The organism is Janthinobacterium lyxosi, from assembly GCF_051380665.1.
Taxonomy (GTDB): Bacteria; Pseudomonadota; Gammaproteobacteria; order Burkholderiales; family Burkholderiaceae_D; genus Janthinobacterium.
The window spans coordinates 115,344-172,153 of the sequence record NZ_JBNYXM010000011.1; the positions used below are offsets into that span (position 1 = coordinate 115,344).

General features: G+C 63.8%; 52 protein-coding genes and 2 pseudogenes (2 of these 54 cut by a window edge). 38 read left to right on the forward strand and 16 right to left on the reverse strand.

The features are described from left to right. Nucleotides 1-162: the 3' portion of a glutathione S-transferase family protein gene (locus tag ACQ4WP_RS13915; protein ID WP_436521493.1), read on the forward strand. 462 nt of this gene lie to the left of the window's left edge; only the last 162 of its 624 coding nucleotides appear in the window; the start codon falls outside the window, past its left edge; it ends in the stop codon at nt 160-162. 101 nt (nt 163-263) lie between these two features. On the opposite strand, the gene ACQ4WP_RS13920 is transcribed toward ACQ4WP_RS13915, so the two are convergent. Together ACQ4WP_RS13920 and ACQ4WP_RS13925 are read right to left on the reverse strand one after the other, a co-directional pair. Next, nucleotides 264-2,375, reverse strand: a complete 2,112-nt coding sequence (locus ACQ4WP_RS13920) for a prolyl oligopeptidase family serine peptidase (RefSeq protein ID WP_436521495.1) — start codon at nt 2,373-2,375, stop codon at nt 264-266. 179 nt (nt 2,376-2,554) lie between these two features. Beyond that, nucleotides 2,555-4,186 (reverse strand): CehA/McbA family metallohydrolase, encoded by a 1,632-nt coding sequence (locus tag ACQ4WP_RS13925; RefSeq protein WP_436521497.1) that lies wholly within the window; start codon nt 4,184-4,186, stop codon nt 2,555-2,557. Nucleotides 4,187-4,590: 404 nt separating this feature from the next. On the opposite strand from ACQ4WP_RS13925, the gene ACQ4WP_RS13930 reads away from it, so the two are divergent. The 8 genes and pseudogenes from ACQ4WP_RS13930 to ACQ4WP_RS13965 all read left to right on the forward strand — a co-directional run bounded on the left by ACQ4WP_RS13930 (nt 4,591) and on the right by ACQ4WP_RS13965 (nt 14,841). Continuing rightward, on the forward strand, nt 4,591-5,898 hold the full coding sequence (locus tag ACQ4WP_RS13930; RefSeq protein WP_436521499.1) for an MFS transporter: 1,308 nt from the start codon (nt 4,591-4,593) through the stop codon (nt 5,896-5,898). Between the two features lie 10 nt (nt 5,899-5,908). Beyond that, entirely contained in the window at nt 5,909-8,461 is a 2,553-nt protein-coding gene (nirB, locus tag ACQ4WP_RS13935; protein WP_436521501.1) for a nitrite reductase large subunit NirB, read from the forward strand. A gap of 12 nt (nt 8,462-8,473) precedes the next feature. Next, on the forward strand, nt 8,474-8,827 hold the full coding sequence (gene nirD, locus ACQ4WP_RS13940) for a nitrite reductase small subunit NirD (protein WP_436521503.1): 354 nt from the start codon (nt 8,474-8,476) through the stop codon (nt 8,825-8,827). Beyond that, nucleotides 8,824-10,062 (forward strand): NAD(P)/FAD-dependent oxidoreductase, encoded by a 1,239-nt coding sequence (locus ACQ4WP_RS13945; RefSeq protein WP_436521505.1) that lies wholly within the window; start codon nt 8,824-8,826, stop codon nt 10,060-10,062. Before nirD ends, ACQ4WP_RS13945 begins: the two co-directional genes overlap by 4 nt. A gap of 11 nt (nt 10,063-10,073) precedes the next feature. Then, nucleotides 10,074-12,743, forward strand: a complete 2,670-nt coding sequence (locus tag ACQ4WP_RS13950) for a molybdopterin-dependent oxidoreductase (RefSeq protein WP_436521507.1) — start codon at nt 10,074-10,076, stop codon at nt 12,741-12,743. A gap of 83 nt (nt 12,744-12,826) precedes the next feature. Continuing rightward, a pseudogene (gene cysC, locus ACQ4WP_RS13955) lies at nt 12,827-13,336 on the forward strand (adenylyl-sulfate kinase); the annotation flags it as partial. A gap of 19 nt (nt 13,337-13,355) precedes the next feature. Next, the gene (locus ACQ4WP_RS13960) at nt 13,356-14,060 is read left to right on the forward strand and encodes a PDC sensor domain-containing protein (RefSeq protein WP_436521509.1); all 705 of its coding nucleotides are present in this window, start codon (nt 13,356-13,358) and stop codon (nt 14,058-14,060) included. Beyond that, nucleotides 14,002-14,841, forward strand: a complete 840-nt coding sequence (locus ACQ4WP_RS13965) for a GGDEF domain-containing protein (protein WP_436521511.1) — start codon at nt 14,002-14,004, stop codon at nt 14,839-14,841. The genes ACQ4WP_RS13960 and ACQ4WP_RS13965 overlap by 59 nt, the downstream gene beginning before the upstream one ends. A gap of 5 nt (nt 14,842-14,846) precedes the next feature. On the opposite strand, the gene ACQ4WP_RS13970 is transcribed toward ACQ4WP_RS13965, so the two are convergent. The 3 genes from ACQ4WP_RS13970 to ACQ4WP_RS13980 form a co-directional block, all read right to left on the reverse strand. After that, nucleotides 14,847-15,764 (reverse strand): pyridoxal-phosphate dependent enzyme, encoded by a 918-nt coding sequence (locus ACQ4WP_RS13970; RefSeq protein WP_436521513.1) that lies wholly within the window; start codon nt 15,762-15,764, stop codon nt 14,847-14,849. 85 nt (nt 15,765-15,849) lie between these two features. After that, nucleotides 15,850-16,353, reverse strand: a complete 504-nt coding sequence (locus ACQ4WP_RS13975; RefSeq protein ID WP_436521515.1) for a MarR family winged helix-turn-helix transcriptional regulator — start codon at nt 16,351-16,353, stop codon at nt 15,850-15,852. 320 nt (nt 16,354-16,673) lie between these two features. Then, on the reverse strand, nt 16,674-17,555 hold the full coding sequence (locus ACQ4WP_RS13980; RefSeq protein WP_436521517.1) for a LysR family transcriptional regulator: 882 nt from the start codon (nt 17,553-17,555) through the stop codon (nt 16,674-16,676). A gap of 124 nt (nt 17,556-17,679) precedes the next feature. On the opposite strand from ACQ4WP_RS13980, the gene ACQ4WP_RS13985 reads away from it, so the two are divergent. Further along, nucleotides 17,680-18,684, forward strand: coding sequence for a zinc-dependent alcohol dehydrogenase family protein (locus tag ACQ4WP_RS13985; protein ID WP_436521519.1), 1,005 nt, complete (start codon nt 17,680-17,682; stop codon nt 18,682-18,684). Nucleotides 18,685-18,745: 61 nt separating this feature from the next. Here ACQ4WP_RS13985 and ACQ4WP_RS13990 read toward each other — a convergent pair whose 3' ends face one another. Further along, nucleotides 18,746-19,507 (reverse strand): DeoR/GlpR family DNA-binding transcription regulator, encoded by a 762-nt coding sequence (locus ACQ4WP_RS13990; RefSeq protein WP_436521521.1) that lies wholly within the window; start codon nt 19,505-19,507, stop codon nt 18,746-18,748. Between the two features lie 194 nt (nt 19,508-19,701). Between ACQ4WP_RS13990 and glpD the strand changes: the two genes are divergently transcribed. From glpD to glpK, 8 genes are all read left to right on the forward strand, one after another. Beyond that, nucleotides 19,702-21,273 (forward strand): glycerol-3-phosphate dehydrogenase, encoded by a 1,572-nt coding sequence (gene glpD / locus ACQ4WP_RS13995; RefSeq protein ID WP_436521523.1) that lies wholly within the window; start codon nt 19,702-19,704, stop codon nt 21,271-21,273. Nucleotides 21,274-21,354: 81 nt separating this feature from the next. After that, nucleotides 21,355-22,455 carry an ABC transporter ATP-binding protein gene (locus ACQ4WP_RS14000; RefSeq protein WP_436521525.1) on the forward strand — a complete coding sequence of 367 codons (1,101 nt, stop codon included), beginning with the start codon at nt 21,355-21,357 and terminating at the stop codon, nt 22,453-22,455. Between the two features lies 1 nt (nt 22,456). Further along, nucleotides 22,457-23,557 carry an ABC transporter ATP-binding protein gene (locus ACQ4WP_RS14005; protein WP_436521527.1) on the forward strand — a complete coding sequence of 367 codons (1,101 nt, stop codon included), beginning with the start codon at nt 22,457-22,459 and terminating at the stop codon, nt 23,555-23,557. Next, nucleotides 23,557-24,441 carry a carbohydrate ABC transporter permease gene (locus tag ACQ4WP_RS14010; RefSeq protein WP_436521528.1) on the forward strand — a complete coding sequence of 295 codons (885 nt, stop codon included), beginning with the start codon at nt 23,557-23,559 and terminating at the stop codon, nt 24,439-24,441. Before ACQ4WP_RS14005 ends, ACQ4WP_RS14010 begins: the two co-directional genes overlap by 1 nt. Next, nucleotides 24,438-25,244, forward strand: a complete 807-nt coding sequence (locus tag ACQ4WP_RS14015; RefSeq protein WP_436521529.1) for a carbohydrate ABC transporter permease — start codon at nt 24,438-24,440, stop codon at nt 25,242-25,244. The genes ACQ4WP_RS14010 and ACQ4WP_RS14015 overlap by 4 nt, the downstream gene beginning before the upstream one ends. A 31-nt stretch (nt 25,245-25,275) precedes the next feature. Continuing rightward, nucleotides 25,276-25,551 (forward strand): DUF2160 domain-containing protein, encoded by a 276-nt coding sequence (locus ACQ4WP_RS14020; RefSeq protein ID WP_099378823.1) that lies wholly within the window; start codon nt 25,276-25,278, stop codon nt 25,549-25,551. A gap of 63 nt (nt 25,552-25,614) precedes the next feature. Next, a complete protein-coding gene (locus ACQ4WP_RS14025; RefSeq protein ID WP_436521531.1) occupies nt 25,615-27,342 on the forward strand; it encodes an ABC transporter substrate-binding protein in 1,728 nt (575 codons plus the stop codon). Nucleotides 27,343-27,419: 77 nt separating this feature from the next. Continuing rightward, the gene (glpK, locus tag ACQ4WP_RS14030) at nt 27,420-28,913 is read left to right on the forward strand and encodes a glycerol kinase GlpK (protein ID WP_436521533.1); all 1,494 of its coding nucleotides are present in this window, start codon (nt 27,420-27,422) and stop codon (nt 28,911-28,913) included. A 19-nt stretch (nt 28,914-28,932) separates the two neighbouring features. Here glpK and ACQ4WP_RS14035 read toward each other — a convergent pair whose 3' ends face one another. Continuing rightward, a complete protein-coding gene (locus ACQ4WP_RS14035) occupies nt 28,933-29,493 on the reverse strand; it encodes a YdcF family protein (RefSeq protein WP_436521535.1) in 561 nt (186 codons plus the stop codon). 54 nt (nt 29,494-29,547) lie between these two features. Further along, the gene (locus tag ACQ4WP_RS14040; RefSeq protein ID WP_436521537.1) at nt 29,548-30,192 is read right to left on the reverse strand and encodes a cysteine hydrolase family protein; all 645 of its coding nucleotides are present in this window, start codon (nt 30,190-30,192) and stop codon (nt 29,548-29,550) included. Nucleotides 30,193-30,333: 141 nt separating this feature from the next. On the opposite strand from ACQ4WP_RS14040, the gene ACQ4WP_RS14045 reads away from it, so the two are divergent. After that, entirely contained in the window at nt 30,334-31,296 is a 963-nt protein-coding gene (locus ACQ4WP_RS14045) for a GlxA family transcriptional regulator (RefSeq protein WP_436521680.1), read from the forward strand. On the opposite strand, the gene ACQ4WP_RS14050 is transcribed toward ACQ4WP_RS14045, so the two are convergent. The 3 genes from ACQ4WP_RS14050 to ACQ4WP_RS14060 form a co-directional block, all read right to left on the reverse strand. Then, complete coding sequence (locus ACQ4WP_RS14050) at nt 31,279-32,139, reverse strand: tetratricopeptide repeat protein (protein WP_436521539.1); 861 nt, start codon at nt 32,137-32,139, stop codon at nt 31,279-31,281. The two genes, ACQ4WP_RS14045 and ACQ4WP_RS14050, sit on opposite strands and share 18 nt — an antisense overlap. Before the next feature lie 89 nt (nt 32,140-32,228). After that, nucleotides 32,229-32,576, reverse strand: a complete 348-nt coding sequence (locus ACQ4WP_RS14055; RefSeq protein WP_426070374.1) for a hypothetical protein — start codon at nt 32,574-32,576, stop codon at nt 32,229-32,231. A gap of 148 nt (nt 32,577-32,724) precedes the next feature. Beyond that, entirely contained in the window at nt 32,725-33,225 is a 501-nt protein-coding gene (locus ACQ4WP_RS14060; protein WP_034754979.1) for an Lrp/AsnC ligand binding domain-containing protein, read from the reverse strand. A 104-nt stretch (nt 33,226-33,329) separates the two neighbouring features. Between ACQ4WP_RS14060 and ACQ4WP_RS14065 the strand changes: the two genes are divergently transcribed. The 15 genes and pseudogenes from ACQ4WP_RS14065 to ACQ4WP_RS14135 all read left to right on the forward strand — a co-directional run bounded on the left by ACQ4WP_RS14065 (nt 33,330) and on the right by ACQ4WP_RS14135 (nt 47,665). Continuing rightward, nucleotides 33,330-34,619: a D-amino acid dehydrogenase gene (locus ACQ4WP_RS14065; RefSeq protein ID WP_436521541.1), complete on the forward strand. Its 1,290-nt coding sequence runs from the start codon at nt 33,330-33,332 to the stop codon at nt 34,617-34,619. A 13-nt stretch (nt 34,620-34,632) separates the two neighbouring features. Then, nucleotides 34,633-35,751 carry an alanine racemase gene (gene alr / locus ACQ4WP_RS14070; RefSeq protein WP_436521543.1) on the forward strand — a complete coding sequence of 373 codons (1,119 nt, stop codon included), beginning with the start codon at nt 34,633-34,635 and terminating at the stop codon, nt 35,749-35,751. Nucleotides 35,752-35,839: 88 nt separating this feature from the next. Beyond that, a complete protein-coding gene (locus ACQ4WP_RS14075) occupies nt 35,840-36,397 on the forward strand; it encodes an NADPH-dependent FMN reductase (RefSeq protein ID WP_436521545.1) in 558 nt (185 codons plus the stop codon). Between the two features lie 141 nt (nt 36,398-36,538). Then, nucleotides 36,539-38,113 (forward strand): sensor domain-containing diguanylate cyclase, encoded by a 1,575-nt coding sequence (locus tag ACQ4WP_RS14080; protein ID WP_436521547.1) that lies wholly within the window; start codon nt 36,539-36,541, stop codon nt 38,111-38,113. Nucleotides 38,114-38,229: 116 nt separating this feature from the next. Continuing rightward, entirely contained in the window at nt 38,230-38,394 is a 165-nt protein-coding gene (locus tag ACQ4WP_RS14085) for a cytochrome d ubiquinol oxidase subunit II (protein ID WP_436521682.1), read from the forward strand. After that, nucleotides 38,370-38,755 (forward strand): annotated as a pseudogene (locus ACQ4WP_RS14090) (cytochrome d ubiquinol oxidase subunit II); the annotation flags it as partial. The gene ACQ4WP_RS14085 and the pseudogene ACQ4WP_RS14090, both read left to right, overlap by 25 nt. A gap of 60 nt (nt 38,756-38,815) precedes the next feature. Then, a complete protein-coding gene (locus ACQ4WP_RS14095) occupies nt 38,816-39,361 on the forward strand; it encodes a hypothetical protein (RefSeq protein WP_436521549.1) in 546 nt (181 codons plus the stop codon). A 42-nt stretch (nt 39,362-39,403) separates the two neighbouring features. Beyond that, entirely contained in the window at nt 39,404-39,820 is a 417-nt protein-coding gene (locus ACQ4WP_RS14100) for a hypothetical protein (protein ID WP_436521551.1), read from the forward strand. A 115-nt stretch (nt 39,821-39,935) separates the two neighbouring features. After that, complete coding sequence (locus tag ACQ4WP_RS14105; RefSeq protein ID WP_436521553.1) at nt 39,936-40,310, forward strand: hypothetical protein; 375 nt, start codon at nt 39,936-39,938, stop codon at nt 40,308-40,310. A 1-nt stretch (nt 40,311) separates the two neighbouring features. After that, complete coding sequence (locus ACQ4WP_RS14110; protein ID WP_436521555.1) at nt 40,312-41,670, forward strand: TolC family protein; 1,359 nt, start codon at nt 40,312-40,314, stop codon at nt 41,668-41,670. A gap of 2 nt (nt 41,671-41,672) precedes the next feature. Further along, complete coding sequence (locus tag ACQ4WP_RS14115; RefSeq protein WP_436521557.1) at nt 41,673-43,055, forward strand: multicopper oxidase family protein; 1,383 nt, start codon at nt 41,673-41,675, stop codon at nt 43,053-43,055. 183 nt (nt 43,056-43,238) lie between these two features. Beyond that, nucleotides 43,239-44,894, forward strand: a complete 1,656-nt coding sequence (locus tag ACQ4WP_RS14120) for a methyl-accepting chemotaxis protein (RefSeq protein ID WP_436521559.1) — start codon at nt 43,239-43,241, stop codon at nt 44,892-44,894. A gap of 71 nt (nt 44,895-44,965) precedes the next feature. Then, nucleotides 44,966-45,739 (forward strand): transporter, encoded by a 774-nt coding sequence (locus tag ACQ4WP_RS14125; protein WP_436521561.1) that lies wholly within the window; start codon nt 44,966-44,968, stop codon nt 45,737-45,739. Nucleotides 45,740-45,832: 93 nt separating this feature from the next. Further along, complete coding sequence (locus ACQ4WP_RS14130; RefSeq protein ID WP_436521563.1) at nt 45,833-46,351, forward strand: hypothetical protein; 519 nt, start codon at nt 45,833-45,835, stop codon at nt 46,349-46,351. Between the two features lie 15 nt (nt 46,352-46,366). Beyond that, nucleotides 46,367-47,665 carry an NAD(P)/FAD-dependent oxidoreductase gene (locus ACQ4WP_RS14135; RefSeq protein WP_436521565.1) on the forward strand — a complete coding sequence of 433 codons (1,299 nt, stop codon included), beginning with the start codon at nt 46,367-46,369 and terminating at the stop codon, nt 47,663-47,665. 58 nt (nt 47,666-47,723) lie between these two features. On the opposite strand, the gene lipP1 is transcribed toward ACQ4WP_RS14135, so the two are convergent. From lipP1 to ACQ4WP_RS14150, 3 genes are read right to left on the reverse strand one after another with little or no spacing between them, the layout of a single operon-like run. Beyond that, nucleotides 47,724-48,653, reverse strand: a complete 930-nt coding sequence (lipP1, locus tag ACQ4WP_RS14140) for a LipP1 family hormone-sensitive lipase (RefSeq protein WP_436521567.1) — start codon at nt 48,651-48,653, stop codon at nt 47,724-47,726. After that, nucleotides 48,650-49,516, reverse strand: a complete 867-nt coding sequence (locus tag ACQ4WP_RS14145) for an alpha/beta fold hydrolase (protein WP_436521569.1) — start codon at nt 49,514-49,516, stop codon at nt 48,650-48,652. Before ACQ4WP_RS14145 ends, lipP1 begins: the two co-directional genes overlap by 4 nt. 13 nt (nt 49,517-49,529) lie before the next feature. Further along, nucleotides 49,530-50,591, reverse strand: coding sequence for a sugar phosphate isomerase/epimerase family protein (locus tag ACQ4WP_RS14150; protein WP_436521571.1), 1,062 nt, complete (start codon nt 50,589-50,591; stop codon nt 49,530-49,532). 140 nt (nt 50,592-50,731) lie between these two features. Here ACQ4WP_RS14150 and ACQ4WP_RS14155 point away from each other — a divergent pair, with 140 nt between their 5' ends. Continuing rightward, nucleotides 50,732-51,328, forward strand: a complete 597-nt coding sequence (locus ACQ4WP_RS14155) for a TetR/AcrR family transcriptional regulator (RefSeq protein ID WP_436521573.1) — start codon at nt 50,732-50,734, stop codon at nt 51,326-51,328. 14 nt (nt 51,329-51,342) lie between these two features. Here ACQ4WP_RS14155 and ACQ4WP_RS14160 read toward each other — a convergent pair whose 3' ends face one another. Continuing rightward, nucleotides 51,343-51,714, reverse strand: coding sequence for a flagellar basal body protein (locus ACQ4WP_RS14160; RefSeq protein ID WP_436521575.1), 372 nt, complete (start codon nt 51,712-51,714; stop codon nt 51,343-51,345). Nucleotides 51,715-52,107: 393 nt separating this feature from the next. On the opposite strand from ACQ4WP_RS14160, the gene ACQ4WP_RS14165 reads away from it, so the two are divergent. From ACQ4WP_RS14165 to ACQ4WP_RS14175, 3 genes are all read left to right on the forward strand, one after another. Next, entirely contained in the window at nt 52,108-53,598 is a 1,491-nt protein-coding gene (locus ACQ4WP_RS14165; protein ID WP_436521577.1) for an NYN domain-containing protein, read from the forward strand. Nucleotides 53,599-53,698: 100 nt separating this feature from the next. Further along, a complete protein-coding gene (trhA, locus tag ACQ4WP_RS14170) occupies nt 53,699-54,316 on the forward strand; it encodes a PAQR family membrane homeostasis protein TrhA (protein WP_436521579.1) in 618 nt (205 codons plus the stop codon). A gap of 80 nt (nt 54,317-54,396) precedes the next feature. Beyond that, complete coding sequence (locus ACQ4WP_RS14175) at nt 54,397-55,278, forward strand: LysR substrate-binding domain-containing protein (protein WP_436521581.1); 882 nt, start codon at nt 54,397-54,399, stop codon at nt 55,276-55,278. A 93-nt stretch (nt 55,279-55,371) separates the two neighbouring features. Here the strand turns inward: ACQ4WP_RS14175 and ACQ4WP_RS14180 are convergent, their stop codons facing one another. Then, nucleotides 55,372-56,810, reverse strand: partial view of a bifunctional diguanylate cyclase/phosphodiesterase gene (locus tag ACQ4WP_RS14180; protein ID WP_436521583.1) — the end only. Its footprint extends 1,447 nt past the window's final position; 1,439 of the gene's 2,886 nt are visible here — the last part of the coding sequence; the start codon falls outside the window, past its right edge; its stop codon occupies nt 55,372-55,374.

Genomic DNA, 56,810 nt, shown 5'->3' on the forward strand with positions numbered 1-56,810 from the left:
TATATCGCCGGCGAACGGTTTACGATTGCCGACATCACGGCCTTCTGCGCGCTGGAATTTGCGCGCGGCCTGATGAAGTACCGTCCCGGCGCGGAAGGCTTGTCGAACCTGCAGGCCTACCGCGACCGCATCGCCGAGCGTCCCAGCGCGCAGGCGAAGTAAGCTCCCCAAAAAAGAACGCCTGCGCCGGAATCCGGTGCAGGCGTTCTTTTTTCTAGGTGTCGTCAGGCCGGGTTTACGTCAACTGCCTTACTTCAGCAGCCTTACTTCAGCTGCTCCAGCAGGAAGGTGTAGGTCAGCGCCCACATCAGCGCCTGCTGGTCGTTATTGGCGGCGCCCGCATGGCCGCCTTCCGTGTTTTCCCAGTACAGCACGTCGTGGCCTTGCTCTTCCATCTTCGCCACCATCTTGCGCGCATGGCCAGGGTGGACGCGGTCGTCGCGCGTCGAGGTGGTAAACAGCACGCGCGGATATTTCTTGTCCTTGAAGACGTTCTGGTACGGCGAGTACTTGCTGATGTAGGCCCATTGTTCCGGCACGTCCGGGTCGCCGTACTCTCCCATCCACGAGGCGCCCGCCAGCATCTTGTTATAGCGGCGCATGTCGAGCAGCGGCACCTGGCTGACGACGGCGTTGAACAGATCGGGACGCTGCACCAGCACGGCGCCCGTCAGCAGGCCGCCATTGCTGCCGCCCATGATGCCCAGGTGGCGCGGGCTGGTAACCTTGCGCTTGATCAGGTCCTGCGCCACGGAGATGAAGTCGTCATACGCGCGCTGGCGGTTTTCCTTCAATGCCGCCTGGTGCCAGCGTGGGCCGAATTCGCCGCCGCCGCGGATATTCGCCAGCACATACACGCCGCCCTTTTCCAGCCACGCCACGCCGGTGGTGCCGCTGTAGCTGGGTTTCAGCGACACTTCGAAGCCGCCGTAGCCATACAGCACGGTGGGGTTGCTGCCGTCGAACTTCGTCTTCTTGCCCATGATGGCGAAATACGGCACCCTGGTGCCATCCTTCGACGTCGATTCGAACTGCTCCACCTTGTACGGCGCCGCGTCGTAGTAGGCGGGCAGCGACTTGATTTTTGTCCGTTTGTCGCTTTGCGCCGTGGCCAGGTACAAGGTGGTCGGGTTGAGGAAGTCCGTCACCGTCAGGAAGTACTGATCCGTGTCGACCGGATCGAGCGCGCTGACGGCCAGGGTGCCCAGTGCCGGCGCATCGACGGCGCGGCGCTGCCACTTGCCGTTCACGTGGCGCAGTTCCGTCAGGCGGTTCTTGACCTTGTCCAGGGTCGTCACGAGGATGGCTGACTTGGTCGGCGTGGCATTGTCCAGCGAGGACGTGGCCGTGGGTGCATACAGCACTTCCAGCTCTTGCTTGCCCTGCATGAAGGCCTTGAAATCCGTGGCCAGCAACGAGCCTTGCAGGTAGGTCTTGCCGTTCACTTTCCAGTCCGAGCGCAAGGTGATGATCAATTGATCGCGCACGGTAAATACGGTGGCGTCGTCCGGTTTCGGCACTTTCTTCAGGCTTGCGCCGTCGCGCAAAAAGGTTTCGCCGCTATAGAAATCGATTTGCCGCTCGATGAACTGGTGTTCGTGGCCGGGCGTGAAGTCCTTGTAAGCGCCGGCGCTCAGGTCGTCGGCCTTGGCTTGGTACAGCGTGTGCGCCTGCGCCAGCGGCGTGCCGCGCTGCCATTCCTTGATGATGCGCGGGTAGCCTGAGCTGGTCATGGTGCCGGGGCCGAAATCGGTGGAGACGAACAGGGTGTCCTGGTCGATCCAGCTGGCGCTGCCCTTCGCTTCCGGCAGGCTGAAGCCGCCGTCGACAAAGGCGCGTTTCGCCACGTCGTATTCGCGCACCACCTTGGCATCGCCGCCGCCGCGCGACAGGGAAATGAGGCAGCGTTCGCCTTTCGGATACAGGCAGGAGGCGCCGCCCCAGACCCAGTTTTCATTTTCGCTGGCGGCCAGCTGGTCGAGGTCGATCACGGTTTCCCAGGTCGGTTCGGCCAGCTGGTACTGCGCCAGAGTGGTGCGGCGCCAGATGCCGCGCACATGCTGGGCGTCGCGCCAGAAATTGTAGTAAAACTCGCCTTCCTTGCTGACGTAAGGAATGCGTTCCTTCGAATTGAGGATGGTTTTCAGGCGCGCCTGCAGGGCCGGGAAACCTGGCCGGGCTTCCAATTCTTTGGTGGTGACGGCATTGTGCTGCTTGACCCAGGCCAGCGGCTTGTCGCCGAGTACTTCTTCCAGCCACAAATGGGGATCGGCCGGCGCAGTGGACGCGGCGGGCGCGGGTGCCTGTGCATGGGCGATGCCCGCTGCGGCCAGGCCGAGCAGCATGCTGCCGGTGAAGGTGCGATAAGACGACATATGAGGTTCCTTGATGGGACGAATGGGGCCGTGTTGCACTCAAAACGGCGCACTCATGGTGCCATGGATTGCTGCGGGGAACCAGTATCTCGTGGATATCAGTAGAGGGATAGCATGTTTTTCCTACATTATTTGCTCTTGGCCCGGCAGGCCGTATATTCTGCGGCACGGGATGCGTCCTACGGTAATTGATTGACCCACACGGGCGCCGACCAGACGATATTGCCGTCATCCTGCGTCAGCCGCGCGTAATAGAAATGGGAGCCGGGCGGGGGCGTGACGATGATGCTGGCCTGGTCCGATACTAGTGTGACGGACCCGTTGTCGCCCGGCACGCCGTGGAAAATGGCGATGGCCGCCGCTTGCCTCCCGTCGCTGTTGCTGAAATGGGTGGCCAGCTGCAAAGGGCCGTGGTTATCGAAACGCTCGCCCATCAACTTGCCATTGGCCGTAAACAGCAGCTGCGCGTGCTTGTCCATGGTGGCAAACACGCGGCGCGCGCGCAGCGCTTCGAGGAAGCTGTCGCGTGTCACGGGCATGCCGGCGGCCGGGCTGGCCACCAGCACGGCCGTGCGGTTGCCGTAGGCCGCGCCCCAGTTGGCGCAATGATTGTCCTGGTTGCTGCTGAAGGCCACATGGTAGCCGGCCGCCAGGGCCCGGTTGCAGGCCGCTTCATAGTTGCTGCGCCGCGTCTCCGTTTCCTGGTCGTTGGTGGAAAAGGCGGACGTATTCATCACTTCGCACAGCACCATGGCCGCGTCGCCGTCCGGCGTGTAGCCCAGCGGCTGGCCGTTGACGAGAAACTGGCCCGTTTGCGCAGGATGGTTGAACTGGCCGATCCAGCCCCGTTCGCGCATCAGCGCGTACAGGCCCGCGTAATCACCCTTCGGCGTCTCCACCTCGGCCAGCAGCTGGCCCTGGGCATTTCTTTCCCAACCCAGCAACTGCTCGCTATTGATGATATTCAAATGGCCGCCCTTGTTGATGACGCCCCATTCCATGCCGTACAAGGCCAGGAATCCCGGGTGGGCGCTTGTATAGGCGGCCGCTTCGGCCAGGCCCGTCTGGTACAGGGCTATCGCTTTGGCAGGGGTGGCAGCGCCATTCGTGCCGTCGGAACCGTCATACATGTGGTTGTGCTCGGATGTCAGCAGGGCGTCGAGGCCATGTTGTTGCGCATATTGATAGGCATCGATGGGGCCGAAGGGCGCCGTTTGTGGTTCCTGCGCGCCACGGCAAGCGTCCAGTGCCGCACCACCGTCGCTGTGGCGCGTTTGGCTGTGCAGATTCGCATAGACGATGCGGTAGCCGGGCTGGCCTTCCAGACTGAGCAGTTGCTGCAGGCCGGCCTGGAAGGTCGGCACCCTGGGCGCCGTGCTGGCGCCCCGCTGCACCTGGATGTGCCATTGCTGTTCCACCAGAGATTCCTGCGGCGTGCCGGCGTCCGCCACGGCCAGCAGGCGCAACTGATACAAACCGTCCGGCGCCAGCATGCGCCGTTCGCGCGCATCGGCGTCGACGCGGCCATCCCAGGGCAAGTTCACGTTCTGGCCGCCAGCACCCACCTGTTCCGTGCCCGACCAGTGCCGCAGCACGGCGCCTTGCGGCCCAGGGCCGGACAAGCTCAAGGTCCAGCGCACCGCATGGGTGCGGCCTTCGTCGGGATAGGCGAGCCGCAGGACAAATGCGCGCGCCTGCGTTGTCCGTGTACCGGCCGCGGCGCGAAAGGGCGCGACGACGGTGGCATCGAGCTCGCTGTGTTCCTTCGGCTCTTGCGCGGCGGCAGTGTTGCTCCACGTAATGAGCAACACGCCGGCACACATGCAAGCGAGCCATGGCGGCCAGGGTAGCCAAAATCGGCGGCGCACTGTCTTGACCATCGTGGCCTCCCACTACTGCTTCAGATAGTAGTTAGACAAGAGTTGCCATTGCGGGTTCCCGCATGCACCAGCAAGTGGCGCTCTTGCACCGTGAGGTGCCACGATCTGGCGCAAAGCAGGTGTAAATGGTGCTGTTTGCCCGTCAATGAAGCTGGCACGGCGCTTGCTAAACAGAAGGTACGGATCAACGGCGATCCCCTGAATAAACGCACAACGGTCCAACGACGGACCACATGGACAACGGCGTCCGCTCTGGCTGATTTTTTTCATCGGCGGGGGCGGGCGCCGTTTTTGTTTGCATTTTTGTTATTTTCGGGATACTTCGGGAACCTATCATGGCCAGCCAAAAAGCAACGCGCATCGCGCTCTTCTCCCTCGCCACGCCGCCCATGCGCGCATTCCACCTGACGTGGATGGCATTTTTCGTGTGTTTCTTCGCCTGGTTCGCCTGTGCGCCCCTGATGCCTGTCATCAAGGGCGAGTTCGGCCTTTCCCTGGCGCAAGTGGCGAATATCAATATTGCGGCTGTCGCCATCACCATCCTCGTGCGCCTGATCGTCGGGCCATTGTGCGACCGCTACGGCCCGCGCAAGACGTATACGGGTTTGCTGCTGCTGGGCGCCATTCCCGTGCTGGGCGTGGCCGCCTCGCAAAGCTATGAAAGCTTTTTGTTTTTCCGCCTGGGCATCGGCGCCGTGGGCGCCAGCTTTGTCATTACGCAATATCACACCTCCGTGATGTTCGCGCCCCGCGTGGTGGGGACGGCGAATGCGGCCGCCGCCGGCTGGGGCAATGCGGGCGGCGGCGCAGCGCAGGCGCTGATGCCGCTGCTGCTCGGTGCCGTGCTGATGCTGGGCGTGTCCGAATCGCTGGGCTGGCGCATCGCCCTGCTGGTGCCGGGCGTGCTGATGCTGGTCATGGCCGTGCTGTACTGGCGTTATACGCAGGATTGCCCTGAAGGAAATTATTCGGACTTGCGCGCTGCCGGCACGGCCATCGAAGGTGGTAAAGGTGGTGGCAAAAGCGGCGGCTGGGACAGCTTCAAGGCGGCCAGCTCCAACTATCGCGTCTGGCTGCTGTTCGTCACCTACGGCGCCTGTTTCGGTATCGAGATTTTCATTCACAACATCGCCGCAGTGTACTACGTCGACCATTTCGGCCTGTCTTTGAAATCCGCTGGCCTGGCCGCCGGCAGCTTCGGCTTGCTGGCCCTGTTTGCCCGCGCCCTCGGTGGCTGGATGTCCGACAAACTGGCCCTGCGCGGCAACTTGAACAGCCGCGTGACCCTGCTGTTCATGCTGATGATAGGCGAAGGCGTGGGCTTGCTGTGGTTTGCGAAAGTCGACAGCGTCACCTGGGCCGTCATAGCCATGCTGGTCTTCGGCCTGTTCACCCACATGGCTTGCGGCGCCACGTATGCGCTGGTGCCCTTCATCGACAGCCGTGCCCTGGGCGGCGTGGCTGGCATCATCGGCGCGGGCGGCAACGTGGGCGCCGTGGCGGCCGGTTTCCTGATGAAGGGTACGGGCGACATCCGCCAGACCCTGATCATCTTGAGCGCGCTGGTGGTGATCTCGGCCCTGTGCGCCATCGCCGCCCGTTTCACGGGTCTGGCGGCCGAATCAAACATGGCCGCGGCCTGAGGAGAGCAGAATGAACCACCCCTTGAACATCGTCGTCCTTGGCCATGGCATGGTCGGGCATAAATTCCTCGAGCGCCTGGCCTTGGAAAACGCGCCGCACCTGTCCGTCACGGTCTTGTGCGAAGAGCCGCGTCCCGCCTACGACAGGGTGCACCTGTCGGAATTTTTCAGCGGCAAGTCGGCGGAAGACCTGTCCTTGGTGGCGCCCGGCTTTTTCGACAAGGGCAACGTCGTCTTGAAACTCAATGCACGGGCCATCGGCATCGACCGGGTGGCGAAAACCGTCACTGCCAGCACGGGCGAAGTGCTGGCCTACGACAAACTCGTGTTCGCCACCGGCTCCACGCCGTTCGTGCCGCCGCTGCCGGGCAAGGAGCGCGATGGCTGCTTCGTCTACCGCACCATCGAAGACCTGGAAGCCATGCTGGCCTGGGGCAGTAAATCCAGGACGGGCGTGGTGATCGGCGGGGGCTTGCTGGGCCTCGAATGCGCGAAGGCCTTGCGCGACCTCAAGCTCGACACCCACGTGGTGGAATTCGCCCCGCGCCTGATGGCCGTGCAAGTCGATGAAGGTGGCGCGCGCGTCTTGCGCCGCAAGATCGAGGAGCTGGGCGTGACCGTGCACACGCAAAAAAATACGCTGGCCATCGTCGACGGCGAAGCGGCCACGCACCGCATGCAGTTTGCCGACGGCAGCCACCTGGAAGCGGACATGATCGTCTTCTCGGCCGGCATCCGCCCGCGTGACGAGCTGGCGCGCGCCTGCGGCCTGGACGTGGGGCCGCGCGGCGGCATCGCCATCGACGACAGCTGCGTCACCTCCGACCCCGACATCTATGCCATCGGCGAATGCGCGTTGTGGGGCGGCCTGGTCTTCGGCCTGGTGGCGCCCGGCTATGAAATGGCGCGCATCGCTGCGCGCCACCTGCTGCAGGAAGAGGGCGAAGCATCCTTCAAGGGCGCCGACATGAGCACCAAGCTCAAGTTGATGGGCGTGGACGTGGCCAGCCTGGGCGACCCGCACGGCAATGCGCCCGGTAGCCGTTCCTACCAGTTCATGGACGAACGCAAGCAGATCTACAAGAAGATCGTCGTCTCCGATTGCGGCAAATACCTGCTGGGCGGCGTGATGGTGGGCGACGCCAGCGAATACGGCACCTTGTTGCAGATGATGCTGAATAAAATCGAGCTGCCGGAATTTCCCGAGTTCCTGATCCTGCCGCAGGCCGACGGCCAGCAAAAGGCCGGCCTGGGCGTGGACGCCTTGCCCGAGTCGGCGCAAATCTGCTCGTGCAACGACGTCTCGAAAGGCGCCCTGTGCGCGGCCGTCGCCGAGGGCGCCACCACCATCGGCGCCCTTAAAAGCTGCACAAAGGCGGGCACGGCCTGCGGCGGCTGCGTGCCACTGGTGACGCAGATCATGAAGGCGGAAATGCAGAAGCAGGGCCTGGCCGTCAACAACCACGTGTGCGAACACTTTGCGTACTCGCGCCAGGAATTGCATCATCTGGTGCGCGTGGGCAAAATCCGCAGCTTCGGCGCGCTGCTGTCCGCGCATGGCCAAGGTTTGGGTTGCGACGTGTGCAAGCCCGTGGCGGCGAATATCCTGGCTTCGTGCTGGAACGATTTCGTGCTGTCGCCCGTGCATGCGAGCCTGCAGGACAGTAACGATTACTTCCTGGGCAATATCCAGAAGGATGGCACGTATTCCGTCGTGCCGCGCATGCCTGGCGGCGAAGTGACGGCCGATGGCTTGATCGCCGTGGGCATGGTGGCGAAAAAATACGGTTTATATACCAAGATCACGGGCGGCCAGCGGGTCGACCTGTTCGGCGCGCGCGTCGATCAATTGCCGGCCATATGGGAAGAACTGATCGCGTCCGGCTTCGAATCGGGGCACGCCTACGGCAAATCCTTGCGCACGGTCAAATCGTGCGTCGGCTCCACCTGGTGCCGCTATGGCGTGGCTGACAGCGTGGGCTTTGCCATTCAGCTGGAAAACCGCTACAAAGGCTTGCGCACGCCGCACAAGATCAAGTTTGGCGTGTCCGGCTGCACGCGCGAATGCGCCGAGGCGCAGGGCAAGGATATCGGCCTGATCGCCACGGAAAAAGGCTGGAACCTGTACGTGTGCGGCAATGGCGGCATGAAGCCGCGCCATGCGGAACTGCTGGCGTCCGACCTCGATGAAGCCACCCTGGTGCGCTATGTCGACCGCTTCCTGATGTTTTACGTGCGCACGGCCGACCGCCTGCAGCGCACCAGCGTGTGGCGCGACAACCTGGAAGGGGGCCTCGATTATCTGAAGGCCGTCGTCGTGGCCGACCGCCTGGGCATCGCCCACGAGCTGGAAGCGGACATGCAGCACGTGGTCGATACCTATGCCTGCGAGTGGAAGGAAGCCGTCTCCAACCCCGCCGTGCGCCAGCGCTTCCGCCATTTCGTCAACAGCGAGAAGAACGATGAAAACGTGGTGTTCGTGGAAGAGCGGGGCCAGATCCGGCCAGCTACCGAGATTGAACGCCGCAGCACCGTGATCCCCATCCTTGCCGTGGAGGCGTGAGCCATGAATGCCATGAATGAACTTTCCGGCGCCACCGCTGACAACTGGGTGGCCATCTGCCCCTTGCTTGACATCGTGCCCGACACGGGCGTGTGCGCGCTGCTGAATGGACGCCACGTGGCCGTCTTCCGCGTCGGCGATGCCGCGCCGCGCGTGTACGCCATCGACAATGTCGACCCGAACGCTGGCGCTTCCGTGCTGTCGCGGGGCCTCGTGGGCAGCATCGGCGAGCGCGTTGTCGTCGCCTCGCCCATCTACAAGCAGCACTTCGACCTGGCCAGCGGCGAGTGCATCGAAGCACCTGAACACTCGGTGGCTACCTGGCCGGCGCGCGTGTTTGCGGACATGGTGTGGGTGGCCCTGTGAACCCGCCAGCCAAGGCAACTGCGCGCCCCTCGCTCGTGGTGGTCGGCAACGGCATGGCCGGCATGCGCACGGTAGAGGAACTATTGAAACTCGCGCCGGACCTGTATGACATCACCGTGTTCGGCGCCGAGCCGCATGGCAATTACAACCGCATCCTGCTTTCCCCGGTGCTGGCCGGCGAAAAAAGCGTGGACGACATCATGCTGCACACGCGCGACTGGTATGCGCACAACGGCATCACCCTGCACGCGGGCGACCCCGTGGTGCGCATCGACCGCAAGGCGCGAACGGTAGAGGCGCTGTCCGGCATCGAGGTGCGCTACGACCGGCTGCTGCTGGCCACCGGTTCCACGCCCTTTATCGTGCCCGTGCCGGGCCACGCGCTGCCCGGCGTGATCGGTTTTCGCGATATCGCCGACGTCGACACCATGCTGCAGGCGGCGCGCACGCACCGCCACGCGGTGGTCATCGGCGGCGGCTTGCTGGGATTGGAAGCGGCCAACGGCTTGCAGCGCCAGGGCATGGACGTCACCGTGGTGCACATGAGCGGCGCCCTGATGAACCAGCAGCTTGACGCACCCGCATCGATGCTGCTGAAAACGGCGCTGGAGGCGCGCGGCCTGCGTTTCCTGATGCAGGCGCAAACGTCCGCCATCATGGGCAGCGCCCGCGTGGAAGGCGTGCAGTTTGCGGACGGCAGCAGCATCCCGGCCGACCTGGTGGTGATGACGGCCGGCGTGCGGCCCAACATCTCCCTGGCGCAGGCGGCCGGCCTGCACTGCGAACGGGCCATCGTCGTCGATGATTGCCTGCAAAGCTATGACCCGCGCGTGTATGCGGTGGGTGAATGCGTGCAGCACCGGCGCGCCACTTTCGGCCTGGTGGCGCCCATATGGGAACAGGCGCGCGTGTGCGGCGCGCACCTGGCAGGCGCCGGGCACCGGCGCTACGTGCAGCAGGCCAGCGCCACCAAATTGAAAGTGACGGGCATCGACCTGTATTCGGCCGGCGACATCATCGGCGGCGAAGGCAGCGAAGACCTGGTGCTGCGCGATCCGCGCCGCGGCGTCTACAAGCGCCTGGTGGTGCAGGGTAAGCACCTCGCCGGCGCCGTGCTGTATGGCGACGTGCAGGACGGTCCCTGGTATTTCGACCTGATACAGCAGCGCCGCGACATCAGCAAACTGCGCGCCCATTTATTGTTTGGCCAGGCGCTGTGCGCCCAGGCCGCCTGACAGGAAACCCCATGACAAGCTGCACGCCCGTAAAAACCACTTGCCCGTATTGCGGCGTCGGCTGCGGCGTGGAAGCGACACGCCTGCCCGACGGCGCCATCCGCATTGCCGGCGATAGCAGCCACCCGGCCAACCTGGGACGCCTGTGCGTGAAAGGCTCGGCGCTGGGCGATACCCTGGACCTCGACAAGCGACTGCTGCAGCCGCAGGTGCGCGTCGACGGCGTCCTGCAGCCGGCTTCATGGGACGTGGCGCTGGACCAGGTGGCCAGCGGCTTGCGCGCCATCATCGCTGAACACGGCCCCGACGCGGTGGCCCTGTATGTCTCGGGTCAGCTGCTGACGGAAGATTATTATGTGGCCAACAAATTCATGAAGGGCTATGTGGGCAGCGCGAATATCGACACCAATTCGCGCCTGTGCATGTCGTCGGCCGTGGCGGGCCACAAGCGCGCGTTTGGCGAAGATATCGTGCCGGGCTGCTATGAAGACCTGGAACTGGCCGACATGATCGTATTGGTCGGTTCGAACACGGCCTGGTGTCATCCGATCCTGTTCCAGCGCATCGCGCGCCTCAAGGAAAGCCGGCCCGAAGTCAAACTGGTGGTGATCGACCCGCGCCGCACGGCCACCTGCGAGCTGGCCGACCTGCACCTGCCGGTGAAGCCCGGCACGGACGTGTGGCTGTTCAACGGCTTGCTGTGCCATCTGGCGCGTGTAGGCGTGATCGCCGACGATTTTGTCACGCGCCACAGTTCGGGGTTGGACGAGGCGCTGGCGGCCGCTCATGTGGACTGCGGCGATCCGCTGCAGGTGGCGAAAATCTGCAAGGTCGATCCGCACGCCTTGCTGGCGTTTTACCAGGCCTTTGCCGCCACGCGCAAGGTCGTCACGGCCTTTTCACAGGGCGTAAACCAGTCGTCCTCCGGCACGGACAAGGTCAACAGCATCATCAACTGCCACCTTGCCACGGGCCGCATCGGCCAGCCCGGCATGGGGCCGTTTTCGCTGACGGGCCAGCCGAACGCCATGGGCGGACGTGAAGTGGGCGGCCTGGCCAACATGCTGGCGGCACACCTGGAACTGGACAAGCCGCTGCACCGCGATACCGTGCAGACGTTCTGGGACTCGCCGCGCATCGCGCACCAACCGGGCTTGAAAGCCGTGGAACTGTTCCACGCGATCGAATCGGGCAAGGTCAAGGCCGTGTGGATCATCGCCACCAATCCGCTGGTGAGCATGCCGGACGCCGAGCAGGTACGCCGCGCGCTCGCTCAATGCGAACTGGTGGTGGTGTCGGACATCAGCGCCGCATCGGACACGAATGACCATGCCGACGTGCTGCTGCCTGCGCTGGGCTGGGGCGAAAAAGATGGCACGGTGACCAATTCCGAGCGCCGCATCTCGCGCCAGCGCGCCTTCTTGCCGGCGCCCGGCGCGGCGCGCGCCGACTGGGACGTGCTGTGCGACGTGGCGCGGCGCATGGGCTATGCAGGCTTCGATTTCAGCGGGCCGCAGGCCATCTTCGACGAGCACGCGCGCCTGTCCGCCTTCCGTAACGAAGGGACCACAAAGCGCCTGTTCAAGCTGTCGAACCTGCTGGCGCTGAGTGCCGCGCAATACGACGCCCTGGCGCCGCAGCAGTGGCCGCAGGGCCGGGCGCGCCTGTTCGGCGACGGCCGCTTCGCGCATGCGGACGGGCGCGCGCGTTTCGTGCCCACGGCGCCGCGCGCGCCGCGCAACGCGCCCGACGAAGATTATCCGCTCATCTTGAACACGGGCAGGGTGCGCGACCAGTGGCATACGATGACGCGCACGGGCAAGGCAGCCAAACTGTCGGGCCATGTCGCCGAAGCGTTCATCGACATCCACCCGCAGGATGCGCTGCTGTACAGCGTGCGCGAAGGCGAGCTGGCGCGCGTTTCCAGCGCCTGGGGCGCCATGGTGGCGCGGGTCGTGCATGGCGGCGGCATTGCGCGTGGCCAGGTCTTCGTGCCGATACACTGGAGCGGCGCGAATGCGTCCGACGCGCGCGTGGGCGCCGTCGTCAATCCCGTCGTCGACCCCGTTTCGGGCGAGCCCGAATTCAAGCACACGCCCGTGCGCATCGAGCAGTTCCGCGTGCACTGGCATGCGTTTGTCCTGAGCCGCACGCCGCTGGAGCTTGACGGCGTGGCGCACTGGACGCGCATCCAGGGCGAGCAGTTCCTGCGCTATGAACTGGCGGGCCGCCAGCGCATCGGGGACCTGGGCGCCTGGGCGCGCGCGCTGCTCGGCGTCACGGACGACAATGCCGACTGGCTCGATTACGCGGACGCCAGCGCCGGCGTGTACCGCGCCGTGCATCTGGACGAGGGGCGCATCGCGCAATGCGTGTATGTTTCGCCCCGTCCCGACCTGCCGTCGCGCAGCTGGCTGGCTGGCCTGTTTGCGCATGCGCAAATGGACGCGGCGGACCGCGCCGGTGTGCTGCTGGGCCAGCCAATCGGCAAGGGCGTCGACGCCGGTCCCACCGTGTGCTCGTGCTTTGGCGTGGGACGCAACACCATCTGTGCCGCCATCGTGGAACAGAAGCTGACGACGACGGCGCAGGTGACGGCCTGCGTCAAGGCAGGCGGCAATTGCGGCTCCTGCGTGCCGGAGATACGACAACTGCTGGCCGCAGCGCGCAGCGCAGCCTGATAATCTGTCCTTTCCGGCACGGCTTTGTTATATTGCCAGCTCTATAATAGAGAGGCAGTGTGATGACAGCAGTACAACACCCCACGGTCTGGCTGACGGGCTTGAGCGGCGCCGGCAAGACCAGTATCGCGCTGGCGCTGGCGCAGGCGCTCAAGGCGCAGGGCTGCGCCGTGGCGGTGCTCGACGGCGACCAGCTGCGCCATGGCTTGAACCGCGACCTGGGTTTTACGCCGGAAGACCGGCATGAAAACATCCGTCGCACGGCCGAAGTGGCGTGCCTGATGAACGCGGCGGGCCTGATCGTCATCGCCGCCTTCATTTCGCCGTACCGCGCCGACAGGGCCATGGCCGCCGCCATCATCGGCGCGGATCATTTCATCGAGGTCCATGTCAGCACGCCGCTGGCCGAATGCGAGGTGCGCGATCCCAAGGGTCTGTATGCGAAGGCGCGCGCGGGGCAGCTGGCGCATTTCACAGGCATTTCCGCGCCGTATGAAGCGCCGCTGGCGGCCGCGCTGACCCTGGACACGCGCACGCTGGCGCTGGAAGAATCGGCCGAGCGCCTGTGCCGGCATTTGCAGCAGCGGCTGTGACGGCGTGGTAGCGATGCGTATGACATTACGCAAATTGCTGCGCTGGCGCCTGCCCGCCAGCCTGAAGGCGCGCATGAGCGTGGTCGTCTTCCTGCTCGTGCTGGGCGCGGTCGCCTCGCTGGCGCTGGCCACCCTGGCCGTGGCCGAGCGCGGCATGCGCGACGTGACGGGGCGCCAGCAGTACGTATCGCTGGCCAGTGCCGCCGTCTTCATCGATGAAGAACTCGATGCCAGGCGCAATGTGCTGCGCGCAATGGCAGACAGCCTGGCGGCCGGCGGCGCGCACGACGGCGCCAGCCTGCAGCGCTTCCTGGCCGCGCAGACGGTGCTGGGCGCGGAGTTTTATTCGGCCGGCGTGGTTGGTGTCGACGGGGCCGTGCTGGCCAGCCTGAGTCCGTTCAAGCCGCAGGCGGGGCTGAACCTGAAGGGTCGCCCCTATTTCGAACAGACGCTGGCGACCCGGCGTTCGGTGATTTCCACGCCGCTCAACGGCAGCATTTCGGGCATGCCCATCGTGGTGGTGACGCAGCCCGTGTTCGACGCGCAGGGTGGCGTGCGCTATGTGCTGGCGGCCAGCGTCAACCTGCGCCAGCCCGATTTCCTCGGCCGTCTCGGCTCCCTCAAGCCGGGGCCGGGCGGCTACTTGTACATCATGACATGTACCCGTGGTGATCGTCTACATCGACCGCGGGCACCGCTACCAGTTCATCAACGCCACGTTTGAAAAATGGTTTGGCCGGTCGCGCGAGGAAAGCATGATGCAGTCGATACGCGACGTGCTGGGCGAAGAAGCGTATCAATTGCGCGAAGCCTACCTGCAGCGCGCCTTCGCGGGCGAGGAGGTCGAATATGAATTCACCGTCGACGCCGAGGGGGCGGCGGGCCGGCGCGCCTTCCAGACCAGTTACGTGCCCGATGTGGGCGAGAGCGGCACGGTGGAAGGCGTGTATGGCCTGATCCACGAAATCACCAAGACCAAGGCGGAGCATACGGCGCTGCAGTTTGCCGCCGCCACCGACACGCTGACGGGCATCGCCAACCGCCGCCGCTTCGACGAACAAATGGCGCAAAGCATGCAGCGCACGCGCGCCGCGCGCGCGCCGATGGCGCTGGCCTATCTCGATATCGACCGCTTCAAGGCCATCAACGACAGCCTGGGCCACCATGCCGGTGACGAAGTGCTGAAGGAATTCGCCGCGCGCCTGGCGCGCAGCGTGCGCGCCAGCGACCTGGTGGCGCGCCTGGCCGGCGATGAATTCGTGATCATTCTCGAAGGCGTGAACAGTGCGGCCGAAGTGCGCCAGATCGGCGCGAAGATCATCGACGCCGTCCGCCAGCCCTTCGAGCTGGCCAGCGGCCCGCTGCCGGTGACGACCAGCATCGGCATCGCCATCTTCCGCGAAGGCGCGCTGACGCCGGCACAGTTGCTGGACTTGGCCGACCAGGCCCTGTATGCCGCCAAGGGGCAGGGCCGCGATGGCGTGGCCCTGCTCGAGGCGGCGTAGCGGAGTTACAGGGTGGCGCTCCAGTGGTCGAGCTGCTGTGTGGTGGCCGTGACGCCGCCGCAGACGATGACCAGCACATTGCGGTAGGGCGCCAGTTGCGGCACCTTGCCGTAGACGGCCGCCAGCGCCGCGCCGCAGGCCGGTTCCACCACCAGGCGCTGGTCGATAATGAAACGCTGGCAGGCATCGACGGCGGCCCGGTCCGAGACCACCACGCTGTGCAGCAGGCGCGTCTGGCTGATGGCAAACGCTTGCGCACATACCTGGCGCGCGGCCAGCGAGGTGGCGATGCTGCTCACGGCGGGCAGGGCCACGTGTTCGCGCGCGGCCACGGCGGCTGCCAGCGAGGCCGCGCCTTGCGTCTCCACGGCCACCAGGGCCACGTCGTCCCAGCCGTTGCGCTGCAAGCCTTCGGCCACGCCGGCCAGCAGGCCGCCGCCGCCCACCGACAGCACCACCGCGTCCGGTTTCAGGCCAGCGCGGGCCACTTCGTCGATCATGCCGGCATGGCCCTGCCACAGCAGCGGGTCGTCGAAGGGATGCAGGAAAGCGTCTTGCGGCGTGAGCATGGCTTGCGCCAGCGCGTTGGCTTCTTGCCAGGCGGCGCCGTGCACGATGACTTCGGCGCCTTCCTGCGCGATCAGGGCCCTGGCCCGCGCGCTGGTCGTTTCCGGCACCACGACGATGACGGGAATGCCCAGCTGGCGTCCCGCGTAGGCCACGGCGATGCCGGCATTGCCGCCGGAAGAAGAGATGAAACGGCTGGCGCCGCGCCGCGCGTATTCTTCGCAGGCGAGACCGATGCCGCGGATCTTGAAGGAGCCGGGCGGCTGCAAGGCTTCGAGCTTGAGCCAGATGGCGCGGTCGCTGTGCAAGCTCAGGGCGCGCGAGTTGAGCAAGGGGGTTTCGATGTGCAGGGCCATGCGTGTTCCTGGTAGACAGTCAGGCCAGCATCATAGCCGAAGCGCCCGTGCCACCGTGTCACCCTTGCGGGGAGTATGACTGCCGTTAGTTCAGCGGGGCGCTCTTGAACTGATGCGTGCGCGCCACTTCCTTCATCGCCTCGAGCAAGTCGTCGCGCAGCTGGCGCGGCAGTTTGCCGAAGAATTCCTCGTCGTTCTGGTCGGCCATCTCGGCCAGCACAGGCACCAGCGCTTCGCCTTCCGTGGTCAATTCGATCGAGTGCTGGCGGCGGTCGGCCAGCAGGATCGATTTGCTGACCATGCCCTTGCTTTCCAGGCGGTCGATCAGCTTCGACACGGCGCCCTTGCTCATGCCGGACACTTGCGCCAGCATCGTGGGCGAGGTGCAGCCCAGGCGGAACATTTCGCGCAGCACCACCCATTCGGACACCGTCACACCGTTGGCCTCGGCTTTTTTCTGGAAGCTGTGGGAAACGTGGTTGGACACGAAACGCAGCCAGTAGCCGAGATGGGCTTCCAGCTCGCTGACGGGAACGTTATTGGGATGGGCGGCTTGCGGCGTGGCGGCCGTTTCAAAATTATGGTTCATTTTTCTTCCTTCACTGGGCGGCGTTGCCGGCATGGTTATGGCCTTCACGCTTGCTGTCGAGTGGTTTGTTTGGGAACAATCATCGTGCTTGAGGTGGTTCTAACACTGTTTTCACAGGAAATCACTGACCGGAAAAGAGTTTTTCCTTTTTTTCTTGCTCTGGATAGATAAAAATCAATATCAAGCAAATAATCGTATTGCCGGAGAGGAAGATTAAAAAAATAACTCATGTTGCATCAATGGTAACATGATTTTTGCCGAATTGATAAATATTTCAACTGCGATTGATGTCGAATGGCACATGCCTGTTGCGGCGCCCATCAACTGAACCGTTCCACCAGAAAATCGACAAAGCTGCGCAACTTGGGCGAGCGGTAGCGGTCCGGCAGGTAGACCACGCTCAAGGGGCGGCTGGGCAGTGCATGCGTGGGAAACAGCTGGACCAGGCGGCCCGCCCGCACGTCCGTTTCCAGCAGGAAGGTCGGTTGCAGCACGATGCCCATGCCATGCAATGCGGCAACGCGCAGCGCCTGGCCGTGGTTGACTTGCAGGCGGCCCGAGACGGGCACGCTGCATACGTCGTCCTGGTGGCCTGTCAGGCGCCAGTGCGCCAGGGCGGCGGGCGAAAAGGACAGGCATTCGTGCTGGCTCAGGTCGGCCGGCTGGCGCGGCGTTCCCTTGCGCGCCAGGTAGTCGGGAGAGGCGCAGATCATCAGCCGGTAGGGCGCCAGCGGCCTGGCGATCAGCGATGAATCGGGCAGCTGGCCGATACGGATGGCGGCTTCGAAACCTTCCTCCACCAGGTCGACCACGCGGTCGCTCAGGACCACATCGATGCTCACCTCGGGATAGCGCTCCAGGTATGCGGCCATGGCGGGCATCAGCGCTTCCGCGCCGAAGGTGAGGGGCGCCGTGACGCGCAGCTTGCCGGCGGGCGCCAGTTGCAGGTTTTGCGCCTGGACGTCGGTTTCGGCCACCAGCCTGAGGATTTCCTTGCAGCGCGCATAGTAATCCTCGCCGAAGGCGGTCAGGTGCTGGCGCCGGGTGGTGCGCTGGAGCAGTTGCATGCCCAAGCGTTTTTCCAGCGTCCGCAGGTGGTTGCCGGCCATCGTCGCGGAGATCCCGCAGGCGGCCGCGGCAGCGCTCAGACTGCCTTTCTCAACGGCCTGTACGTACACCTTCATGCTGTCGAGCAAATCCATTGGCAATCCTCAGTGTCAAATCATTGAATCAAACCATAGTTTATCGATTAATGATTTTAAATGACACTGATGTTTTACCCGCCAGCCTGCGGCCATCCTGACACACATCGCCCGAGAACAGACCATGAAAGCCATACAACTGACCGCTCCTTCCCTTACCGCGTTTCGCCCGACCGAGCTGCCCGAGCCGCAGGCCGGCCGGGGCGAGGTGCTGCTGCGCCTGCGCGCCGCCACGCTGAACTTCCTGGATGTGGCCATTGCGACGGGCAACTTTGCCGGCGCGGCCTTTCCGCTGATTCCCGTCGCCGACGGTGCGGGTGAAGTGGCGGCGCTGGGCGAGGGCGTCAGCGGCCTGGCCGTCGGCGACCGCGTCATTCCGCACTTCATGCCGCACTGGCAGGGCGGCGCCATCACGCCGCACAACGTCGGCGCAATGCGCGGCGTCACCTTGCCGGGCTCGCTGGCCGAGTACGTGGCCGTCCCCGCTGCCAGCCTGGTCGCCTTGCCGGCCCACCTTGATTTTGTCCAGGGCGCGGCGCTGCCCATCGCGGCGACGACGGCCTGGAACGCCGTGCGTTCGGCGCAAGTGCGCCCCGGATCGGTAGTGTTGTTGTTGGGAACGGGCGGCGTCAGCCTCTTTGCCTTGCAGTTCGCCAAGGCCTCGGGCGCCACGGTGATTCTGGCGTCGTCCAGCGATGAAAAGCTGGAACGTGCGCGCCAGTTGGGTGCTGATCACCTGATCAACTACCGGGCCACGCCCGCCTGGGACGCCGACGTGCTGAAACTGACCGGTGGGCGTGGCGCGGACCTGGTGGTCGAGACGGTGGGTGGCGCCACCATCGTGCGCTCGCTCAACGCGGCGGCGGTGGGCGGCACGGTCTTCACCGTGGGCTTTGTCGGCGGCACGGCCGCCAGCATCGACTTGCTGCCCGTCATCGTCAAGGCCTTGCGCATCATCGGCAACAACACCGGTTCCGTGGCCGACCTGGCGCAGGCGGCCCAGGCCATCGCCGCGCATGGCATCGTGCCCGTCATCGACCGTGTGTTCAGCATCGACGACACGGCCGAAGCGTATGCGGAGCTGGCTGCCGGCGGACGCCACTTCGGCAAGCTTGCCATCGCGCACTGAGCCGGGGACGCCCTGTCTTGCCCGGTGATGGCGCCCGCCACCAGCCGTGGGACGCTCGTCGTCAGGCGGCCACCACCACCTTCACGCCCGCTTCGCGCAATACTTCGGCAAAGCGGGCCGGCGGCGGCGCATCCGTAAACAGGATGTCGACTTGCGCCAGGTCCGCAAGGCGCACCAGCGCCTTGCGGCCGAATTTATGCTGGTCGGCCACCAGCCACACTTCGCGCGACTGCTCGATGATGGCTTGCGCCACTTTCACTTCGCGCGCATCGAAGTCGCGCAAGCTGCCGTCTTCGTCGATGCTGGAAATGCCGATGATGCCGATATCGACCTTGAACTGGCGGATGAAGTCGATGGTCGCTTCGCCCACGATGCCGCGGTCGCGCCCGCGCACCACGCCGCCGGCCACGATGACTTCGCAGGCGGCGTTGTCGGCCAGGATGGCGGCCACGTTCAGGTTGTTTGTCACCACGTGCAAGCCCGTGTGCTGTCCCAGCGCGCGCGCCACTTCCTCGGTGGTAGTGCCGATATTGATCAGGAGCGAACAGCCATGCGGCACTTGCGCCGCCACGGCGGTGGCGATGCGCCGCTTGGCTTCGCTGTTGAATACCTGGCGCTGGTTGTAATCGATGTTTTCCACGGACGAGGGCAAGCCCACACCACCGTGATAGCGGGCCAGCAGGCGTGCCTCTTCCATCTGCTTGACGTCGCGCCGCACGGTTTGCGGCGTGACGTCGAGTTGCTGGGCCAACTCCTCGACCGATATGGTGACTTTATGGCGCACCACTTCAAGCAAGCGGCGCTGGCGGGGATTCAAATTCATGGGCGTGTCTCTTTAAAATTCCACAAACGAACAAAATCGAACAAATGTGGGTGAAAACATGTTGCTATGAGTTCGATTTATGGCGTAGTCTTATCCATATTGCATTCGTATGACATCCGTATTGATCTTAACCACAGTCGCCGGGTGTGCCTAGTCTTTCTTGACCGCCTGTCCTTGATAACGATGGAGTCCCGATGGCATCAATACAGCAGGGAATCGACGCAGTGCTGGAGTCTGCGATGGCATGCGACCTGCTGGTGGTGGGCGGCGGCATCAATGGCGCAGGCATCGCGCGCGACGCGGCAGGGCGGGGCTTGTCCGTGGTGCTGTGCGAAAAGGACGACCTGGCTGCCCACACCTCGTCGGCGTCCACCAAGCTGATACACGGCGGCCTGCGCTACCTCGAATACTATGAATTCGGCCTCGTGCGCAAGGCGCTGATCGAGCGCGAAGTGCTGCTGCGCTCGGCGCCCCACATCATGTGGCCGCTGCGCTTCGTCATGCCGCACGCGCAGGGCCAGCGCCCGGCCTGGCTGATACGCGCCGGCCTGTTCCTCTACGATATGCTGGCGAAGCGGGAAATCCTGCCTGCCTCGCACGGCATCGACCTTGAGCGCCACGCGGCGGGAAAACCGTTAAAACCCCAGTTTAAGCGGGGCTTCGTATATTCCGACGGCTGGGTCGACGATGCGCGCCTGGTAGTGCTCAATGCCATCGATGCGGCGGACAAGGGCGCGCACGTGCTGACGCAGACGCGCTGCACGGCGCTTGTGCGCGAAGGCGAGGGTAAGGACGCTTTCTGGCTGGCCACCCTGCAGCACGTCGACGGCAGGCAGACGCTGGTGCGGGCGCGCAGCGTCGTCAATGCGGCCGGGCCGTGGACGGCCGAATTCCTGCAACAGGCGGCGCCCGGCGGACAGGGCCGCCATTTGCGCCTGATCAAGGGTAGCCATATCGTCGTCAAGCGCCTGTTCGCGCATGATCATGCGTATATCTTCCAGCATCCGGACGGACGCATCGTGTTTGCCATCCCGTATGAGCACGATTTCACGCTGATCGGCACCACCGATCTCGACTACCACGGCGACCGCGGCAAGGTGGAAATCGATGACGAGGAAATTCGTTACTTGTGCGAGCTTTCCAGTTACTATTTCAGCAAGCCCGTCAATCCAGCCGACGTGGTGTGCACGTATGCGGGCGTGCGCCCGCTGGTGGAAGACGCGTCCGCCGACGCCAAGGCCGTCACGCGCGATTACCGCTTCGAGCTGGACCAGGAAGGGGCGCCGCTGCTGAGTATTTTCGGCGGCAAGATCACCACCTTCCGCAAGCTGGCCGAGGAAGCGCTGGATTTGCTCGCGCCGATTCTTGGCAATACGCGGCCGGCCTGGACGGCCAACGCCTGCCTGCCCGGCGGCGACGTGTTCGGCAGCGCGCCGCAGAACCGGTCCGTGCGCGAATTCGGCCAGTTCGTGCAAGGCTTGCAGCGCGAATATGCGTGGCTGCCGGCGGCGCTGGTGGCGCGCTATGCGCGCGCTTACGGTACGCGCATCCATGTGCTGCTCGACGGGCGGACGGACGTGGCGGCCATGGGCGAGGAAATCGCCGCCGGCCTGTACGCGGCGGAAGTCGCATATGTGCGGCGCCATGAATGGGCCGTCAGCGCAGCCGACATTCTGTGGCGGCGCTCCAAGCTGGGCCTGCACCTGCCGCGCGAGACGGCGGGCAGGCTCGACGCCTGGCTGTTGCAGCACCCGCTGGTGCCGTAAGAAGAACACAGAACACGTTGGCGACCGCGCCCCGCAGAGGGTGCGGCGAAGAATAAGAAACCATCACTGGAGGAGAAGCGCGTGCAACTGGTACTGGACAAGATCAGCAGGAAGCAGGGTGCTGACGACTTTTTATATCCGATGTCGCTGGCGCTGGTGCCGGGTGCCATCAACGTCTTGCTGGGCACCACGCGTGCCGGCAAGACGACCCTGATGCGCGTGATGGCGGGCTTGGACAAGCCCAGCGGGGGCACCGTCATGGCCGATGGCGTGGACGTGACGGGCGTGCCCGTCAGCCGCCGCAACCTGGCCATGGTGTACCAGCAATTCATCAACTATCCGGCCTTCACCGTGTACGACAATATCGCCTCGCCCTTGCGCTTGCGCTTGCGCAAGGTGCCCGAGGAGCAGATCCGCGCGAAAGTGCTGGCGCTGGCCGAGCGCCTGCATATCACGCCGTATCTGCAGCGCACGCCCGGCGAGCTGTCGGGCGGCCAGCAGCAGCGCACGGCGCTGGGACGCGCGCTGATCAAGGATGCGTCCCTGCTGCTGCTCGACGAACCGCTCGTCAATCTCGACTACAAACTGCGCGAGGAATTGCGCCGCGAATTGACGGAACTGTTTTCCAGCGGCAGCACGACGGTCGTGTATGCGACCACGGAACCGCTGGAAGCGCTGCAGCTGGGTGGCCACGTGGCCGTGCTGCACGAGGGACGCTTGCTGCAGCAGGGGCCGACCCTGGACGTCTTCAACGCCCCCAATTCCATCGCCGTGGCGCGCACCTTCAGCGACCCGCCCATCAACCTGATTCCCGCACGCGTGGATGCGCAGGGCGTGGCGCAGGCGGCCGATGGCCTGTCGATACACTTGAGCGGCGAGCAGCGTGCCCGCCTGGGCGACAGCACGGAGGTGATTCTCGGCGTGCGCGCGCACAGCCTGCATCTGTCTCCCCAGTCCGATGGCGACGTGGCCATCGCGGCGCAGGTGGACCTGGCGGAAATCAGCGGCTCGGAAACCTATGTGCATGCGCGCCGCGGCGAGCTGGCCCTGGTGGCGCAGCTCGGCGGCGTGCACAAGCTGGACATCGGCAGCGCCTGCACCGTGTATTGCCAGCCGCATGCCTTGCTGATCTTCGCGGAAGATGGCGGCTTGTTGTTCGCCCCGCAGACAGGGAGCATCTGACATGGCGCGCATCGAACTGGTCGATCTGGCCCACGCCTACAAACTGAACCCGACGGCACCCGCCGACTATGCGCTGCGGCCCATGAGCATGGAATGGCATGATGGCGGCGCGTACGCCTTGCTGGGGCCGTCCGGCTGCGGCAAGACGACCTTGCTCAATATCATCTCCGGCCTGGTGAAACCGTCGCATGGCAAGGTGCTGTTCGACGGCAAGGATGTGACGCAGCTGCCGACTGAGGCGAGGAATATCGCGCAAGTGTTTCAGTTTCCCGTCATCTACGACACCATGACCGTGCACGACAACCTGGCGTTTCCGCTGCGCAATCGCGGCTGGAAAGAGAGCGAGGTGAAAAAGCGCGTGCAGCAGGTGGCGCAGATGCTGGAATTGACGGGCGATTTGAAGCTGCGCGCCAGCGGCTTGTCCGTGGACGCCAAGCAAAAGATTTCGCTGGGCCGCGGCCTCGTGCGTCCCGACGTGGCGGCCGTGCTGTTCGACGAACCGCTGACGGTGATCGACCCGCATTTGAAATGGCTGCTGCGCAGAAAGTTGAAGGAAATCCACCACGAACTCAAATTGTCCCTGATCTACGTCACGCACGACCAGGTGGAAGCGCTGACCTTTGCCGACCAGGTGGTAGTCATGACGCAGGGCGAAGTGGTGCAGACGGGCAGCGCGCAAGCGCTGTTCGAGGAACCCGAGCACACGTTTGTCGGCTATTTCATCGGCAATCCGGGCATGAACTTGCTCGATTGCACCTTGGACGATGGCGGCTTGCGCGTGGCGGGACAGGCGCTGGCCGTGTCCGCCGCCGCCCGCGCGGCGCTTTCCGGCGCGCAAGGGAAAATCACGCTCGGTGTGCGGCCGGAATTCGTCGAATGCCGCAAGGCTGGCAAGGGCGGCGAGGGTAGCGACCACTGTCTGGATGCCACTGTCACGGCCGTGCGCAACATGGGCACGCATTACCTGGCGGAATTCCAGCTGGGCGGCGCCACGGTGGCGGCCAAGCTGCGCGCCATCGATGCGGTGGCGGGGGATGCTATGCGGCTGCGCTTTCCGCCGCAACGTACCTTGTTCTATGTCAACGATAAGCGGGTGGCCTGATGATACATAACGGTAAAACCGATAACAACCGCCGCGCCTGGCTTTTGATCTTGCCCGTGCTGCTGTGCGTGGCCTTTTCCGCCATCCTGCCCCTGATGACAGTGGTGAACTATTCCGTGCAGGATATCTTGAGCCCCACGCAAAAGGTGTTTGTGGGCACGGAGTGGTTCCGCATGGTCATGCTCGACGGCGACTTGCACAGCGCCTTGCTGCGCCAGCTGCTGTTTTCCGGCTCCGTGCTGGCGATCCAGATTCCGCTGGGCATCCTTATCGCCCTGTGCATGCCGGCCGATGGCTGGAAGGCGTCGCTGGCGCTGGTGCTGATCGCGCTGCCCTTGCTGATACCCTGGAACGTGGTGGGCACCATCTGGCAAATCTTTGGCCGCGGCGACATCGGCCTGATGGGCTATACCCTGAATCAATTGGGTTTTGATTACAACTACAACGGCAATTCGCTCGACGCCTGGCTGATGGTGATGGTGATGGATATCTGGCACTGGACGCCGCTGGTGGTGCTGCTGTGCTATGCGGGCTTGCGCGCCATTCCCGACGCGTATTACCAGGCGGCGCGCATCGACGGCGCTTCGCGCCTGGCCGTGTTCCGCTACATCCAGCTGCCAAAACTGCGCAATGTGCTGATGATCGCCGTGCTGCTGCGCTTCATGGATAGTTTCATGATCTACACGGAACCGTTCGTGCTGACGGGCGGCGGTCCCGGCAATGCCACCACATTCCTGTCGCAATACCTGACGCAAAAGGCCGTGGGCCAGTTCGACCTGGGACCGGCTTCCGCGTTTTCCCTGATTTACTTCCTCATCATCCTGCTGTTCTGCTTTGTGCTGTACACGTGGATGCAGCGCGTCGGCACGGGAGACCAGAAATGATGCACAAGAAAATGAGCAGTGCCATCCTCGTCGTCTTTTTGCTGGCGTCCCTGTTACCCATTTACTGGATGCTCAACATGTCGCTCAAGACCAACGAGGAAATCGTCGGCGTGCTGAGCCTGTGGCCCGAGCACCTGACGTTCGCCAACTACCACACGATCTTTACGGACCCATCGTGGTACAGCGGCTACATCAATTCCATGATTTACGTGGCCTTGAACATGGTGATGTCGGTCACGGTGGCGTTGCCGGCCGCGTATGCCTTTTCGCGCTACAACTTCGTGGGCGACAAGCATCTGTTCTTCTGGCTGCTGACCAACCGCATGACGCCGCCCGCCGTGTTCCTCGTGCCCTTCTTCCAGCTGTATTCGACGGTGGGCCTGATGGATACGCACCTGGCCGTGGCGTTGGCGCACATGGTCTTCAACGTGCCGCTGGCCGTGTGGATACTGGAAGGCTTCATGTCCGGCGTGCCCAAGGAAATCGACGAGACGGCGTATATCGACGGCTACAGCTTCCCGCGCTTCTTCATCCGCATTTTCTTGCCAATGATCAAGTCAGGCGTGGGCGTGACGGCCTTCTTCTGTTTCATGTTCAGCTGGGTGGAGCTGCTGCTGGCGCGCACCTTGACGTCCGTCAATGCCAAGCCGATTGCCGCCACCATGACGCGCACCGTGTCGGCGGCGGGCATGGACTGGGGCGTACTGGCGGCCGCAGGCGTGCTGACCATCGTGCCCGGCGCGCTGGTGATCTGGTTCGTGCGGCATTACATTGCCAAGGGTTTCGCGATGGGGAGGGTGTGACATGGAAAATACAAGCGATAGCACTGCCAGCCTGTTCGGCTGGATGGCCTGGACGCCGGAAGTGGCCATCTTCTTCATTTGCATCGGCTTGATGCTGGCTGGCATGACGGTGTGGCAAATCCGTTCGCCCAGCATCGAGCGCAAGGGTTTTTTGCCCATGCCGACCACGCGCGGCGACCGTCTGTTCATCGGCTTGCTTACGGCGGCCTATGTGAATCTGGCGTGGGCGGGGTTCACGGAAATGCAGCAGGCCATCGGGGCCGGCATCAGTTTTGTAGTGTTGTTGGTGGTAATGCGTTGGGGATAAGTCGTAGATGAAAACACTGGCCCGTTACCGCAGGCCAGATGACAACTAAAAAGGAGATTCACGATGAAATTGAAGTTCACGGTCTTCGCGGCTGCGGCCATGCTCGTGTCGAATGCGGCCCTGGCGGACGCCAGGCAGGCGCAAACCTGGATCGACAAGGAATTCCAGCCATCCAGCCTGAGCAAGCAGCAACAGCTTGCTGAAATGAAATGGTTCATCGATGCGGCGGCCAAGTTGAAAGCCAAGGGCATCAAGGAAATTTCCGTGGTCTCGGAAACCATCGACACCCACGTCTACGAATCGAAGACCCTGGCCAAGGCCTTCGAGGAAATCACGGGCATCAAGGTGCGCCACGACATCATCCAGGAAGGCGACGTGGTGGAAAAGCTGCAAACGTCGATGCAGTCCGGCAAGAGCATCTATGACGGCTGGATTTCCGATTCCGACCTGATCGGCACGCACTACCGCTATGGCGCCGTCGAGCCGCTGTCCGACTACATGGCCGCCAAGGGCAAGGAATTCACGAATCCAGGCCTGGACCTGAAAGATTTCATCGGCATCAGTTTTACGACGGCGCCCGATGGCAAGGTCTACCAATTGCCCGACCAGCAATTCGCCAACCTGTACTGGTTCCGCGCCGACTGGTTCGCGCGCAAGGATTTGCAAGCCAAGTTCAAGGCCAAGTATGGTTACGAGCTGGGCGTGCCGCAAAACTGGTCCGCGTATGAAGACATCGCCGATTTCTTTACGAATGACGTGAAGGAGCTGGACGGCAAGAAAGTCTATGGCCACATGGATTACGGCAAGAAAGATCCGTCGCTGGGCTGGCGCTTCACCGATGCCTGGCTGTCGATGGCTGGCGCGGCCGACAAGGGCATTCCGAACGGCATGCCCGTCGACGAGTGGGGCATCAAGGTAGCGGCCGACAAGTGCACGCCCGTGGGCGCCTCGATGTCGCGCGGCGGCGCCACCAATTCGCCGGCGGCCGTGTTTGCACTGACGAAATACATCGACTGGATGAAGAAATACGCGCCGCCGCAGGCGAACGGCATGAATTTCTCGGAATCGGGGCCCGTGCCGGCGCAGGGCGAAATCGCCCAGCAAATCTTTTGGTACACGGCATTTACGGCCGGCATGACAAAACCGGGTTTGCCGGTGGTCAACAAGGACGGCACGCCGAAATGGCGCATGGCGCCGTCGCCGCACGGCCCGTACTGGAAAGAGGGCATGCAGAATGGCTACCAGGACGTGGGCTCGTGGTTCCTGTTCAAGTCCACGCCGGATGACCGCAAGGCTGCCGCCTGGCTGTACGCGCAATTCGTCACCTCGAAAACCGTGTCGCTGAAGAAATCCATCGTCGGCCTGACCTTCATCCGCGATTCCGATATCCGCCACGATTACTTCACCAAACACGCGAACGAATACGGCGGCTTGATCGAGTTCTACCGCAGCCCCGCTCGCGTGGCGTGGACGCCAACGGGCAACAATGTGCCCGACTATCCGAAGCTGGCGCAACTGTGGTGGAAAAACGTGGCCACGGCCATTACGGCGGAAAAAACGCCGCAAGCCGCCATGGATAACCTGGCCGAGGAAATGGACCAGGTCATGGCGCGCCTGCAGCGGGCCGGCATGAAGGCGTGCGCGCCCAAGCTCAATGCCAAGGGCGACCCGAACCAGTATCTGTCGGACCAGCACGCTCCCTGGAAAAAGCTGGCGAATGAAAAGCCGAAGGGTGAAACGATTGCCTACGATAAATTATTGCAGGCTTGGAAAGAAGGCAAGGTAAGGTAAACTGCCGCCGCTGTCCTGAGGGCACGGAGCTGTACGGCTCCGTGCCTGTTTTTACCCGATTTCCGCACCACCAGACCATGACCAAATACATACTTGCTTTAGACCAGGGCACCACCAGTTCGCGCGCCATCCTGTTCGATCATGCGGGCCGGCCGCACGCCAGCGCGCAGCGCGAATTTCGCCAGATTTTTCCCCAGCCGGGCTGGGTCGAGCATGACGCGGGCGAAATCTGGGCTTCGCAAGAGGGCGTGCTGCAGCAGGTGCTGCGCGATAGCGGTGTTTCGGCTTCGGACGTGGCCGCCATCGGCGTGACCAACCAGCGCGAAACGACGGTGCTGTGGGACCGCGCCACGGGCGAGCCTGTCGCCAACGCCATCGTCTGGCAAGACCGGCGCAACGCAGCTTACTGCGAGCAACTGGTCGAGCAGGGCAAGGCGGACCTCATCCAGCAAAAGACGGGTCTCGTGCTGGACGCCTATTTTTCCGCCACCAAATTGAAATGGCTGCTCGACAACGTTCCTGGCGCCCGCGTGCGCGCCGAGCGGGGCGAGCTGGCCTTCGGCACCATCGACAGCTGGCTGATCTACAAGATGAGCGGCGCCCACTTGACGGACACGAGCAACGCGGCGCGCACCATGCTGTTCAATATCCACACCCTGCAGTGGGACACGGACCTGCTGGCGCTGCTCGACATTCCCGCCTCCCTGCTGCCCGACGTCGTGCCATCGAGCGGCGTGGCCGCCCACACGCATGCGGCACTGCTGGGTGTCTCCGTGCCGATCGCCGGCATCGCGGGCGACCAGCAGGCCGCCACCTTTGGCCAGGCCTGTTTGAAACCGGGCATGGCGAAGAATACCTACGGCACGGGCTGCTTCATGCTGATGAACGTGGGCAAGCGCCCCCTGCCGTCGAAAAACCGGCTCTTGACGACGGTGGGCTGGAGCCTGGGACCGGGTACAGATAAAACTGATTATTTGCTCGAAGGCAGCGCCTTTATCGCGGGCGCGGCCGTGCAATGGATGCGCGACGGCATCGGCATCATCCGCGACGCGTCCGAAGTGGAAGCGCTGGCCACCAGCGTGCCCGATTCGGGCGGCCTGGTCTTCGTGCCCGCGTTCGCGGGCCTCGGCGCGCCATACTGGGATCCGTACGCGCGCGGCACCCTGATCGGCATCACGCGCGGCACGGGCAAGGCGCACATCGCGCGCGCGGCGTTGGAGGGCGTGGCCTACCAGAACGTGGACGTCTTGTCCGCCATGCAGGATGACGCGGGCATTGCGCTATCCGAATTGCGCGTGGACGGCGGCGCGGCGCGCAACGACATGCTGATGCAGTTCCAGGCCGACATTCTGAACGTGCCCGTGGTGCGCCCCGTGGTGACGGAAACGACCGCCCTGGGCGCCGCCTACCTGGCGGGCCTGGCCGTGGGTTTCTGGGAATCGCAGGAAGAAATCGCCGCCCAATGGCAGGTGGGGCGGCGTTTCGAGCCGGCCATGGCGGCCGACGAGCGGCTGGCGCGCCTGCACAAATGGCAGCGGGCAGTGGAGCGCTCGCGCGACTGGAGCGAGTGAGTCGGGCAATAAGCCGCGATCAGGGCCGCGCGAAGTATACGGCGTAGCCCACGGTTTCGCGCGGCACCGAATACAGGTCGCGCAGTTCAAAATACGGCGCATGCACCTGGCCGCTGACTTCGATGCCGGCCCGCGCCAAAGCCAGCCGGAAGCGGGGTACGTGAAAATATTGCGTGGCGACCATGGCTGTCTTCCAGCCGTGCGCGCGCATGAGAAACGCCGCGTTGCGGGCCGTGGCATCCGTGGTCCAGCCTTGATTATCCTCAATGATGGCGCTGGCCGGCACGCCGCGCGACTGCAGATAGCGGGCCATCGATGCGGCCTCGTCAAAACCTTCCTTGCCCGTCGCCCCGCTGACGAGGATGCGCGGCGCGCGGTGCGCCTGGAACTGCTTGAGCGCCACGTCGAGCCGCGCCTGTAAGCGGGGGCTGGGCGTGCCGTCGGGTAGGATCGTGTTGCCGGGCACGACGATCACATCGGCGGGGGCTTCCTTGTCGTTGAGTCCTGCCAGCACCAGCGCTGTCGTGGCCAGCAGGAACATACCAACGGCGCTTGAACCCAGCACAGTTATTTTTCGCATCGTTCATCATCGAGTAGGGAATGGACGCATGATACCCGTCCATTCCTGCTCGCGTCAGTTCGCCTGCGCTTGTCGCGCACGCTGGTTCGACAGATAAATATTGTCCTTTTCCAGCGGCTTGCCTTCGCGCACGGCATCGAGCCACGCCTGCGTGCTGGCGACGGCGGCGAAATTCGAGTGAAACACGGCGCTGAAGACGCGGTGTATTTCCTCGGCGCTGGCCGTGCCGCCCGCATTGGCGTAGGGCAGGGTGCCGGTAGCATCTTGCAGGAATTCGACTTGCAAGCCGTCGTGCGCGGCGTGGTAGATGGTGGCGGCGTCGCAGTTGTGCGTCATGTAACCAATCACCGTCAGGGTATCGATGCCGTGGCTGTCCAGCCAGGCGCGCAAATCCGTGCCTGCAAACGCGCTGCCCATGCTCTTGTTGATGCGGTGGTCGGCGGCGAAAGCGGCCACTTGCGGATGCAGTTGCCAGCCGTCGCTGCCCTTGGCAAAGATGGGCGAGGCTTCCGGCGCATCGTGCTGGACGACAATGACGGGCACGCCGGCAGCGCGGGCGGCAGCCATGGCGGTGACGATATTCGGCAGCGAGATGTCGACGGATGGATATTCGATGGGCATGTCGCCCGTAAAGTATTCATTTTGTACATCGATGACGAGCAGGGCGCGGCGCGGGGTGGTGGATATTTCGGTGGACATGGGTTCTCCTGAACGGTTGAAAGAGGAAGGAATTCCTCGATGCAGTCATTCTCGGCCCGTGCGGCGCAAACAAAAAGTGGCCCGAAGGCCTATCTGCGATAAAATCGGGCCATGCCTACTATTCCTGCATCTACCTCCCCCTTGAGCGTGGCCGTGATCGCCTTCGACGGCATGACGCCTTTCCACTTGTCCGTGCCTTGCCTCGTGTTTGGCGCCCAGACGGACGAGGCCGATCTACCGCCTTTTCACGTGCGCGTGTGCGCGGCCGATCCCGTGCCCCTGCGCACGGCGGCCGGCTTTTGCATCACGCCCGAGTTCGGACTGGAAGGGCTGGAGGGGGCCGATATCGTCATCATGCCGGCCTGGCACGACGATTGCCGCGACGCAGCGCAGCCACTGATCGAGGCGCTGCAGGTTGCCAGCCGGCGCGGTGCGCGCATGGTGGGCCTGTGCCTGGGCGCGTTTCCCCTGGCGCAGGCGGGCTTGCTGGATGGCAAGCGCGCGGCCACGCACTGGGGCATGGCGGACCGGCTGGCGGCCCGCTATCCCAAGGTCAAGGTGGACCGGGAAGTGCTGTACGTGGACGATGGCGCCGTGCTGACGTCGGCCGGCGTGGCGGCCGGCCTCGATTGCTGTTTGTATCTGCTGCGCCAGCTGGCCGGCGCCGAGGTGGCCAACCGGGTGGCGCGCCGCCTGCTGGTGGCGCCGCACCGCCAGGGCGGACAGGCGCAGTTCATCGAGCGCCCGCTGCCCGTGTCCGGCAGCGAAGGGCGCTTTGCCGACGTGCTGGCTGGCGTGACGGCCAACCTTGGCCTAGCGCACAGCATCGATGCGCTGGCCGAACAGGCCGCCATGAGCCGGCGCAATTTTACGCGCCACTTCCGCCAAGCCACGGGCACGTCGTTTAAACAATGGCTGCTGAACCAGCGCCTGGCGCATGCGCAAGGTTTGCTGGAGAAGAGCGCGGCCTCGATCGACGTCGTGGCGCAAGAGGCGGGCTTCGGCACGGCGCTGTCGCTGCGCCAGCATTTCCGGGCGAACTTGCAGACGTCGCCCTCGGCGTACCGCAAGTTGTTCCGCCAGCAGCTAGGCCAGGTCGCTTGACCATAGCCTTGCTGGATCGCGGCTGCCCTGGGCTAGCCTGGCGCTGACGGCGATTTGCCGCGCAATGAAGGCGGCCGGTTCGAAGGCGTAGCGTTCCTGGAACGAGACGGTTTCCGCGCTCATCAGTTCGGCATACGTCTGCATCAGGTTCGAGGCGGAAACATGGTTGCCTTGCTCCAGATAGGTGGCTATGGCGGCCAGCAGCACGGGGTAGTCGGCATTTTCCTTGCTGCCGCCAAAGTTGAACGACAACTGCTTGCAGGCGCGCCAGATGGGGTCAAGTTCCCCCTCCGGCACCGCCTGCGTGCGCAGCCATTGCAATGCCTTGCATGGCGGGCCGCCAAAGGACGGTGGCGATATGATTGCCTGGATGGCCACCTTGACGGCTGCATCGATTCTTCCTGCGCGCACATACTGGCCATGCAGCAGCACCAGGGCGTCCGTATATTCGGGAACGATGGCCAGTGCCGCTTCCAGCAGGGCGATGGCCGCCGCCGGGTTTTGCTGCGCAATGAATTCCTTGGCCGCCAGGCAGGCGGCGCGCGGCGAAGCGGGATCGTCGGCCAGCGATGGCGTGCCGACATACTCGTCCTCCGCGGCTGCGTAGGCTTGCAGGAACGCCGCCAGGCTGGAGAAGTGTGGCTGGATGCGCCATTCGTCGTGCCAGGTTTCGACGACGATCGGTTCGAACGCTTCGCGGCCGATGGGCCAGTACAGGCCGAAGGTGTCGCCATTACCCAGCGCGCCCTCGAAGAAGGGGCTGAAGCCGAGCGGTGGGTAGGGCGTGTCGTGCCGCCAGTCCTGGTCTGTCGAGATGTGTGCGAGGCTTGCGGGTAATTGCATGGGGCACCGGAAGAGAAAACGCCAGTGTAGAACAAGAGGACGCGGCTGGTGCGTCCGCATGGCTTGCTTGCGTGGCTTACTTGTGCGAACTACTTGCGCGGCTCGTGTATCCTGAATTTCCTGACGATGCCCGCCTGGTCGAACATGACGGCTACTTCGCGCGTGCCTTTTTCGCCCAGCAGGGGGATCAAACGCGTCACGCTGGGCGTTTGCAGCTGGTTCTTGTAGACCCAGACTTCATAGCCTGGGTCAAAGCTGACCACGGTGGCGTTGCCGAGGGCCGCGTCGAGGTCGAGGCGGGTGGTCTTGCCCACCGTGATGTTCTGATAGATGGCGCCGTTGGCCGGCGCGCGGTTGACCTTGTATTCACTGGCGGTGCACATGGCCACGGCCAGGCCCGCGAGGCAGGAAAATGCCAGTTTTATCAATGTGTTCATACGGACTCCCAGTGTGCATCACTGCTTCCAATCTCAGAGGGGACGGGCGTGATGTCAGGATGGGAGTGTGCTTGTGTCGCCACGAATGTGCTACAAGATTATACAAAGGCGCACGATTCGATGCTGCCGGTACTGGCCGGCGGTACTTTTACCGGCTCTGCAATACGTCGGTCGAGAGCGCCAGGGTTTCCTTGATTTCTTCCATCACCACATAGCTTTTCGATTGCGCGGCGCCCGGCAGCTGCAGCAGCATGTCGCCCAGCAGCTTGCGGTACTCGGCCATTTCATGGATGCGCGCCTTGATCAGGTAATCGAAGTCGCCCGACACCAGGTGGCATTCCTGCACTTCGGGAATTTGCAACACTTCGCGGCGGAATTGCTCGAAGGCGGACGCCGATTTTTGATTGAGCGTAATCTCTACAAAGACGAGCAGCTTGGCGCCCAGCGCGGCCGGGTTCACCTTGGCATGGTAGCCCGTGATGACGCCGTCGCGCTCCATGCGCTTGACCCGCTCGATGCAGGGCGTGATGGACAGGCCCACTTGTTCGCCCAGGTCTTTCATCGAGATGCGGCCATCCTGTTGCAGGATGCGCAGGATGTGGCGATCCAGCTTGTCGAGGCCACGTGCCGATTCTTTAAGGATTCTCATGATTTATTGCTGAATATCTCAATTTATACGTGAACAAATACTGGCTCTTTCCCAATATGATAGCGGTTAATCTGGCACTAGCCATAAATATAATTGAGGAAACTATGCGTATTGTGATTCTGGGTAGCGGCGTCATCGGCGTCACCAGTGCTTACTATCTGGCCAAGGCAGGACATGAGGTGACCGTCATCGACCGCCAGCCGGGCCCTGCACTGGAAACCAGCTTCGCGAATGCAGGGCAAATCTCGCCCGGCTACGCCTCGCCATGGGCCGCGCCCGGCATTCCCTTGAAAGCCGTGAAGTGGATGATGCAGCGCCACGCGCCCCTGGCCATCTCGCTCGACGGCAGCGCCGCCCAGCTCAAATGGATGTGGCAGATGTTGCGTAACTGTACACCGGAAGCGTATGCCGTGAACAAGGAACGCATGGTGCGCCTGGCCGAATACAGCCGCGACTGCTTCAAGGTGCTGCGCGCCGAGGCGGGCATCACCTATGAAGGCCGCCAGCAAGGCACGATGCAATTGTTCCGCACTGAAAAGCAATACAACGACGCCGCGAAAGATATCGAAGTGTTGAAAGATGCAGGCGTGCCCTACGAAGTGCTGCAGCGCAACGAGCTGTCGCGCGCCGAGCCGGCCCTCGAAGCGGTGAAAGACAAGCTGTTCGGCGGCTTGCGCCTGCCCAACGATGAAACGGGCGATTGCCAGCTGTTTACCACGCGCCTGTCGGAAATGGCCGTGGCGCTGGGCGTGAAGTTCCGTTATGGCGTGGCTATCGACGCCTTGCTGATGCAGGGCGACGAAATTGCTGGCGTGCAATGTGGCGCGGAAATCGTCAAGGCCGATTCCTATGTGGTGGCGCTGGGTTCCTACTCGACGGGCTTCATGAAGCCGCTGCTGGACATTCCCGTGTATCCGCTGAAGGGCTATTCGATCACCGTGCCTATCGTCAACGCGGCCAAGGCGCCCGTGTCGACCATCCTCGATGAAACGTACAAGATTGCCGTGACGCGTTTCGACGACCGCATCCGCGTGGGCGGCATGGCGGAAATCGCCGGCTACAACCTGGACCTGAACCCGCGCCGCCGCGAAACCCTGGAAATGGTCGTCAACGACCTGTTCCCCGGCGGCGGCAACACGGCCGACGCTACATTCTGGACGGGCTTGCGTCCGATGACGCCGGACGGCACGCCGATTGTCGGCCGCACGCCGCTGCGCAACCTGTTCCTGAACACGGGTCACGGCACCCTGGGCTGGACCATGTCCTGCGGTTCGGCGCAATTGCTGGCCGACCTGATGTCCTCCAAAAAGCCGGCCATCCTGGCAGACGACCTGTCCGTCAGCCGCTACAGCGGCGCGCAGGGCAATGGCAAACTACAACACGCGGTGGCCTGAGATGGCGGCAAGCATGCCTCCAAAGGAACGTAGCGGCGCCATCCTGACGGTGGACCTGGACGCCGTGCGTGCCAACTACCGCTTGCTGCGCGACAAGGCGCACCCGGCCGCCTGCTCGGCCGTCGTAAAGTCCGACGCGTATGGCCTGGGTGCCGCGCAAGTGGGCGCGGCCCTGTATGAAGAGGGTTGCCGCCATTTCTTCGTGGCGCACCTGGAAGAGGGCATCAGCCTGCGCCCGCACGTGGCGCCGGATGCAGAGATCTTCGTGCTGCACGGCCCGCCCGTCGATACGGAAGGCGAATTCACGGCCCACGGCTTGACGCCCGTGCTCAACAGCGAGCCGCAAGTGGCGGGCTGGCGTGCGCATGCCAAGGCATTGGGGAAAACCCTGGACGCCATCATGCAGGTCGACAGCGGCATGTCGCGCATGGGCTTGTCGCCGCGCGAAATCGACGGCTGGCTGCTTGACGCGCACTTTCTTGATGGCATCAAAGTACGCTACATCATGAGCCACCTGGCTTGCGCCGACGAGCGGAGCAACCCCATGAATGGCGAGCAGCTGGCCCGTTTTATCGCCATCCGCGCCCGTTTGCCGCAGTACCGCGCCAGCCTGGCCAATTCCTCGGGCATCTTTTTGTCGCCCGACTATCACTTTGACCTGGTGCGTCCCGGTGCAGCCCTGTACGGCATCGGGCCGCAGGGCGGCGAACCCAATCCCCTGCAATCGGTAGTGCGCCTGCAGGGCAAAGTGCTGCAAACGCGCACGATTGCCGCCGGCGACCACGTGGGCTACAGTCGCCGCTACACGGCCAGCGAGCCGCGCCAGGTGGCAACTGTTTCAGTCGGCTATGCCGATGGCTGGCTGCGCAGCATGAGCAACCAGGGCCTGGCCGTCATCGACGGCGTGAAAGTGCCGCAGATCGGCGCCATCTCGATGGATTCCATCACGCTCGATGTGAGCGCTATCGCCCAGGAACGCGTGGTGCCGGGCAGCCTGGTCGACCTGATCTGCGCCGAACACCCGGTCGACGCCGTGGCGGCCATGGCCAATACCATCGGCTATGAGGTATTGACCAACCTGGGCGGGCGTTATTACCGCGAGTACAGAGGTCTGGCGCAGCCTGCACGCTAAGCAGCGCGAAACCGATGATTGTGTGGCAAGATAGCCTTGGTGTGAGCTTCACTCCAGGGCTTTTTTTCAACCATCATCGGGAATTTCTATGAGTCAATATAACGTTGCTATCATCGTCGGCAGCCTGCGCAAGGATTCCTTCAACCGCAAGCTGGCCGACGCCATCATCAAGCTGGCGCCGCCCGAGTTTTCGTTTAAACATATCGACATCGGTGACTTGCCGCTGTACAACCAGGACGACGATGGCGCGCAGGCCGAGCAGGTGCTGCGCCTGAAAACGGAGATTTCCGACGCGCAAGCCTTGCTGTTCCTCACGCCCGAATACAACCGCTCCATCCCCGGCGTGCTGAAAAACGCCCTCGACCACGGTTCGCGCCCGTACGGCCAGAGCGTGTGGGGCGGCAAGCCGGGCGCCGTGCTCGGTGTTTCCGTGGGTGCCACGGGCACGGCCCTGGCGCAGCAGCATTTGCGCAATGTGCTGGCCTACCTGGACGTACCCCTGCTGGGCCAGCCCGAGATGTTTATCCAGGCCAAGGACGGCCTGTTCGACGAGCATGGCGGCATCGGCCCGGCCAGCCTGGGCTTCTTCCAGGGCTGGATGCAGCGCTATGTGGACTGGGTACGCAAGCACGCCATCCACGCTTGATGCATCAAGGTGGCAGCGTCCTGCGTTGCCGCTTGTACACATTCTTTGATCATTGATGCCAATATTTCAATATTGGCACGGGTGTCTCGGTATAATGCGCCCTTTCTTTAGCGCAATACTTTTCCTATTTCTGCCGACGCCATGTGGACTAAACCTGTTCCGCGCATGAATTTGCGCCGTTTGATCGTGCTCGTAGCCTTTGCCAGCGCCCTGGTGTCCCTGGTCAATACGTTTTACGCCAGCTACAGCGTGCAGCGCCAGTTGCTGATCGATACCACCCTGGAAGCGAACCACGCGTATGCGAGCAAGCTGGCCAGCACTGCCGAGGATTTCCTGCAGTCGGCGCGCCAGCAGCTCGCTTACAGCGCCGGCAGCCTGCCGGCGCGCATGGGCGACGACGCCTGGCTGACGGACGAGGCGCAGCGGCTGCGCCTGCAAACCAACAGCTTCAATTCCGTGCTCATCGTCGATGCCCAGGGCAAGGTGCTGGGCGTGTCGCCGGAAACGCTGACCCTCAAGCACCGCACGCTCGATTCGGCCGGCGCCGTGCAGGCGCTGCGCGAGCGGCGCCCGCTGGTGACGCAGCCGTACATGTCCTCGGCCGGCAACCTGGTAGTCTTCATCTCGCATCCCATCGTCGGCAAGGATGGCCGCTACCTCGGCTATGTGGGTGGCAGCATCTACCTGAAACAGAAAAACATTCTGCACACCATGCTGGGCCAGCATTACTACCGCGACGGTTCCTACCTGTACGTGGTGGACCAGAAGCGGCGCCTGCTATACCACCCGGACCCTACGCGCCTGGGCGACCTGGCCGGCCGTAATGAAGTGATTGATGCCATCATCGCGCAGCAGGGCGGCGGCAACCGGCGCATGCACAACAGCCTGGGCGTGGACATGCTGGCCGGCTACGCCGTCATGCCGTCGACGGGCTGGGGCATCGTGGCGCAGCGTCCGACGGCCATGACGCTGGCCCCGCTGAACCAGCTGATGGTCAATACGGTATGGTATTCGCTGCCGATCGCCTTGCTGAGCCTGCCATTCATCTGGTGGCTGGCCAGCCTGATTTCACGGCCCCTGGTGCAGCTGGCCGAGGGCGCGCGGCGCATGGATGCGCCCGGCACGGCAGAACACATCGCCGCCATCCGCTCGTGGTATGTGGAAGCGGCGCAGATCAAGAAAGCCCTGTTGAAGGGCCTGGCGCTGCTGCAGAACAAGATCGGCAAGCTGAAGACCGACGTGCAGACGGACCCGCTGACGGGCTTGTCGAACCGGCGCGGCATGGCGGCGGCGCTGGACGATTGGCAGGCGCAGGCGCGGCCCTTTTCCGTCATCGCCATCGATATCGACCATTTCAAGCAAGTCAACGACCGCTGGGGCCATGCCGTGGGCGACGACGTCATCCGGTGCCTGGCGCAGCTGATGCGCGCCTGTTCGCGCGATGCCGACGTGCTGTGCCGCAATGGCGGCGATGAATTCATCATGCTGCTGCCCGACGCCGACCTCGACGTGGCCATGCAGGTAGCCGAACGCTTGCGCGCCAAGGTGGCCGCCGCCGTGATTCCCGGCGCGGGCACCATCACGGTCTCGCTGGGCGTGGTCTCGTCGTCGCACGGTAAGCGCAGCACGGACGCCGTGCTGCTGGCCGCCGATGCGGCCCTGTACGTGGCCAAGGAAAATGGACGCAATCGCGTGGGCCTGGCCGAGCCCGCCTGAGACGTTTTTCCGCCGGACCGGTTTGACCTTGTCATTCGGCAAACGTCAAACTGATCCTAGGTTTTCTCCCGATTCTGAGTCTGTTATGTTGGATCACCCTGACGCTGTTCATCGTCATTTATTTTGCCGTCTTCGGCAAGGGCATCGGCAGCCTGCATCCGTTTTTTCAGGAGAAGAGCGAGTGCGACGTGATGATGAATACGGCCGCGCCCGTCTGGGATGGGAATGGAACCTGGCTGCTGCCGGGCGTGATTGCCTCATCAGCCTGTGGACGCCGCTGATCGATCCAGCCATCGCCGCGCGCTGGTTTGCGCTACCACAACCTGTGTGCTTCCTGCCCGTGCCGCTGCTGGTACTGAGCGCGGGCTGGTTGCTGCTGCGGTCCCTGCGGCAGGGGCGGCAGGGGCGCCGTTCCTGTGCGCCTTGGTGCTCTTCCTCCTCGGCTATACCGGCCTGGGCATCAGCGTGTGGCCGTATATCATCCCGCCATCGGTCTCGATATGGGAGGCGTCGTCGCCGCTGCAAAGCCAGGGCTTTACCCTGGTGGGGGCGCTGTTCATCATTCCCGTGATCCTGATGTATACAGTGTGGTCATATTATGTGTTTCGTGGCAAAGTCCGGCCGGAAGATGGATATCACTGATGAAACAATTTGAACAGGGACAACAATCATGGTGGAAACGACTGGTCTGGATGGCAGCTGATGCCGGACGCACTATTGCCTGGCGTGCGCGCCGTGCAGTGCCAGGTCGATGGCCAGCTGCACCCGCTGGCCTTCCTCGGCTGCCGCGAACTCAACTATGGCCAGCGTTGCGCGCTGCCGCTGCACCCGTTCCGCCTGAGCGTGCCGGAAACGGCGCTGGCGGGCCTGCTCGACGCACCCTTCAACAGTTTCCTGCTGACTTGCCGCGAAGACGACCTGCAGTACGAGGAAAGCGACTTGCCCGAACTCAAGGACGCGGGCTACCCGGACATCACGGCCATGCTGGCGGGCCACCGGCCGCTGTTGGCCGGGATGCTGCTGGACTTCATGATCGGCGACTTGCTGGCCGCCATCGGGCGCGCCAGCGGCTACCGGCCACCGCGTGCGCGCCACTGGGGCGATGTTGAGGCGGCCGATGGCCGCGCCTATTTCACCATCAATGGCGTGCAGCAAGTGTCGTTTGCCGATGGCCAGGTCCTGTTCGAAGGGCAGGGCTACTACGGCGTGTACGTCATCTGGCTGACGCATGGCAACGAAGGCAAATAGGGACTTGACCTTCCTCGTGTGGGAAGGTTTATAGTCCATGCCATGAACCGTGCCTTTTTCCGCTTTCTTGCCCGCTCGCTGCTCTGGCTGCTGGCCGTCACGCTGCCCTTGCAGGGCTTTGCGTCGGCCATGCGCAGCTGCTGCGTGGACGAGCTTGCGGTTGCTGTCACGGTCGCCGTCGAGGCAATGCAGGCGCCCCAGTGCCATGACATGGCCGACATGCAGATGGCGGACCAGCCGATGAAAATGGCCATGGACGATGGTGGCGCCACGCACCATGGCCACGATTGCAGCAACCATGGCGCGTGTACCGTGGGCGCCACGGCGCCGCCCGGCATGCCCGCCTTGCAAGCCTTGACCCTGCGCGCGCCGCCACCGGCGCTGGCGCCCGATTCCCTGTTTGCCGGGCATATCCCGCTTGGTCCCGAACGTCCCCCGAGAAGCACGCGCTCCGCCTGACCGCCCGTTGAACCTGGCGGTGCGGCTACTGCACGTCCGTCGCGGCCGTGCTTGCCGCACTCCGACGTTCCACCTGCGCGCCCGCCGCGCCCTACCCTGTCAATCAAGGAATACCATGAAATACCTGTTCAGCCTCGCGCTGGCGGCGCTGCCGCTGGCCGCCAGTGCCGCCAGCCCGGCCGCATCGACGCCTGCCCCATCCGCCCCGCAAGAGGCGCAAGCTCCCGTGCCGGCCACCACCTACCGCTCCGCCTTCGCCGGCTACCGTCCCGCCGCCGAAGACGACGCCACGCCCGACCAGGCCTGGCGCCCCCTCAACGAGAAAGTCGGCAAGGCCGGCGGCCACATGGGCATGATGAAGATGGATGGCCACAAGATGGAAGGCCATCAGATGAAGGGCCACGCCATGCCGATGCAGCATGCCACGCCCATGCCCACTGCCAAACCGCCCGCCCAGCCCACCCCGCAACATCAGCATGAAGGACACTGACATGGCCAGTTTCACAAAATCAACTTGCCTGACGCCGCTGGCGCTGGCGGCCGTCTTGCTGCTGGGCGGCTGCGCCAGCTTCAGCCCGGATGGCGGCATGCAGACGGTGTCCACGCTGGCCGACGTCCGCACGGGCGCCCCCGCAGCGCTGGCGGACAAGGGCGGCGAGGAAAAATTGGCTACCCTGCTGGCCCAGCCCCTGGACGCCGACAGCGCCGTGCGCATCGCCCTGATGAACAACCACGGCTTGAAAGTGGCGCTGGCCGAACTGGGCGCGTCCGAGGCGGACCTGGTGCAGGCGGGACGCTTGCGCAATCCGGGCCTGTCGTTCGGCCGCTCGCATGGCAGCCACGGCAATGAAATCGACCGCGGCGTCAGTTTCGACCTGGCCGGCCTGCTGACCATGCCTCTGCGCGTCAACATCGAGAAGGGCCGTTTCGAGCAGGCCAAGCTGCAGGCCGCCATCAGTGCAGTGCAGCTGGCGTCCGATACGCGCCGTGCCTACTTCAACGCCGTGGCCGCCGTGCAGACGGAAGCTTTCATGCAGCGGGCGCTGCTGTCGGCCGAGGCGGGCGCCGAACTGGCCACGCGCTTGCAGCAGGTGGGCAACTGGAGCCGCCTCGACCAGGCGCGCCAGCAAGTGTTTTATGCGGACGCCGTCGGCGACCTGGCGCGCGCACGCCACCAGGCCACCGCCACGCGCGAGCACCTGACGCGCTTGCTGGGCCTGTGGGGCAAGCAGACGGCTTTCACTTTACCGTCGCGCCTGCCCGACTTGCCGGCCCAGGCGGTGGACGCCGACAATATCGAGGCGCAGGCGATGGAGCAGCGCCTCGACGTGCAGATGAGCAAACTCGACGCGCATGCCACGGCCGACGCGCTGGGCCTGTCTAAGGTGACGGGCTTCATCAATGTGCTCGACGTGGGCTATACCAACAAGAGCAGCAGCGAGGCGCCGCGCGAGAACGGCTATGAGGTGTCCCTGGAGTTGCCCCTGTTCGACTGGGGCTCGGCGCGCAATGCCAAGGCGCAAGCCTTGTACGAGCAGTCGCTGCAGCGCACGGCGGGCACGGCGGTGCGGGCCCGCTCCGAAGTGCGCGAGGCGTATTCCAGCTACCGCACGGCGTATGACCTGGCGCGCCACTATCGCGATGAAGTCGTGCCGTTGCGCAAGACCATCTCGCATGAAGTTTTACTGCGCTACAACGGCATGCTGGCCAGCGTATTCGAACTGCTGGCTGATGCGCGCGAGCAGGTCGCCAGCGTCAACAGCGCCATCGACACCCAGCGCGATTTCTGGATCGCCCAAACGGCATTGCAATCGGCCATCAATGGCAGCGGCCCTGCCGACAAGGAATAATGATGATTACACGTAGAAACTTTTTCATGAATGCGGGCGCTGTCGCCTTGAGCGCCGCGGCCGTCAGCCGCGTGGGTGCGGCATCGTTGCCGGAAGCCGTCAGCATGGCCGGCGCGGAAACAAAAGCGCCGCCACCGCCGCCGAACGGGCGGCCATTCAACCCCGTCGTCACCCTGAATGGCTGGTCCTTGCCTTGGCGCATGAACAACAACGTCAAGGAATTCCACCTGGTGGCCGAACCCGTCGTGCGCGAACTGGCGCCCGGCATGCAAGCCAACCTGTGGGGCTACAACGGCCAGTCGCCCGGTCCCACCATCGAAGTGGTGGAAGGCGACCGTGTGCGCATTTTCGTCACCAACAAATTGCCGGAACACACCAGCGTGCACTGGCATGGACAGCGCTTGCCCAATGGCATGGATGGCGTCACGGGCCTGACCCAGCCGGGTATTCCTCCCGGCAAGACCTTCGTGTATGAATTCGTTGCCAAGCGCCCCGGCACCTTCATGTATCACCCGCATGCCGATGAAATGACGCAGATGGCCATGGGCATGATGGGTTTCTGGGTGACGCATCCGAAAGACCCGAATTTCATGAAGGTGGACCGCGATTTCGTCTTTTTGCTGAGCAACTACGACATTGATCCCGGCAGCTACACGCCGAAGATCATGACCATGACGGATTTCAATCTGTTCACCTTCAACAGCCGCGTCTTCCCCGGCATCGACCCCATGGTGGTGCGCCAGGGCGACAAGGTGCGCGTGCGCGTGGGCAATCTGACCATGACCAACCACCCGATCCACATGCATGGCCATGAATTCGAGGTGACGGGCACGGATGGCGGCTGGACCCGGCCCGAATCGCGCTGGCCCGAGGTCACCACGGACGTGGCCGTGGGCCAGATGCGCGCCGTCGAGTTCACCGCCACCGACCTGGGCGACTGGGCTTTCCATTGCCACAAGTCGCACCACACGATGAATGCCATGGGGCATGACGTGCCGACCATGATCGGCGTCGACCACCAGGGCGTGGCCGCGAAGATCAACCAGCTCGTGCCCGGCTACATGGTGATGGGTGAACGGGGCATGGCCGACATGGGCGAGATGCAGATGCCGATCCCCGACAACACCTTGCCGATGATGGCGGGCGACGGCCCGTTCGGCGCCATCGGCATGGGCGGTATGTTTACCACGGTGAAGGTGCGCAAGGAGCAGAAACCGGGAGACTACCGCGACCCGGGCTGGTACAAGCACCCGGCCGGCAGCGTGGCCTATGAATGGACGGGAACCCTGCCGGAACCGGTGCGCGGCCAAGGCACGGGCAAGTTGCCGGCCAAGGGCGGCGTGGAAATGACGGTGCGCAAGCCTGCCGGCCACAGCGGGCATTAATTTCCGGCATCACCGGAATGACGGCGAACGGCTTGCTAGCATGGCAAGCCGTTTTGCATGTTGTTGTACATCAAGGAATTATTGTTTGGTGACAATCCGAGCATTTTTTTCCGTGTTTTTTCTTTATATTCAAGCCAGTACGCTCCAGTTGCATCGAGTATAGGCAAGTCTACGGGAGAAATCATGTTGAACCGGATGAAGGTGGGAACGCGCTTGCTGGCGGCATTTTTCTGTGTCGCGCTGATGGGGGCCATCGTGGCCGGCATCGGCATCTTCAACATGGGCAAGATCGATACCATGGCGGGGCAGATGTACAACAGTGAGTTGCTGGGCTTGTCGCACATCAAGGAAGCCAATATCGCCTTGATCAAGGTGGGTCGCGCCCGTAGCAATTTCTTGCTGGCCAGCACCGCCGAGGAGCGCGCCACGCGCCAGGCCGACATCGCCAAATTCCTCGAGTTAAATAAAAGCTACCTGGCCAAGGCGCAACCGCTGTTCGTCACGCCGGCCGCCAAGGAGCTGTTTGCCCGTTTTGCCGCCGTCGAAGCGGACTATATTGTCACCATGCAGCAGGCGCTGGCGCTGGCCGCGGCCGAGCCGCTGGCCCAGCGCAGCGCGCAACTGATCGATCTGCTCAACAAGACGCGGTTGCATGCCGACGAACTCGACGGTGTGCTGGATAAACTCTCGCAGCAGAAAGAAGAGCGCGCCAAGGCAGCTTCCGAGCAGGCGTCGGGCGTGTACCAGGCCAGCCGCAGCTTCATGATCGCGCTGGTGCTGGGCAGCATGGCCGCTGGCCTGGCGCTGGGGGCGCTGATCACGCGCGGACTGACGCGCCAGCTGGGCGGCGAACCGGCGTATGCCGTCAAGATCGCCGGCGCCATCTCCGAGGGCGACCTCACCGTGGATATCCGCACGGCCAGCCACGACAGCGCCAGCTTGCTGTTCGCCATGAAAACCATGCGCGACAAGCTGGTGGGCATCGTCAGCCAGGTGCGTTCGGGCACGGACACCATCAACACGGCTTCCGGCGAAATCGCCCAGGGCAACCTGGATTTGTCGTCACGCACGGAAGAGCAGGCCAGTTCGCTGGAAGAGACCGCTTCATCGATGGAACAGCTGACGTCGGCCGTGCGCCAGAACGCGGACAATGCGCGCCAGGCCAATGCGCTGGCCGGCGCCGCTTCCGATGTGGCCGGCAAGGGCGGCGCCGTGGTGGGGCAGGTGGTGCAGACGATGGAATCGATCAATGCCTCCTCGCGCAAGATCGTCGACATCATCAGCGTCATCGACGGCATCGCCTTCCAGACCAACATCCTGGCCTTGAACGCGGCCGTGGAAGCGGCCAGGGCGGGCGAGGAGGGGCGCGGTTTCGCCGTCGTGGCGTCCGAAGTGCGCAACCTGGCGCAGCGCTCTGCCAGTGCGGCCAAGGAAATCAAGACCCTGATCGGCGACTCCGTCGAGCAGGTGGAAATCGGTTCCAGGCTCGTGCATGACGCGGGCAAGACCATGGACGAAGTGGTCATCAGCGTGCGCCAGGTGGCCGACATCATGCAGGAAATCACGGCCGCCAGCGCCGAGCAGAGCGCCGGCATCGAGCAAGTCAACCAGGCCGTGCTGCAAATGGACCAGGTGACGCAGCAGAACGCGGCCCTGGTGGAGGAGGCGGCCGCTGCCGCCGAAGCGCTGCAAGACCAGGCGCAGACCTTGACGGAACTGGTGGGCGTATTCCGCCTGCATGCCCAGGCCGAGCGCATCGCCGTGGCGCCGGCCAGCAACGTCACGCCACTGCACCGGCCGGTGCCCACGGCCAGGCAGGGCGTGCGGCGCTTGGCTTGACGGCGCAACACGGACGCATGGGCTTGGTGGTAGGCTGTCGCTATTGCGCGTGTGCCACTTCCGGGTCTTCCATGTCTGCTCCTTGCTTGCCGTCGTTGAGTTTCTCCCTGCTATGGCTGTCCTTGGCGCCATTGGCGCAGGCGCAGGAGGGCGATGCCGTCCTGCCTTACCGGCCTTCCGTGGCCAGTCCCGCCCAGCTGCCCGTGCCGGGCCAGCTGGAGTTCGAGGCTGGCGGCCTGCTGTCGAAAACGGATGACACGCGCCGCGCCAGCCTGCCCTACACCTTCAAACTCGCGTTCACGCCCGAATGGGGCGTGCTGCTCGAAGGCGAGGGTTTTGTGCGCGCGCGCGATGAGACGGGCCGGCGCGAAACGGGCGTGGGCGACACGACGGTTGTGCTCAAGCGCGCTTTCGTGCTCGACAGCGCCACGGCGCTGGGCCTGGAACTGGGTTGGAAGTTGCCGACGGCCAAGGACGCCATCGGCAGCGGCAAGAGCGATGTCACGCTGAACGGCATTTTCAGCCGCGACCTGGGCGCCGTGCACATGGACGCCAACCTGAACGCCACGCGCCTGGGGGCTTCCGACCCTGGCACGGGCAGGGTACAAACGGGCTGGGCGGCCTCCTTTTCCACGCCCGTCAGCATCCGCTGGGGTGCCACGGCGGAAGTGTCGGGCACGCGTTTGCGCGGTGCGCCGGCCACGGCGCAGTTGCTGCTGGCGGCCACTTACAGTCCCACGCCACGGCTGGCCATCGATATCGGCATGGCGCGCGGCTTGACGGCGTCGTCGCCGGATTGGTCACTGTTCAGCGGCCTGGTCGTGCCTTTGGGCATGCTGTGGTGAGTTTGCCACGGCGCTCCTTATGTGTCCTTGCGAACAAACCAGCCGGCGCACAAGGTCTACAATCAAGACATAACTGATAAAAGGAGTGTCCCCATGAAAACCCTGATTCTTGCCGCCGTCTTGCTGTCGGCCGCCACCGCCGCTGTTGCCCAGGTCGGCGTCTCCGTCACTGTCGGCCAGCCCGGCTTTTACGGACGCATCGACATAGGCGACTATCCCGCGCCGCAATTGATCTACGCCCAGCCCGTCATCGTGCAGCGCCCGCAATACTATTCGGCCCGCCCCATCTACCTGCGCGTGCCGCCCGGCCATGCGAAACACTGGTCCAAGCACTGCCGCAAGTATAATGCCTGTAACCAAGAGGTCTATTTCGTCCAAGATAGTTGGTATAACAACCAATATGTGCCCCGCTATCGCCAGCAGCATGGCGACCATGGCCGTCCCGATTACGGCGACCGCGGCCGTCATGACGACAAGCATGACAAGCACTTCGACAAGCATGATGACAAGCGCGACAAACATGAAGGCAAGCGTGACAAGCATGACAACAAGCCGGGCAAAGGCCATGGCAATGGCAATGGCAATGGCAATGGCAACGGGCACAGGGATTAACAATCAGGAGGATCTTTGCATAGTAAAATCGTTATCGTAGGCGGCGGCGCAGGCGGCCTGGAGCTGGCCTGCAAACTTAGCCGCAAGCTCGGCGCCGGCCAGGTGACCCTGGTCGACAGCCGCCTGTACCATATCTGGAAGCCGTCGCTGCATGAAGTGGCGGCCGGCACCCTGGACATTCATCAAGAGGGTCTGTCATACCAGATGCTGGCGCATGACAATGGTTTTACCTATGTCTATGGCCCCTTGATCGCGCTCGACGCGGCGTCGAACAGTCTCACCGTGGGCGCCATCGCTACCGACAAGGATGAGCAATTGCTGCCGCAACGGCAAATCCATTATGACCAGCTGGTGCTGGCCGTGGGCAGCACCTCGAATTACTTCGGCGTGCCCGGCGCCAAGGAAAACACGATTTCCCTGAATGCGACGGAAGACGCCGAACGTTTCCGTTTGACCCTGTTGAAACTGCTGGCCATGGCCGAGCAGCGCCAGGGCGATGCGGGCCATCCCGGTGTCGACATCGTCATCATCGGCGGCGGCGCCACGGGCGTGGAGCTGGCGGCCGAATTGCGCGAAGCGAGCGGTGTGTATGCCGCGTACGGTTTCCAGAATCTCAACGCCATCAAGGATGTGCGCATCAGCCTGCTCGAAGGGGCGCCGCGCATTCTGGCGCCGCTGCCCGAGCGCGTCTCCATCGCCGCCTCGAAACTGCTGCACAAGCATGGCATCAGCGTGGTGACCGATACGCGCGTCACCACGATCGAAGCCGACAAGGTGACGGTGGCCAGCGGCACCAGTTATGCGGCCGACATCTGCGTCTGGGCCGCCGGCATTCGCGCGCCGGAATTCCTGTCGACGTTGGGCTTGCCGACCAATCGCGCCGGCCAGCTGGAAGTGACGGGCATGCTCAATGTGCAGGGCCATGCGAATATTTTCGCACTCGGCGACTGCGCCGCATGCATGGGGCCGGATGGCAAGCTGGTGCCGCCGCGCGCCCAGGCTGCCCACCAGCAAGCCGATTACCTGCTGAAAACCTTCCTGCTGCAAGCCAAGGGCAAGCCGCCGCAAACGAAACCGTATGCATACCTGGACTATGGTTCGCTGGTGTCGTTCGGCCGCACCACCTCGGTCGGCACCCTGATGGGTTCGCTGAAGGGCCTGAGCTGGTTTGTCGAAGGCTTCGTGGCCCGCATGATGTATGTCAGCCTGCATCTGATGCACCACAACGCCGTGCTGGGCAGCGTGCGCACGGCCGTCATGGCCATGGGCCGTTTCCTGATCAAGCGCAGCACGCCGCAGGTCAAGCTGCATTGATCAAGCCACACTAAGCGGTGTGCGCCGGATAAAACAAGGGGCCTTGCGGCCCCTTGTTTTATCCGGCCAGCGCTTGCCGCATGGCCTGGCCCGCCACGTCGAACAGGCCGCGCGCCGCTGGCGTCAGGCCCAGCATGTGCATCGATGCATGGATCATGCCGTCGAGCTGCACGCATTGCGCCGCCACGCCGTCATCGCGCAAACGCCGCGCATACGCCGCGCCTTCGTCATGCAGCGGATCGAATTCGCATACCAGCACGGTCGCCGGCGGCAAGTCCTTGAGCGACGCTGCCCGCAGGGGCGCCGCGTAGGGCTGCGTGCCGTCGGCCGGCTCGTTCAGGTACGCCGACCAGCAAAAGCGCATGGCTTCGCGCGTCAGCGAATGGCCATCCGCATAGCGCTGGTAGGATGGCGTGTCGAAGGCAAAATCGAGCGCCGGGTACAGCAGCAGCTGGTGCGCCAGCGCGGGGCCGGCCTGGTCGCGCGCCATCAGTGCCGCTGCCGCGGCCAGGTTGCCGCCCGCACTGTCGCCGCCCACGGCCAGGCGCTTCACGTCGATGCCCAGCGCCGCCCCATGCTGGGCGACCCAGCACAGCGCAGCGTAAAAGTCGTCCAGCGGCACGGGGAACTTGTGCTCTGGCGCCAGCCGGTAGTCGACGGAAAAAATCACGCAGCCGGTGGCGTTGGCCAGCGCGCGGCACGGATTGTCGTACAGGTCCAACGAACACAGACACCAGCCGCCGCCATGCGCGAAGACGATGGCGGGCAGAGGCTTGCCCGTGTCCGCGCCAGCCGGCACATAGGCGCGCACGGTGAGCGCATGTTCGCCCGGCAGCACGTAATCCTTGATCGAGGCGACGTCTTCCAATGGCCCGTGCAGCTGGCGCAGCCCCGTTTCCGTGGCGGCGCGCAGGTCTGCCAGCGAGGCGGGCGGCGGCGCATCGTTTGCCTGTGCCAGGAAAGCCGCTACTTGCGGGTCCAGACTCATGCCGGCTCTCCCGCCAGGAAGGGCAGCAGGTGGGCAATGAACGCTTCCGGCTGTTCTTCCATGATGAAGTGCCCGCATTCGGCGACGATGGCGCCTTGTAAAATGTCGGCCTTGCCCTGCATGGTCAGCAGGGGCGCGTCATTCGTCGCGTGGTCGGCGCCGATGGCCAGCACGGGCATCGGCAGGCTGTGTTTTGCCCGTTCCAGGTTTTGCCGGATGGTTTCGGGAATGGCGCGGTAGTAGGCAAAGCCCGCGCGCAGGGCGCCCGGCGTGGCGTAGGCATCCGCATACACATCGACGGCCACCTTGTCGCGGCGGTACGACCAGCGGTCGAAAATGAAGCGGATGTATTCGCGCTCCTTGCCCGCCGTGAGCATTTCCGGCAAATCGAGCACCTGGTTGAACATGAAGTGCCACAGGAAGATGTTGTCGGACGGCGCGACAAAAATGGGCGGCGCCGGTGCCAGGCCGGGAATGACGGCTTCCGTCAGCGCCAGTTTCGTCACCGCCTGCGGGAAATCGCTGGCCAGCGCATAGCCGACCCACATGCCGATGTCGTGACCGGCGACATCGTACTGCATGTGGCCGAGGGCCAGCATGGCCTTGTGCAGGGTGGCGGCGATGGCGCCCGTGTCGTAGCCACCGGCCGGGCGGCTGGAGTGACCGCTGCCTGGCGGGTCGATGGCGATGGCCTGGTAGCCATTGGCGGCCAGGGCTGCCATCACGTGGCGCCAGGCATACCAGGTCTGCGGCCAGCCGGGAATCAGGAGCACGGGTTTGCCTTCGCCGGCAATGACGCAATGCAGGCGCTGGCCGTCGATGCGGACGTAATCATGTGTAAATTCGTGGGTAAAATCGTTCATGGGGTTTCCTTGTTTAGTTGTGCTCGATGCCCAGCAGGGTATTGATCTGTTGCGCGCTGACGGGGGCGCCGGCGAAGTCGTCGAAAATTTTTCCGGTCACGGGAATGATGTGGGCATTGATGAAGGCCACGCCTTCGCGCGCACCTACCTCCTGGTCCTTCAGACAGCATTCCCATTCCAGCGTGGCCCAGCCCGCGTAGTCGTTCTGCGCCATCTTCGAAAAGATCGCCTTGAAATCGACCTGGCCATCGCCCAGCGAACGGAAACGCCCGGCGCGGTTTTCCCACGACTGGTAACCGCCATAGATGCCTTGCCGTCCCGTCGGATTGAACTCCGCATCCTTCACATGGAACATGCGGATGTGCTCCTTGTAGATATCGATGAATTCCAGGTAGTTCAGCTGCTGCAGCACGAAGTGGCTGGGGTCGAACAGCATCTTGCAGCGCGGATGGCGGCCCACGCGTTCATAAAACATCTCGAAGCTGATGCCGTCATGCAGGTCTTCGCTGGGGTGGATTTCGTAGCACAGGTTGATGCCCTGTTCCTCGCACACGTCGAGGATGGGCAGCCAGCGGCGCGCCAGTTCGTCGAAGGCTGCCTCGATCAGGCCGGGCGGGCGCTGCGGGAACGGGAACAGATATGGCCAGGCGAACGAGCCGGAAAACGTGCCCATGTCGGTCAGTCCCAGGCGTTTCGAGGCCATGGCCGCCAGCTTGACCTGCTCGATGGCCCACTCGGTGCGCGCCGCCGGCTGGCCGTGCAGGTGGGCTGGCGCGAAGCTGTCGCATAGCGCGTCGTAGGCCGGGTGCACTGCCACCAGCTGGCCGAGGATGTGCGTCGTCAGTTCGCTGATGACCAGGCCATGGCCGGCCAGCATGGCGACGAGGTCGTCGCAATATGCCTGGCTGTGGGCGGCCTGCGCCACGTCGAACAGGCGCGCATCCCAGGCGGGAATCTGCAGGGCCTTGAAGCCCATGCCGGCCGCCCACTCGGCGATGGCGGGCAGGGTATTGAAGGGCGCCGTGTCGGCGGCGAATTGTGCCAGGTGCAGGCTGGGTCCTTGGATGGTTTTCATATCGGCTCCTATTGTTTGTCGATCGACAAAGAATAGGCGAAATTTATTGCGCGGTCAAGGCGTAACTGCAAAATAAAGTGCAAACGCGCTGCCGGCGCCAGGCGTTATACTGGCCGCCAGTTTGCAAGCAGAGGACAAAAATGGCAGGAAGACCGAGGGAATTCGACCGCGCGATGGCGCTGGCAAAAGCGCGCGACGCATTCTGGACGCGCGGCTACGAGGGTGTGTCGATGGCCGACCTGGTGGCGGCGCTGGGCATTGCCTCGGCGCGCATTTATGCGGCGTTCGGCTCGAAGGAACAGCTGTTCCGCGAAGCCGTGGAGTTGTACGAGTCGGGCGAGGGCGCGTTCGCCGTGCATGCGCTGGCCGCCAGGCTGAATGTGCGCGAGGCGGTGGCGCGCATGCTGGAAGAAGCCGTGCTGCTGTACACGCGCAGCGGCCAGCCGCAAGGCTGCATGGTGGTGACGGCCGCCACGAATACGAGTGCGGAAAACGCCGGCATCGCCGACTGGCTGGCGCAACATCGCCGCGCGCGCACGCAAGCCGTCATCGAGCGCTTGCGCGCGGCGCAGCTGGCGGGAGAGTTGACAGGGGAAGCCGACGTGCAGGCGCTGGGCGATTATTATGCGGCCTTGCTGCATGGCCTGTCGGTGCAGGCGCGCGACGGCATTCCCGCCGAGCGGCTGCTGGCGCTGATTCAGCCTGCCATGGCGCCGCTGGCGCTGGCTATGATGTAGATAGTCTCAGAACTTCAAGTCTTGATGTCGATCAGGCTGCCCAAGGCCTGGTCGGCTGCCTTGACGACATTCGCCGACAGGTTGAAACCGGCCTTGTAGACCAGGTTGTCCGTCAGTTCGGACGCCAGGCCCACGCCGTTCGGCCGGCTTTCAGCCGCCTTGGCCGCATTTGCATTGGCGCCGCTGACGCTTTCGCTGGCGGCCAGTTTGCGCCCTTCGACGGAGAGCGTGACGCCCGCGCCGGCCGGGCTGGCCTCCTGGAAGTTGGCCGATTGCGGCTGGAAGCCTGGCGTATTCGCATTCGCGATATTGTTGGCGGCCACATCCAGCGCGCGCTGGTTGGCGGTCAGCCCCGAGGTACCGGTGGTGAGGGCGGATATGGACATGACAACTCCTTCAGAATGCACCTAGTTTACTCCTGTCAGTGGGAAAAATGTGGTGGCGTAAGGCAATAATTTTTCCTGCAGCTGGTGGCCACAAAAATATGTGCGTTACGCAGTTTTTAATACCGTTCTGTGATATTTACTGTCTGGACTGGCAGGGAAGTCATCTACGGAGTCTGCGATTTTTTACCTGGTTTGCCTTGTTCCAGTTGCATCCGGTCGATGAAAGCGTTGTTTGGCCGGGTGCCGGCGCCAGTGCGAGCGCCGCCGGCGGCGCGCAATAGGCTGCCGCGCACGATAGTTGTCGCCGAAACGGGGGATGGGCGAATATACTAGGCGAAAAGGGAGGCGTTGCGCTTCCCGTCCGCCCTTATCATCCAGCGAGAATTCACCCTTATGGCGTCATCCCCAGAAAACCTCAGCATGGCCGTGTTTTGCGACTTCGAGAACGTCGCGCTCGGCGTGCGAGATGCAAATTACGAAAAATTCGATATCAAACCCATCCTCGAACGCTTGTTGCTCAAGGGCAGCATCGTTGTCAAGAAGGCATATTGCGACTGGGACCGTTATAAAAGTTTCAAGGGCACCATGCATGAGGCGAACTTCGAGCTGATCGAAATTCCCCACGTGCGCCAGTCCGGCAAGAATTCGGCCGATATCCGCCTGGTGGTCGATGCCCTGGACTTGTGCTACACCAAGGCCCACGTGAACACCTTCGTCATCATCAGCGGCGATTCCGATTTTTCGCCGCTGGTGTCGAAGCTGCGCGAAAACGCCAAGCAGGTGATCGGCGTGGGCGTCAAGCAGTCGACCTCCGACCTGCTGGTGGCGAACTGCGACGAATTCATTTTCTACGACGACCTGGTGCGCGAGAGCCGCCGCACGGCCGCCAAGCGCGACGCGCGCGAAAGCCCGGCTGCGGCCGCCAAGCGTTCGCCCGACGAAGAAGTGCGCCGCAAGGAAAAATACGAGTTGCGCAAGACGGAAGCGATCGAAATGGCCGTCGAAACCTTCGACGCGCTGGTCTCGGAGCGCGGCGACAGCGGCAAGATCTGGGCCTCGATGCTGAAAGAAGCGATCAAGCGCCGCAAGCCGGACTTCAGCGAATCGTATTACGGTTTCCGCACCTTCGGCAACCTGCTGGAAGAGGCGCAGACGCGCGGCTTGCTGGAATTTGGCCGCGACGAGAAATCGGGCGCCTATGTCTACCGCAGCAGCGGCCTGGTGGCTGTACCTGCCCCAGTGAACGCGGACGCCGCCAGCGAGACAATCGCCAGTGGCGAGACTGGCGTGACGGCGGAAGAGGGCAACAGCCGCGAAGGCGGCAGCCGCCGCGATTCGCGCCGCAATGGCCGTGGCGGGCGCAAGCAGAACGAACAACGTCGCGGCGAAGCGCCACAGGCCTTCGTGCCGGTGGCCGACGCCGAAGCAGTCGTCGTCGAGCAGTATGCGCCGGTGCCGCGGCCGGAAGTGCAGCACGAGGTAGCCGAAGCGGTGGATGCGGTGGCCGAAGAGGGCAACGCCAAGCGCGGTTCGCGCCGCAATGGCCGTGGTGGCCGCAAGAATGGCGATGGCGCCCGCGAAGCGCGCGCCGAAGTCGTCGAGGTGGCGCCGGTGGAAGCCATGCCAGTGCCTGAACCTGTAGCCGAAGTGGCTGTGGAAGCCGTCGCCGAAGCGAAGACTAAGGCCAAGCCGCGCACGCCGGCCCGCAAGGCGGCAGCGGCGAAGAAGCCGGCCAAGAAGGCGGTCGATGTCGCGGTGGAAGCGGCGCCTGTCGTTGCAGCGGCGCCGGTGGAAGTGGCTGTCGTGGCCGAAGACAAGCCGGCCAAGGCGCCACGCAAGACGCCGGCGCGCCGTCCCGTGCGCAAGAAGGCGGAAGAAGCTTGATTGACCGCTCGCAGCGGAAGGCTGGGGTCAGACGGGGACGCCGAGTCCCGACGGGTCTGACCCCGGATTTTTGCTGCGTCTCGATACGCTCGGCTTAAGCATGTATCACGGTGAACGGTTCAACAGCATTTCCCATACGGTGGGCGCCGCGCTGGCGGCCATCGGCGGCGTCATCCTGATCGTCGCGGCGGCCCGCACGGGCGACCCCTGGAAAATCGTCAGCTGCAGCGTGTATGCGGCCATGCTGCTGACCCTGTACCTCACTTCCACCCTGTACCACAGCGTGCGCGGCAAGGCCAAGGCCGTGCTGCAGCGGCTCGACCACTGCGCCATCTACCTGCTCATCGCGGGGACTTACACGCCCTTCATGCTGGTGACCCTGCGCGGGCCGTGGGGCTGGTCGCTGTTCGGTGTCGTCTGGGGCCTGGCCCTGTTTGGCATCGTGCAGGAATATGTGTATGCGAAGGGCGCGCGCATCCTGTCGCTGGTGATTTACGTGGCCATGGGCTGGCTCATCGTCATCGGCATCAAGCCGCTGCTGGCGGCGCTCGAGTGGAACGGTTTCCTGTGGCTGGTGGCAGGCGGGCTGTGCTATACGGGCGGCATCGTCTTTTACGCCACCGACCACAAGCTGCGTCATGGCCACGGTATCTGGCATCTGTTCGTGCTGGCCGGCAGTAGCTGTCATTTTATCGCCATTTTGTTCTACGTTACCTGACGTTGCCTGCGGCCATCACTGTTGCCGTGATTCCATTATAATGGCGCGATATGTGAAACGCGGGCAATAATAAGGCAGCAATGGATATCAATTCGGACGACCTGAAAATCTTCGTCACCGTCATCGACAGCGGCACCCTGAGCGCGGCTGCCGTGCACCTGGGACAAACCACCTCGGGCGTCAGCCGCGCCCTGTCGCGCCTGGAAGACAAGCTGGCCACCTCACTGCTGACGCGCACCACGCGGCGCATGGAGCTGACGGAAGAGGGGCAGCTGTTCCTGGACAAGGCGCGCGCCATCCTCGCCTCGATGGAAGACGTGGAGGAGTCGATCCGCATCCGCCGCCAGAAGCCGGCCGGGCGTTTGTCCGTGGATGCCGCCTCGCCCTTCATGCTGCATTGCGTGGTGCCCCACGTGGCGGAGTTTCGCGCCTTGTACCCGGACATCCGCCTGGAGCTGACCAGCAACGACCAGATCGCCGACCTGATCGAACACCGCACCGATATCGCCATCCGCATCGGCGCCCTGGTCGACTCGACCCTGCACGCGCGCCCGCTGAGTGCCAGCCCCCTGCACGTGCTGGCCACACCCGCCTACCTGGCGCGCCACGGCGTACCGAACACGCCGGAAGCGCTGTCCGGTCATGCCCTGCTGGGTTTTGCGCAATATGAACCGGGCAATCACTGGCCGCTGCGCCACGATGCCGGCAACAGCCTGCAGATCGTGCCTGCGCTGGCCGCTTCCAGCGGCGAAACCTTGCGCCAGCTGGCGCTGCATGACCAGGGCATCGTCTGCCTGTCCGACTTCATGACGAAGGACGACATCGCGGCTGGCCGTCTGGTGAAGGTGCTGCAGCCGTTCTACACGGGCTACCGCCAGCAGATCCACGCCGTGTATTACCGCAATACGCAGCTGGCGCAGCGCATCAGCTGCTTCCTCGAATTCCTGCAGCACAAGCTGTAAGGCCGTTCCTCGCGCAAGCGGGCATCGATCCTGATTGGCAGGAACTGCAATTGGGGGCCTGGGTGCCGGCGCAGTAGCGCCGGCGCGGCATGCTCAGGCCAGGGCGCCGGTATCGTGGATGGCCGTCCGCAGCAGGACTTCCACCTCGTGCGCGGGCAGCGGGTGGCTGAAGTAATAGCCTTGCGCTTCGTCGCAGCCGTGCTGGCGCAGGTAGTCCAGCTGTTCCGCCGTTTCCACGCCTTCGGCCACCACGCGCAGCTTCAGATTGTGCGCCAGGGCGATGATGGAGACGACGATGGCCGCATCGTCCGCGTCGCGCGCCACGTCGCCGACGAAACTGCGGTCGATCTTCAGCACGTCGATGGGGAAGGTGCGCAGGTAGGCGAAGCTGGAATAGCCGGTGCCGAAGTCGTCGATCGACAGCTGCACCCCCAGTGCCTTCATGTCGTGCAGCTGGCTGACGGCCAGCGCCACGTCGTGCATGAACAGGCTTTCCGTCAGCTCCAGTTCCAGGCAGGCGGGCGGCAGGCCCGTTTCAAGCAACACTTCGGCGATCGAGGCGACCAGGTTCGGCTCGTTGAACTGGCGCGCTGACAGGTTGACGGCCAGGCGCAGCTGGCCCATCCCAGCCGCATGCCAGGCCTGCATCTGCGCGCATGCCTGGCGCATGACCCAGGCGCCGATCGGCACGATCAGGCCCGTATCTTCTGCCAGCGCGATGAAGCGCTGCGGCGCCACCATGCCCAGGTCCGGGTGCTGCCAGCGCAGCAGCGCTTCCACGCCGACGATGCGCCCGCTGGCCAGGTCCAGCTGCGGCTGGTAATGCAGCACGAACTGCTCGCGCTCCAGCGCGTTGCGCAGCGCCGTCTCGATGCGCAGGCGCTCCAGGGTGGCCTGGTTCATGGCCGTCGTGTAGAACTTGATGTTGTTGCGGCCCTGTTTCTTGGCACAGTACATGGCGATGTCGGCCTGTTCGATCAGGTTCTGCGTCTCGCCGTTCAAGGTTACGTCGCCGGGGGCGTCGTAGCGCGACATGTCGTAGACGGCCACGCCGATGCTGCAGGTGACGAAGAATTCCTTGCTGTCGAGCAATACCGGCTGGGCCACGGCATCCATCAGGCGCTGCACGATGGCGCCGCTGAGCACTTCGTCGGCCTGTTCGCACAGGATGGCGACGAATTCATCGCCGGACAGGCGCGCCACCGTATCGCTTTCGCGCAGGCTGGCCTGCAGGCGCGTGGCAATGGTTTTCAGCAGCAGGTCGCCGGCCTTGTGGCCCAGGCTGTCATTGACAAACTTGAAACGGTCGAGGTCGATCAACAGCACCCACAGCGCGCGGTTCTTGCGGCGCGACAGGGCCATCGCTTGCGCCAGGCGGTCGCGCAGCAGGGCGCGGTTGGGCAAGCCCGTCAGCACGTCGTGGTGGGCGATGTGCTGGATTTGCTGCTCGGCCAGCTTGCGTTCCGTGATTTCGGACCCCGTGCCCCGGTAGCCGCGAAATTCACCCAGTTCGTTGAACAGCGGTTCGCCGT

Bases quoted from the DNA above. Each gene is read 5' to 3' on its own strand.
- ACQ4WP_RS13920 (WP_436521495.1), bottom strand. From the start codon at position 2,375: ATGTCGTCTTATCGCACCTTCACCGGCAGCATGCTGCTCGGCCTGGCC.
- ACQ4WP_RS13930 (WP_436521499.1), top strand. From the start codon at position 4,591: ATGGCCAGCCAAAAAGCAACGCGCATCGCGCTCTTCTCCCTCGCCACG.
- nirB (WP_436521501.1), top strand. From the start codon at position 5,909: ATGAACCACCCCTTGAACATCGTCGTCCTTGGCCATGGCATGGTCGGG.
- nirD (WP_436521503.1), top strand. From the start codon at position 8,474: ATGAATGAACTTTCCGGCGCCACCGCTGACAACTGGGTGGCCATCTGC.
- ACQ4WP_RS13950 (WP_436521507.1), top strand. From the start codon at position 10,074: ATGACAAGCTGCACGCCCGTAAAAACCACTTGCCCGTATTGCGGCGTC.
- ACQ4WP_RS13960 (WP_436521509.1), top strand. From the start codon at position 13,356: ATGACATTACGCAAATTGCTGCGCTGGCGCCTGCCCGCCAGCCTGAAG.
- ACQ4WP_RS13970 (WP_436521513.1), bottom strand. From the start codon at position 15,764: ATGGCCCTGCACATCGAAACCCCCTTGCTCAACTCGCGCGCCCTGAGC.
- ACQ4WP_RS13975 (WP_436521515.1), bottom strand. From the start codon at position 16,353: ATGAACCATAATTTTGAAACGGCCGCCACGCCGCAAGCCGCCCATCCC.
- ACQ4WP_RS13980 (WP_436521517.1), bottom strand. From the start codon at position 17,555: ATGGATTTGCTCGACAGCATGAAGGTGTACGTACAGGCCGTTGAGAAA.
- ACQ4WP_RS13985 (WP_436521519.1), top strand. From the start codon at position 17,680: ATGAAAGCCATACAACTGACCGCTCCTTCCCTTACCGCGTTTCGCCCG.
- ACQ4WP_RS13990 (WP_436521521.1), bottom strand. From the start codon at position 19,507: ATGAATTTGAATCCCCGCCAGCGCCGCTTGCTTGAAGTGGTGCGCCAT.
- glpD (WP_436521523.1), top strand. From the start codon at position 19,702: ATGGCATCAATACAGCAGGGAATCGACGCAGTGCTGGAGTCTGCGATG.
- ACQ4WP_RS14005 (WP_436521527.1), top strand. From the start codon at position 22,457: ATGGCGCGCATCGAACTGGTCGATCTGGCCCACGCCTACAAACTGAAC.
- ACQ4WP_RS14010 (WP_436521528.1), top strand. From the start codon at position 23,557: ATGATACATAACGGTAAAACCGATAACAACCGCCGCGCCTGGCTTTTG.
- ACQ4WP_RS14015 (WP_436521529.1), top strand. From the start codon at position 24,438: ATGATGCACAAGAAAATGAGCAGTGCCATCCTCGTCGTCTTTTTGCTG.
- ACQ4WP_RS14025 (WP_436521531.1), top strand. From the start codon at position 25,615: ATGAAATTGAAGTTCACGGTCTTCGCGGCTGCGGCCATGCTCGTGTCG.
- glpK (WP_436521533.1), top strand. From the start codon at position 27,420: ATGACCAAATACATACTTGCTTTAGACCAGGGCACCACCAGTTCGCGC.
- ACQ4WP_RS14035 (WP_436521535.1), bottom strand. From the start codon at position 29,493: ATGCGAAAAATAACTGTGCTGGGTTCAAGCGCCGTTGGTATGTTCCTG.
- ACQ4WP_RS14040 (WP_436521537.1), bottom strand. From the start codon at position 30,192: ATGTCCACCGAAATATCCACCACCCCGCGCCGCGCCCTGCTCGTCATC.
- ACQ4WP_RS14050 (WP_436521539.1), bottom strand. From the start codon at position 32,139: ATGCAATTACCCGCAAGCCTCGCACACATCTCGACAGACCAGGACTGG.
- ACQ4WP_RS14055 (WP_426070374.1), bottom strand. From the start codon at position 32,576: ATGAACACATTGATAAAACTGGCATTTTCCTGCCTCGCGGGCCTGGCC.
- ACQ4WP_RS14060 (WP_034754979.1), bottom strand. From the start codon at position 33,225: ATGAGAATCCTTAAAGAATCGGCACGTGGCCTCGACAAGCTGGATCGC.
- ACQ4WP_RS14065 (WP_436521541.1), top strand. From the start codon at position 33,330: ATGCGTATTGTGATTCTGGGTAGCGGCGTCATCGGCGTCACCAGTGCT.
- alr (WP_436521543.1), top strand. From the start codon at position 34,633: ATGCCTCCAAAGGAACGTAGCGGCGCCATCCTGACGGTGGACCTGGAC.
- ACQ4WP_RS14075 (WP_436521545.1), top strand. From the start codon at position 35,840: ATGAGTCAATATAACGTTGCTATCATCGTCGGCAGCCTGCGCAAGGAT.
- ACQ4WP_RS14080 (WP_436521547.1), top strand. From the start codon at position 36,539: ATGTGGACTAAACCTGTTCCGCGCATGAATTTGCGCCGTTTGATCGTG.
- ACQ4WP_RS14095 (WP_436521549.1), top strand. From the start codon at position 38,816: ATGCCGGACGCACTATTGCCTGGCGTGCGCGCCGTGCAGTGCCAGGTC.
- ACQ4WP_RS14100 (WP_436521551.1), top strand. From the start codon at position 39,404: ATGAACCGTGCCTTTTTCCGCTTTCTTGCCCGCTCGCTGCTCTGGCTG.
- ACQ4WP_RS14105 (WP_436521553.1), top strand. From the start codon at position 39,936: ATGAAATACCTGTTCAGCCTCGCGCTGGCGGCGCTGCCGCTGGCCGCC.
- ACQ4WP_RS14110 (WP_436521555.1), top strand. From the start codon at position 40,312: ATGGCCAGTTTCACAAAATCAACTTGCCTGACGCCGCTGGCGCTGGCG.
- ACQ4WP_RS14115 (WP_436521557.1), top strand. From the start codon at position 41,673: ATGATTACACGTAGAAACTTTTTCATGAATGCGGGCGCTGTCGCCTTG.
- ACQ4WP_RS14120 (WP_436521559.1), top strand. From the start codon at position 43,239: ATGTTGAACCGGATGAAGGTGGGAACGCGCTTGCTGGCGGCATTTTTC.
- ACQ4WP_RS14125 (WP_436521561.1), top strand. From the start codon at position 44,966: ATGTCTGCTCCTTGCTTGCCGTCGTTGAGTTTCTCCCTGCTATGGCTG.
- ACQ4WP_RS14130 (WP_436521563.1), top strand. From the start codon at position 45,833: ATGAAAACCCTGATTCTTGCCGCCGTCTTGCTGTCGGCCGCCACCGCC.
- lipP1 (WP_436521567.1), bottom strand. From the start codon at position 48,653: ATGAGTCTGGACCCGCAAGTAGCGGCTTTCCTGGCACAGGCAAACGAT.
- ACQ4WP_RS14145 (WP_436521569.1), bottom strand. From the start codon at position 49,516: ATGAACGATTTTACCCACGAATTTACACATGATTACGTCCGCATCGAC.
- ACQ4WP_RS14150 (WP_436521571.1), bottom strand. From the start codon at position 50,591: ATGAAAACCATCCAAGGACCCAGCCTGCACCTGGCACAATTCGCCGCC.
- ACQ4WP_RS14155 (WP_436521573.1), top strand. From the start codon at position 50,732: ATGGCAGGAAGACCGAGGGAATTCGACCGCGCGATGGCGCTGGCAAAA.
- ACQ4WP_RS14160 (WP_436521575.1), bottom strand. From the start codon at position 51,714: ATGTCCATATCCGCCCTCACCACCGGTACCTCGGGGCTGACCGCCAAC.
- ACQ4WP_RS14165 (WP_436521577.1), top strand. From the start codon at position 52,108: ATGGCGTCATCCCCAGAAAACCTCAGCATGGCCGTGTTTTGCGACTTC.
- trhA (WP_436521579.1), top strand. From the start codon at position 53,699: ATGTATCACGGTGAACGGTTCAACAGCATTTCCCATACGGTGGGCGCC.
- ACQ4WP_RS14175 (WP_436521581.1), top strand. From the start codon at position 54,397: ATGGATATCAATTCGGACGACCTGAAAATCTTCGTCACCGTCATCGAC.